The 55,400-nt window shown below is 66.8% G+C and carries 54 protein-coding genes and 1 pseudogene; 17 read left to right on the top strand and 38 right to left on the bottom strand.

The window, feature by feature from the left end; genetic code table 11:
- Window positions 1–48: 48 nt before the first annotated feature.
- The 5 genes from CXR42_RS00275 to CXR42_RS00255 form a co-directional block, all read right to left on the bottom strand.
- The gene (locus CXR42_RS00275) at window positions 49–291 is read right to left on the bottom strand and encodes a DUF2484 family protein (RefSeq protein ID WP_103255526.1); all 243 of its coding nucleotides are present in this window, start codon (window positions 289–291) and stop codon (window positions 49–51) included.
- Window positions 291–557, bottom strand: coding sequence for a DUF2484 family protein (locus CXR42_RS00270; RefSeq protein ID WP_103255525.1), 267 nt, complete (start codon window positions 555–557; stop codon window positions 291–293). Before CXR42_RS00270 ends, CXR42_RS00275 begins: the two co-directional genes overlap by 1 nt.
- A 76-nt stretch (window positions 558–633) precedes the next feature.
- A complete protein-coding gene (murC, locus tag CXR42_RS00265; protein WP_103255524.1) occupies window positions 634–2,043 on the bottom strand; it encodes a UDP-N-acetylmuramate--L-alanine ligase in 1,410 nt (469 codons plus the stop codon).
- Window positions 2,040–3,131, bottom strand: a complete 1,092-nt coding sequence (locus tag CXR42_RS00260) for a UDP-N-acetylglucosamine--N-acetylmuramyl-(pentapeptide) pyrophosphoryl-undecaprenol N-acetylglucosamine transferase (protein ID WP_425444833.1) — start codon at window positions 3,129–3,131, stop codon at window positions 2,040–2,042. Before CXR42_RS00260 ends, murC begins: the two co-directional genes overlap by 4 nt.
- Window positions 3,131–4,294 (bottom strand): peptidoglycan glycosyltransferase FtsW, encoded by a 1,164-nt coding sequence (locus tag CXR42_RS00255; RefSeq protein WP_103255522.1) that lies wholly within the window; start codon window positions 4,292–4,294, stop codon window positions 3,131–3,133. The genes CXR42_RS00260 and CXR42_RS00255 overlap by 1 nt, the downstream gene beginning before the upstream one ends.
- Window positions 4,295–4,565: 271 nt before the next feature.
- On the opposite strand from CXR42_RS00255, the gene CXR42_RS00250 reads away from it, so the two are divergent.
- Window positions 4,566–6,944 carry a methyl-accepting chemotaxis protein gene (locus CXR42_RS00250; protein WP_180995938.1) on the top strand — a complete coding sequence of 793 codons (2,379 nt, stop codon included), beginning with the start codon at window positions 4,566–4,568 and terminating at the stop codon, window positions 6,942–6,944.
- A gap of 25 nt (window positions 6,945–6,969) precedes the next feature.
- Here the strand turns inward: CXR42_RS00250 and CXR42_RS00245 are convergent, their stop codons facing one another.
- Together CXR42_RS00245 and CXR42_RS00240 are read right to left on the bottom strand one after the other, a co-directional pair.
- A complete protein-coding gene (locus CXR42_RS00245) occupies window positions 6,970–7,818 on the bottom strand; it encodes an amidohydrolase family protein (RefSeq protein ID WP_103255520.1) in 849 nt (282 codons plus the stop codon).
- 7 nt (window positions 7,819–7,825) lie between these two features.
- Window positions 7,826–8,464 (bottom strand): nucleoside/nucleotide kinase family protein, encoded by a 639-nt coding sequence (locus CXR42_RS00240; RefSeq protein WP_103255519.1) that lies wholly within the window; start codon window positions 8,462–8,464, stop codon window positions 7,826–7,828.
- A gap of 143 nt (window positions 8,465–8,607) precedes the next feature.
- Between CXR42_RS00240 and CXR42_RS00235 the strand changes: the two genes are divergently transcribed.
- Both CXR42_RS00235 and CXR42_RS00230 read left to right on the top strand, forming a co-directional pair.
- Entirely contained in the window at window positions 8,608–9,474 is an 867-nt protein-coding gene (locus CXR42_RS00235; protein ID WP_103255518.1) for an S-methyl-5'-thioadenosine phosphorylase, read from the top strand.
- 15 nt (window positions 9,475–9,489) lie between these two features.
- Entirely contained in the window at window positions 9,490–10,023 is a 534-nt protein-coding gene (locus CXR42_RS00230) for an adenine phosphoribosyltransferase (RefSeq protein ID WP_103255517.1), read from the top strand.
- Window positions 10,024–10,215: 192 nt separating this feature from the next.
- Here CXR42_RS00230 and CXR42_RS00225 read toward each other — a convergent pair whose 3' ends face one another.
- The 11 genes from CXR42_RS00225 to coxB form a co-directional block, all read right to left on the bottom strand.
- Window positions 10,216–11,625, bottom strand: a complete 1,410-nt coding sequence (locus CXR42_RS00225; RefSeq protein ID WP_103255516.1) for an FAD-binding oxidoreductase — start codon at window positions 11,623–11,625, stop codon at window positions 10,216–10,218.
- Window positions 11,626–11,671: 46 nt separating this feature from the next.
- Window positions 11,672–12,478 carry an MBL fold metallo-hydrolase gene (locus tag CXR42_RS00220; protein WP_103255515.1) on the bottom strand — a complete coding sequence of 269 codons (807 nt, stop codon included), beginning with the start codon at window positions 12,476–12,478 and terminating at the stop codon, window positions 11,672–11,674.
- A gap of 219 nt (window positions 12,479–12,697) precedes the next feature.
- Window positions 12,698–13,282, bottom strand: coding sequence for a GNAT family N-acetyltransferase (locus tag CXR42_RS00215; RefSeq protein ID WP_103255514.1), 585 nt, complete (start codon window positions 13,280–13,282; stop codon window positions 12,698–12,700).
- On the bottom strand, window positions 13,282–14,538 hold the full coding sequence (locus tag CXR42_RS00210; protein ID WP_103255513.1) for a M16 family metallopeptidase: 1,257 nt from the start codon (window positions 14,536–14,538) through the stop codon (window positions 13,282–13,284). The genes CXR42_RS00215 and CXR42_RS00210 overlap by 1 nt, the downstream gene beginning before the upstream one ends.
- On the bottom strand, window positions 14,538–15,923 hold the full coding sequence (gene thrC, locus CXR42_RS00205; RefSeq protein WP_103256948.1) for a threonine synthase: 1,386 nt from the start codon (window positions 15,921–15,923) through the stop codon (window positions 14,538–14,540). Before thrC ends, CXR42_RS00210 begins: the two co-directional genes overlap by 1 nt.
- Before the next feature lie 11 nt (window positions 15,924–15,934).
- Entirely contained in the window at window positions 15,935–16,603 is a 669-nt protein-coding gene (locus CXR42_RS00200) for an SURF1 family protein (RefSeq protein ID WP_103255512.1), read from the bottom strand.
- Between the two features lie 68 nt (window positions 16,604–16,671).
- Window positions 16,672–17,475: a cytochrome c oxidase subunit 3 gene (locus CXR42_RS00195; RefSeq protein WP_103255511.1), complete on the bottom strand. Its 804-nt coding sequence runs from the start codon at window positions 17,473–17,475 to the stop codon at window positions 16,672–16,674.
- Window positions 17,476–17,500: 25 nt separating this feature from the next.
- Window positions 17,501–18,094: a cytochrome c oxidase assembly protein gene (locus CXR42_RS00190; protein ID WP_103255510.1), complete on the bottom strand. Its 594-nt coding sequence runs from the start codon at window positions 18,092–18,094 to the stop codon at window positions 17,501–17,503.
- Complete coding sequence (locus CXR42_RS00185) at window positions 18,091–18,285, bottom strand: hypothetical protein (protein WP_103255509.1); 195 nt, start codon at window positions 18,283–18,285, stop codon at window positions 18,091–18,093. Before CXR42_RS00185 ends, CXR42_RS00190 begins: the two co-directional genes overlap by 4 nt.
- A 1-nt stretch (window position 18,286) precedes the next feature.
- Window positions 18,287–19,231 (bottom strand): heme o synthase, encoded by a 945-nt coding sequence (cyoE, locus tag CXR42_RS00180; protein ID WP_103255508.1) that lies wholly within the window; start codon window positions 19,229–19,231, stop codon window positions 18,287–18,289.
- A 70-nt stretch (window positions 19,232–19,301) separates the two neighbouring features.
- Window positions 19,302–20,213 carry a cytochrome c oxidase subunit II gene (gene coxB, locus CXR42_RS00175; RefSeq protein WP_103255507.1) on the bottom strand — a complete coding sequence of 304 codons (912 nt, stop codon included), beginning with the start codon at window positions 20,211–20,213 and terminating at the stop codon, window positions 19,302–19,304.
- 174 nt (window positions 20,214–20,387) lie between these two features.
- Here coxB and CXR42_RS00170 point away from each other — a divergent pair, with 174 nt between their 5' ends.
- A complete protein-coding gene (locus CXR42_RS00170; RefSeq protein WP_180995937.1) occupies window positions 20,388–21,197 on the top strand; it encodes an alpha/beta hydrolase in 810 nt (269 codons plus the stop codon).
- A 56-nt stretch (window positions 21,198–21,253) separates the two neighbouring features.
- A complete protein-coding gene (gene tldD / locus CXR42_RS00165; protein WP_103255505.1) occupies window positions 21,254–22,675 on the top strand; it encodes a metalloprotease TldD in 1,422 nt (473 codons plus the stop codon).
- Window positions 22,676–22,793: 118 nt separating this feature from the next.
- Here the strand turns inward: tldD and CXR42_RS00160 are convergent, their stop codons facing one another.
- Window positions 22,794–25,094, bottom strand: a complete 2,301-nt coding sequence (locus CXR42_RS00160; RefSeq protein ID WP_103255504.1) for a Tex family protein — start codon at window positions 25,092–25,094, stop codon at window positions 22,794–22,796.
- Between the two features lie 116 nt (window positions 25,095–25,210).
- A complete protein-coding gene (locus CXR42_RS00155; RefSeq protein WP_180995936.1) occupies window positions 25,211–27,271 on the bottom strand; it encodes a bifunctional aldolase/short-chain dehydrogenase in 2,061 nt (686 codons plus the stop codon).
- Between the two features lie 108 nt (window positions 27,272–27,379).
- Here CXR42_RS00155 and CXR42_RS00150 point away from each other — a divergent pair, with 108 nt between their 5' ends.
- On the top strand, window positions 27,380–28,348 hold the full coding sequence (locus tag CXR42_RS00150) for a sugar-binding transcriptional regulator (protein ID WP_103256946.1): 969 nt from the start codon (window positions 27,380–27,382) through the stop codon (window positions 28,346–28,348).
- Here CXR42_RS00150 and mtnA read toward each other — a convergent pair.
- Together mtnA and mtnK are read right to left on the bottom strand one after the other, a co-directional pair.
- Window positions 28,345–29,442, bottom strand: coding sequence for an S-methyl-5-thioribose-1-phosphate isomerase (gene mtnA / locus CXR42_RS00145; RefSeq protein WP_103255503.1), 1,098 nt, complete (start codon window positions 29,440–29,442; stop codon window positions 28,345–28,347). The genes CXR42_RS00150 and mtnA overlap by 4 nt on opposite strands.
- Window positions 29,439–30,704: an S-methyl-5-thioribose kinase gene (mtnK, locus tag CXR42_RS00140; RefSeq protein WP_103256945.1), complete on the bottom strand. Its 1,266-nt coding sequence runs from the start codon at window positions 30,702–30,704 to the stop codon at window positions 29,439–29,441. Before mtnK ends, mtnA begins: the two co-directional genes overlap by 4 nt.
- Window positions 30,705–30,823: 119 nt before the next feature.
- On the opposite strand from mtnK, the gene CXR42_RS00135 reads away from it, so the two are divergent.
- The 6 genes from CXR42_RS00135 to CXR42_RS00110 all read left to right on the top strand — a co-directional run bounded on the left by CXR42_RS00135 (window position 30,824) and on the right by CXR42_RS00110 (window position 37,567).
- Window positions 30,824–32,338 (top strand): sugar ABC transporter ATP-binding protein, encoded by a 1,515-nt coding sequence (locus CXR42_RS00135; RefSeq protein WP_103255502.1) that lies wholly within the window; start codon window positions 30,824–30,826, stop codon window positions 32,336–32,338.
- Window positions 32,335–33,348 (top strand): ABC transporter permease, encoded by a 1,014-nt coding sequence (locus CXR42_RS00130; protein ID WP_103255501.1) that lies wholly within the window; start codon window positions 32,335–32,337, stop codon window positions 33,346–33,348. Before CXR42_RS00135 ends, CXR42_RS00130 begins: the two co-directional genes overlap by 4 nt.
- A gap of 70 nt (window positions 33,349–33,418) precedes the next feature.
- Window positions 33,419–34,459, top strand: coding sequence for a substrate-binding domain-containing protein (locus tag CXR42_RS00125; protein ID WP_103255500.1), 1,041 nt, complete (start codon window positions 33,419–33,421; stop codon window positions 34,457–34,459).
- Between the two features lie 57 nt (window positions 34,460–34,516).
- Window positions 34,517–35,446, top strand: coding sequence for a transketolase (locus CXR42_RS00120; RefSeq protein ID WP_103255499.1), 930 nt, complete (start codon window positions 34,517–34,519; stop codon window positions 35,444–35,446).
- A 1-nt stretch (window position 35,447) separates the two neighbouring features.
- Window positions 35,448–36,449, top strand: coding sequence for a transketolase family protein (locus CXR42_RS00115; protein WP_103255498.1), 1,002 nt, complete (start codon window positions 35,448–35,450; stop codon window positions 36,447–36,449).
- Window positions 36,449–37,567, top strand: a complete 1,119-nt coding sequence (locus tag CXR42_RS00110; protein ID WP_103255497.1) for a RuBisCO large subunit C-terminal-like domain-containing protein — start codon at window positions 36,449–36,451, stop codon at window positions 37,565–37,567. Before CXR42_RS00115 ends, CXR42_RS00110 begins: the two co-directional genes overlap by 1 nt.
- 24 nt (window positions 37,568–37,591) lie before the next feature.
- Here CXR42_RS00110 and CXR42_RS00105 read toward each other — a convergent pair whose 3' ends face one another.
- The 5 genes from CXR42_RS00105 to CXR42_RS00085 are packed head-to-tail and all read right to left on the bottom strand — an operon-like array spanning window position 37,592 to window position 41,815.
- A complete protein-coding gene (locus tag CXR42_RS00105; RefSeq protein ID WP_103255496.1) occupies window positions 37,592–37,927 on the bottom strand; it encodes a hypothetical protein in 336 nt (111 codons plus the stop codon).
- Complete coding sequence (locus CXR42_RS00100; protein WP_146037966.1) at window positions 37,924–38,574, bottom strand: hypothetical protein; 651 nt, start codon at window positions 38,572–38,574, stop codon at window positions 37,924–37,926. Before CXR42_RS00100 ends, CXR42_RS00105 begins: the two co-directional genes overlap by 4 nt.
- 14 nt (window positions 38,575–38,588) lie before the next feature.
- Window positions 38,589–39,935, bottom strand: a complete 1,347-nt coding sequence (locus CXR42_RS00095) for an ATP-binding response regulator (protein WP_103255494.1) — start codon at window positions 39,933–39,935, stop codon at window positions 38,589–38,591.
- On the bottom strand, window positions 39,936–41,081 hold the full coding sequence (locus CXR42_RS00090; protein WP_245875308.1) for an FIST N-terminal domain-containing protein: 1,146 nt from the start codon (window positions 41,079–41,081) through the stop codon (window positions 39,936–39,938).
- 23 nt (window positions 41,082–41,104) lie between these two features.
- The gene (locus CXR42_RS00085; protein ID WP_103255492.1) at window positions 41,105–41,815 is read right to left on the bottom strand and encodes a response regulator transcription factor; all 711 of its coding nucleotides are present in this window, start codon (window positions 41,813–41,815) and stop codon (window positions 41,105–41,107) included.
- 205 nt (window positions 41,816–42,020) lie between these two features.
- Here CXR42_RS00085 and CXR42_RS00080 point away from each other — a divergent pair, with 205 nt between their 5' ends.
- Genes CXR42_RS00080 through CXR42_RS00070 form a run of 3 tightly spaced genes read left to right on the top strand, consistent with a single transcriptional unit; the run spans window position 42,021 to window position 44,338 of the window.
- Window positions 42,021–42,989, top strand: coding sequence for an ABC transporter substrate-binding protein (locus CXR42_RS00080; protein WP_103255491.1), 969 nt, complete (start codon window positions 42,021–42,023; stop codon window positions 42,987–42,989).
- A complete protein-coding gene (locus tag CXR42_RS00075) occupies window positions 42,982–43,761 on the top strand; it encodes an ABC transporter permease (protein ID WP_245875307.1) in 780 nt (259 codons plus the stop codon). The genes CXR42_RS00080 and CXR42_RS00075 overlap by 8 nt, the downstream gene beginning before the upstream one ends.
- Window positions 43,751–44,338 carry an ABC transporter ATP-binding protein gene (locus CXR42_RS00070; RefSeq protein ID WP_103255490.1) on the top strand — a complete coding sequence of 196 codons (588 nt, stop codon included), beginning with the start codon at window positions 43,751–43,753 and terminating at the stop codon, window positions 44,336–44,338. The genes CXR42_RS00075 and CXR42_RS00070 overlap by 11 nt, the downstream gene beginning before the upstream one ends.
- Here the strand turns inward: CXR42_RS00070 and CXR42_RS00065 are convergent.
- Window positions 44,335–45,135, bottom strand: coding sequence for a quinoprotein dehydrogenase-associated SoxYZ-like carrier (locus CXR42_RS00065; protein ID WP_103255489.1), 801 nt, complete (start codon window positions 45,133–45,135; stop codon window positions 44,335–44,337). The genes CXR42_RS00070 and CXR42_RS00065 overlap by 4 nt on opposite strands.
- Before the next feature lie 113 nt (window positions 45,136–45,248).
- Between CXR42_RS00065 and CXR42_RS00060 the strand changes: the two genes are divergently transcribed.
- Window positions 45,249–46,295 carry a quinoprotein relay system zinc metallohydrolase 2 gene (locus CXR42_RS00060; RefSeq protein WP_103255488.1) on the top strand — a complete coding sequence of 349 codons (1,047 nt, stop codon included), beginning with the start codon at window positions 45,249–45,251 and terminating at the stop codon, window positions 46,293–46,295.
- Here the strand turns inward: CXR42_RS00060 and CXR42_RS00055 are convergent.
- The 5 genes from CXR42_RS00055 to CXR42_RS00035 are packed head-to-tail and all read right to left on the bottom strand — an operon-like array spanning window position 46,273 to window position 50,571.
- Complete coding sequence (locus tag CXR42_RS00055; RefSeq protein ID WP_103255487.1) at window positions 46,273–46,881, bottom strand: hypothetical protein; 609 nt, start codon at window positions 46,879–46,881, stop codon at window positions 46,273–46,275. The two genes, CXR42_RS00060 and CXR42_RS00055, sit on opposite strands and share 23 nt — an antisense overlap.
- Window positions 46,878–47,690 (bottom strand): ABC transporter permease, encoded by an 813-nt coding sequence (locus CXR42_RS00050; RefSeq protein ID WP_103255486.1) that lies wholly within the window; start codon window positions 47,688–47,690, stop codon window positions 46,878–46,880. Before CXR42_RS00050 ends, CXR42_RS00055 begins: the two co-directional genes overlap by 4 nt.
- Window positions 47,687–48,409: an ATP-binding cassette domain-containing protein gene (locus CXR42_RS00045; RefSeq protein WP_103255485.1), complete on the bottom strand. Its 723-nt coding sequence runs from the start codon at window positions 48,407–48,409 to the stop codon at window positions 47,687–47,689. The genes CXR42_RS00050 and CXR42_RS00045 overlap by 4 nt, the downstream gene beginning before the upstream one ends.
- A gap of 12 nt (window positions 48,410–48,421) precedes the next feature.
- A complete protein-coding gene (locus CXR42_RS00040; RefSeq protein ID WP_103255484.1) occupies window positions 48,422–49,384 on the bottom strand; it encodes a YVTN family beta-propeller repeat protein in 963 nt (320 codons plus the stop codon).
- An 11-nt stretch (window positions 49,385–49,395) separates the two neighbouring features.
- Window positions 49,396–50,571: an ABC transporter substrate-binding protein gene (locus tag CXR42_RS00035; RefSeq protein ID WP_103255483.1), complete on the bottom strand. Its 1,176-nt coding sequence runs from the start codon at window positions 50,569–50,571 to the stop codon at window positions 49,396–49,398.
- Between the two features lie 131 nt (window positions 50,572–50,702).
- Here CXR42_RS00035 and CXR42_RS00030 point away from each other — a divergent pair, with 131 nt between their 5' ends.
- Complete coding sequence (locus CXR42_RS00030; protein ID WP_103255482.1) at window positions 50,703–51,206, top strand: DUF3280 domain-containing protein; 504 nt, start codon at window positions 50,703–50,705, stop codon at window positions 51,204–51,206.
- A 4-nt stretch (window positions 51,207–51,210) separates the two neighbouring features.
- Here CXR42_RS00030 and CXR42_RS00025 read toward each other — a convergent pair whose 3' ends face one another.
- From CXR42_RS00025 to CXR42_RS00005, 5 genes and pseudogenes are all read right to left on the bottom strand, one after another.
- Window positions 51,211–51,750: a PQQ-dependent catabolism-associated CXXCW motif protein gene (locus tag CXR42_RS00025; protein WP_103255481.1), complete on the bottom strand. Its 540-nt coding sequence runs from the start codon at window positions 51,748–51,750 to the stop codon at window positions 51,211–51,213.
- Window positions 51,747–52,559 (bottom strand): substrate-binding domain-containing protein, encoded by an 813-nt coding sequence (locus CXR42_RS00020; RefSeq protein WP_103255480.1) that lies wholly within the window; start codon window positions 52,557–52,559, stop codon window positions 51,747–51,749. The genes CXR42_RS00025 and CXR42_RS00020 overlap by 4 nt, the downstream gene beginning before the upstream one ends.
- Window position 52,560: 1 nt before the next feature.
- A complete protein-coding gene (locus CXR42_RS00015) occupies window positions 52,561–53,079 on the bottom strand; it encodes a c-type cytochrome, methanol metabolism-related (protein ID WP_219727912.1) in 519 nt (172 codons plus the stop codon).
- A 93-nt stretch (window positions 53,080–53,172) separates the two neighbouring features.
- Window positions 53,173–54,975 carry a lanthanide-dependent methanol dehydrogenase XoxF5 gene (xoxF5, locus tag CXR42_RS00010; protein WP_103255478.1) on the bottom strand — a complete coding sequence of 601 codons (1,803 nt, stop codon included), beginning with the start codon at window positions 54,973–54,975 and terminating at the stop codon, window positions 53,173–53,175.
- Window positions 54,976–55,201: 226 nt separating this feature from the next.
- Window positions 55,202–55,400 (bottom strand): annotated as a pseudogene (locus CXR42_RS00005) (S-(hydroxymethyl)glutathione dehydrogenase); the annotation flags it as partial.

The raw sequence follows: 55,400 nt of genomic DNA, 5'->3' as shown, positions 1-55,400 counted from the left end.
CCGCCTTCTGCGGCGGTTTGCGGTGCCGATCAAGGGGGCATCCGCCCCTTAACCCAACTGCCGCCGCACCCAGCGCCACAGATAGACCACCGGCCAGCGCAGGATCGACGCCCCCGCCGCCAGGATCGCCAGACCGATGATCGGCCCCAACTCCCAGGTGACCCAGCCCAAAAGCGGCACACCCAGCGCGATCAGCCCATAGGCCGCCCGCCAGTGATAGTCGCGCGACGGAAACATCGCGATGACATTCGCCGCGATCAGCCAGACCATGCAAAGGGCCAGGGGGACCATCACTTCTCCAGCTCCTTCGGCAGCGGGGCCGGCCGGCCCAGCGCCCGACGCGCGAAGTAAAGCAGCGGATTGCGGAACATCGACAGGAAGGCGAACAGCCCGATCGCCAGCCAAAGCCAGCCATGCAGCCAGCCGATCCACACCAGAAGGACCGGAGCGGCCAGCAAAAGGGCGATGCCGGGGATCATCTGCTGGCGCATCGGCAGCATCGCCGTGATGGCCGAGGCGACCACCCACAGCGCGCCAAGGATCAACGGCAGGCTCATGCGCGGTCTACCCGGCAGCAAGGGCCAGATTCCTTCGAAGGAGTTTCCAGGACTTTTGAAAAAGTCTTGTTCCCCCTCATGCAGCCTGGCCCATCAGCTTGGCCGGCAGGGCATTGGCCCAGGCGCTGATCGTCCCGGCCCCGAGGCAGACCACCATGTCGCCCTGCCGGGCCTGCTCACGCACCAGGCGTGCCAGTTCGGATTCGTCCTGCAAGGCCCGGGCATGACGGTGGCCGTGGGCGATGAGGCCGGCCACCAGATCGTCGCGGCTGGCACCGGGGATCGGATCCTCGCCAGCGGCATAGACCTCGGCGATGGCGACGACGTCCGCCTCGTTGAAACAGGTGCAGAATTCCTCGAACAGGCTGGCCAGCCGCGTATAGCGGTGCGGCTGGTGGACGGCGATGATCCGCCCCTTGGTGGCTTGCCGCGCCGCCTTCAGGACCGCCGCGATCTCGACCGGATGGTGGCCGTAGTCGTCGATGATCGTGACACCGTTCACCTCGGCAACCTTGGTGAAGCGGCGGTTCACGCCGGCGAAGCCAGCCAGGGCCTCGCGGATCTCGTCCTTCTTCATGCCCAGATGCCGCGCCACCGCGACCGCCGAAAGCGCGTTCGACACGTTGTGGTCCCCCGGCATCGGCAAGGTACAACCCTCGATCATCCCGCCCTCGCCCTGCAGGGCGATGTCGAAATGCGCCACGCCATTCTCGTAGGTCAGGTTCTGCGCCCGCACATCGGCCTGAGCGTTGAAGCCGAAGGTCACCACCCGGCGGTCAGTTACCCGGCCCACCAGCGCCTGCACTTCGGGATGGTCGGTGCAACACACCGCAAGACCATAGAACGGCACGTTCGAGACGAATTCCAGGAACCCCTTCCGCAGCGCGTCGAAGGTGTGCCAGTGCTCCATGTGTTCCGGGTCGATGTTGGTCACGATGGCGATCGTCGCGGGCAGGCGGTTGAAGCTGCCGTCGCTCTCGTCGGCCTCGACCACCATCCACTCCCCTGCCCCGGCCCGCGCGTTCGAGCCGTAGGCATGGATCACGCCACCGTTGATCACGGTCGGATCGAAACCGCCCTTGTCCAGTAGCGTGGCCACCATCGTTGTGGTCGTCGTCTTGCCATGTGTCCCGGCGATGGCAATGTTCGACTTCAGGCGCATCAGTTCCGCCAGCATCTCGGCCCGGCGCACCACCGGCAACTTGCGGCGCCGCGCTTCCTCCAGCTCGGGGTTGCCCTTCTTGATCGCGGACGAGATCACCACGACCGAGACCCCCTCGCCGATGTTCCCGGCCGTCTGGCCCTCGAAGAAGGTTGCACCCAGCTTGACCAGTCGGTCGGTGATCTTTGACGCCTTCGCGTCCGACCCCTGCACCTGATAGCCCAGCGTCATCAGGACTTCGGCGATGCCGGACATCCCGATGCCGCCGATGCCGACGAAGTGGATCGGGCCCAGTTCCAGCGGAAGCTTGGTTGCTGCGTTCATTGCGTGTCTCCGCCTAAGTCTTCGACCAGCGCCACCAACCGGGCGGTCGCGTCGGGCTTGCCTTCGCCCAGGGCCGCACGGGCCATGGTCTCGGCCCGATGCGGGTCGTCAAGGATCGCGGCGATGTGGCCTGCAAGGGCAGCCGCGTCAAGCGCCTTCTCCGGCAGGACGACGGCTGCCCCTGCGTCAGACAGACCCTTGGCGTTCGCCATCTGGTGGTCTCCGGTCGCCGCCGCATAAGGGATCAGGATCGCCGGGCGCCCGATGACGCTGATATCCGCGACCGATGAGGCACCCGAGCGGCTGATCACCAGCTGCGCCTCGGACAGCCGGCGCGGAATGTCGGCGAAGAAGGGCGCAATCTCGGCCCGGACCCCCGCCGCCTCATATGCAGCCGTGGCCCGCGCGGCGTCCTCGTCCCGCGCCTGATGCGCGACGCGCAGGTTCGCGCGCAGAGCCTCGGGCAGCAGCGCCACGGCGGCTGGCACGGCATCAGACAGGATGCGCGCGCCCTGACTGCCGCCGATCACCACCATGGACATCGGATAATCCCCCGGCGGGATATAGGGGGCGGCAGCCCGGTCCAGCACCGCCTGACGCACCGGGTTGCCCGTCGGCTCTCCCGTGACGCCGGCCGGCAGGGCCGTGGGCCACGTGCCGCAGGCAACCCTGTCCACGCGGCGCGCGAAAACCTGGTTCACCCGGCCAAGGACGCCGTTCTGTTCGTGGATCATGCGCGGCCGCCGCAGCACCCAGGCCGCACTCAGCGCCGGGATCGACGGATAGCCGCCAAAGCCCACCACAACCGCCGGCCGGTCGCGCAGTTGCGAGACCAGCGCCCCAAGGACACCCGCAAGAATGCGGAACGGCGCCAGCAATTTTGCCGCCACCCCGCCCCGCGCGAATGTGGCGCTTGCCACCCGCTCCACCACCACCGCCTGCGGAAACCCTCCGGCATAGCGCGCACCGCGGTCATCCGTGGACAGCTTCACCCGCCAGCCCCGCGCCAGCATCGCCTCGGCAAGCGCCTGGGCCGGGAACATGTGCCCCCCCGTGCCCCCCGCCGCGATCAGCAGAAGCTTTGCCATCACCGACCCCGCCGGAAGACGTCGCTCATCTGCCCGCGCGGCCGGTCCCGCGTCAGGGCCAGAAGCATCCCCATCGTGATCCCCGCCGCGATGACGGACGAGCCGCCATAGCTGACGAAGGGCAACGTCATTCCCTTGGCCGGAAGCAGCCGCACCGCGACGCCCATGTTGATCATCGCCTGCACGCCGAAGATGCAGGCCAGGCCCGTGCCCGCAAGGCGCGCGAAGGGATCACGCTCGGCGAGCAGGCGGCCCAGCGAGCGGACGACGATAACCCCGTACAGCGCCAGAATCGCCAGCACCAGGATCAGCCCGTATTCCTCAGCCGCGACCGCGATGATGAAGTCGGTATGCGCGTCGGGCAGCGACCATTTCACCTGGCCCTCTCCGACGCCGACGCCGAAGAACCCGCCCTCCTGGATCGCGTTCGCCGCATAGCCCAGCTGGGTGCGCGGATCGACATCGGGCGACAGGAACCCGTCGATCCGGCGCGCAAAGTGTTCCGAGCTTTCGTAGAACACCAGCCCGGCCAGCGCCACGATGCCACCGACGATGGCGATCAGCGTCATCGGCGCGCCGCCGACGAAATAGATCACGCCCCAGGCAAACAGGATCAGCGCCGACTGGCCGAAGTCCGGCTGCATCGCCAGAAAGCCTACCACGACCAGCGTCAGCGCGAACGAGATGCTTTTGCCCGGCGGTCCCGCCAGATCCTGGCTAGCAGCGATCAACCAGGCGACCACCACCACGAAGCCCGGCTTCAGGAACTCGGACGGCTGGATGCTGGCAAAGCCGAAGCTGAACCAGCGCACCGCGCCCTTGCCGAAATCCGTTCCGAAGATCGGCAGCAGCACCAGCGCCAGCATCGACACGGCAAAACCCAGGACACCCAGCCGGCGCACCATCGGCGGCGACAGCATCGAGATCGCGATCATCACCGCCAGCGCCACGCCGCCAAAGAAGGCCTGGCGCTGGACATAATAGAACGGCTCAAGCCCGTTGCGCGTGGCCAAGGGGACCGAGGCGGCAAGCCCGAGCAACAGCCCGATGCCGAAAAGGACAAAGACCGAAGTCAACGTCCACTTGTCGATCGTCCGCCACCAGCGGGGAATGACCGGCTCCGTTACCCGAACGGGATTGGAGCCATAGACCATCTCAGTCATGGGGAAACCGCCTGATATGCCTGTTCTGCCTCAAGCCCAGGTGTGCCCCCGGGTCTGCGTGACAGGTTAGCGACAAATCCGGGCCAAGGCCAGCGCGAATGACAGGTCGCAATGCGCGGCCTCCGGGGTCGTTCTATGCTGGGGAAGCGGAAAATCTTAGGCATTTCGGGCGGGGGTTGGGAGCGGAATTTACCGTTCCTCAATGGCGCGCTCGCAAGCTTCGCCAGTCTAACCAGGGGATCGCCATATGCGACGCATGGATTTCAACTCGATGAAACTAACGCGCAAGCTTCCGGCAGTGATGCTTGCGATCAGCGCCGTCGCCGTCCTTCTGGTCGCCGCGGCGGCCTATATCCGCGCGGAAACCGCGCTGGCAGATGCCGCGCGGGCGACGATGCGCGAAGCTTCGAACGGGCCTGCAGAAACGCTGGAAGCCGTGACAAGCGAGGTATCGGCCGACCTGAACGGCCTGTCCTACAACCGCGGTGTCATTGCCGGGCTGGCCGATCTGACGCGGGCCGCCCGCACCGACCCCGGCGGTCTGGCGGCCATCCGTGCGCGTTATGTCGACAACAACCCCCACCCGCCCGCCGAACGGCACAAGCTGCTTGATGCCGGGTCCGGCAGTCTTTTCGACCGCCTGCACGCCGATGTCCAGGCCGAGCTTTCGGCCTGGACCCTGGCGATGGAATATTATGACGTCTTTCTGATCGACACCGACGGCAATGTCGTCTTCACCGTGACGAAAGAGGCTGATTTCGCCACCAACCTGCGCACCGGCCCCTGGAAGGACTCGGGCCTGGCGCGCATGTTCGACCGGGTCATGGCGCTGGATGCGCCCGGTGGCCTCGTGTTCGAGGATTTCTCGGCCTACGCCCCTTCGGCCGACCAACCCGCCGCCTTCATGGGCAAGCATGTGCTAGGCCGGGACGGGTCGATCCTGGGCGTCGTCGCGATCCAGATGCCGATTGCCCAGATGAACGCCGCGCTGAACGGGGATCGGGGCGAAGAGACGTCGATGGTCAACTACTTGGTGGGCCAGGACGGTGTCCTGCGCAGCGATATCGACAAGACGCCCTCGGACGAGGTGCTGGCCGCAACCGCCCCACCAGCCGTGCTGGAACTGGCCAAGACTGCAACGCCCGGCTTTGCCGAGGCCATAGGTTTCAACGGACAGCCGGTCGTGATTGCCACGCATCCCCTTGACGTCGAAGGGACATCCTGGACCGTGGTGACCGAGATCGACCAGGCCGAACTGTTCCGTCCGATCACGCAGATGACGTACTGGTTCCTTGCCATCGGGCTGGTCGTGCTGGCCGCCACCAGCGCCGTGGCGATCCTCGCTTCGCGGTCAATTGCCGGTCCCCTGCATGGTCTGGCACTGGACATGGACCGCGTCGCCCGGCGCGTTGCAGGCAGCGAGGTCGGCCATACCGAACGCGGTGACGAAATCGGCGACATCGCACGCGCCCTGCGCGACATGGACCGCTCTCTGACCGAGGCGGAGGCCGAAGCCCGCAAGGCCGAGGCAGAGCGCATCGCCTTTCTGGAACGCGAACGCATCGCCGAGCGTGAGCAGGAGGCGCAGCGCCGCGCGGCCGAGGCGGCCGAACAACAGCGCCAGGCCGAATTCCGCGCGTCACAGGACCGCGCCCGCGCCGAACACGAGGCCGCGCAAGAAGAGAACCGTCTGGCCCAGCAGAAAGTCGTGGATCACCTGGCCCAGTCCCTGCGCCGCATGGCCGACGGCGACCTTGACGTGACGATCGATGAATTCTTCTCGGAAAGCTACAAGACCCTGCGCATGGATTTCAACGCGGCCGTCCGCGCCCTGCGCAAGATCGTGGCCGAGATCTCCAGCTCTTCCGGCCGGATCAACGCCGATGTGCAAGCCATCCGCTTCGCGACCGAGGATCTTGCCCACCGAACCGAGAAATCCGCCTCGGCGATCAACCAGACCTCCAGCACGATGACCAACATGACCGGCCTTGTCGGCGACACGACCAGCAGCATCCAGACGGTCCGCGACCTGACGCGCGATGCAGCCAAGCAAGCAACCGCCGGGATGGAGATCATCACCCGTTCCGAAGCCGCGATGATGCGCATTCAGACCTCATCCGAGGCGATCACCCGCATCATTGCCGTGATCGACGACATCGCCTTTCAGACCAACCTTCTGGCCCTGAATGCAGGGGTCGAGGCAGCGCGAGCCGGCGACAGCGGGCGCGGCTTTGCGGTGGTGGCTTCGGAAGTCCGGGCGCTGGCGCAGCGCGCCTCGGATTCGGCCCGCGAGATCGGCCAGCTGATCAACGAATCCAGCCAGCATGTCCGCGACGGCGTCGTGGCAATGCGCGAAAGCGGCGGGGTGGTCGGCTCGATCACCAAGTCGGTCAGCGCGATTTCGGACAGCGTGGCGCTGATCGCAGGCTCGGCCGCGCAGCAGGAACAGGGGATCAAGGACGTGAACGGCTCGCTGCGGGACCTGGACGGTGCGACCCAGCGCAACGCTGCGATGTTCGAGGAAACCCTCGCCGCGACCGTCTCGTTGTCGCAGTCGATCGAGGAGTTGAACCAGCTCGTCAGCCGCTTCAAGGGCTGGCAAGAGGGTGAAGCGCAGGCCGCCAGCCCACGCCTGCGCGCCGCCGGGTAACAGTTCTGCGGGCCTGACCGTCCGGTCAGGCCCGCGGCAACCGATAGACCCGCCGCGCGGTCTTGTGGCCGATGGCCCGCCGGTCGGCAATCGACAGCCCCGCCAACAATTCCCCGGTCATGTCGATCCAGCCCGGTAACCCTGCGCCAAGGTCCACTACCGGCCAGTCGCTGCCCCAAAGCATCCGATCCGGCCCAAAAAGGTCCAGCAGACGCTTCACATAGGGCTGAACCGTCGCGACCGTCGCGGTTCCCGGCGCGCAATAGGCGGTGATGCCGGAAAGCTTCACAAAAACATTCGGATGGGCGGCAACGGTAGCGACCCCGGCCTCCCACATCTCCCAGTCGCCGCCCGCGATGTCCGACACCCCGCAATGATCCAGGATAAAGACCTGATCAGGGCAGGCCCGCGACAGGGGCAGCGCGACTGGAAGAAGCTGGCGGGACAGGACGGTCAGATCGAACGAATAGCCCGCCCGCCCGAGCCGCCGCAGGTTCCGCACGAAGGTTGCGGACTGCGACACCGCGTCTGGCACCACATGCAGGATACGGCGAAACCCGACGACTCCCAGGCCCGCAGCCTCCTCCAGCCAGGCGTCGAACCCCGCCGCCGCCTCCGGCCGGATCGAGGCGATCTGACCCAGCATCCCGCGTTGCCCCACCATCCCCGCGACCAGGCGGGCCTCGGCCTGGTAATCCGCGTCATCAACGCCGGTTTCCATGAAGATGGTCCACACGACCCCACGACCTTCGGTCAGCCGCGCGTAATCATCCGGCGAAAAGTCGCCCTCGGTGAGGGCTGCAATCGCGTCGGCCCAGGCATAGCCCAGCCGGTCGCGCAGGATCAGATGCTGGTGGCTGTCGATCAGCTGCACGCCGTCACTAGTGATTCTGCAGACGGTAGTCAGCCGCGACCGAGGCCTCGCGGACCAGCCGGGCATTCGGCAGGTCGTTCTCCTCCAGCTTCGCCCGGATCGCAGCCTCGTCCAGCCCCAGCCGGTCCCACCGACCGCGCAGTCGCGCCCGTAGGACATGCTCGGGCACGTCAACCATCACCGTCAGGTCGAACATGGGCCGCAGCCGATCCCAGGGCGCCTGGTCAAGCAGCAGGTAATTGCCTTCGACCACGATCACCGGCACCTCGGCCGGGATCAGCCGGGCGCCGGCCCGCGCGATCTCGATCGTCCGGTCGAACACTGGAACTGCCACCTCGTCCTCGTCCCGCGCACGCAGGCGCTTCAGCGTGTGGTAAAGCCCGCCGACGTCGAAAGTATGCGGCGCACCCTTGCGCAACCGCAGCCCGGCCGGCACCAGATACAGGTCGTCATAATGATAGCCGTCCATCGGCAATACCGCGGCTAGCCCCGGACGGCGCCCGATCAGCTTGCCGACCAGTTTCTCCGCCACCGTCGACTTGCCGGAACCCGGTGCCCCGGCCAGGGCGACGATCAGCCGGTCGCCCAACCCTGCCCGAAGCTCCACCTCATCCGCCAGACCGGCCAGATCGATCGTCCGCGTCACCGTCGCCCTCCTGCTTTGGGTCAGGATGGCCAGAGCCGCCCCCCGAGGCAAGCCCTTCCGCCCCCTCCACCCCAGCCCCCAATCCCCCTTCCCCGCGCCCCGCTCGCCCTCTATCCTGCCGGCGACCAGGACAGGAGGCCCCCATGCAGACCATGCTCGGCGTCATCGGCGGATCGGGGGTCTATCAGATCGACGGTCTGGAAGGCGCAAGCTGGGTCAAGGTCACGACCCCCTGGGGCCAGCCCTCGGACGAGGTCCTTGTCGGCCGCCTGCATGGCCTGCCCGTCGCCTTCCTGCCGCGCCATGGCCGGGGTCATGTCCACGACCCCGCCACCGTGCCCTACCGTGCCAACATCGACGCCCTGAAGCGGCTGGGCTGCACCGACATCCTCGCCGTCTCGGCCGTAGGCTCGCTGCGTGAGGAGTTCGCCCCCGGCGATTTCGTCCTGGTGGACCAGTATATCGACCGCACCACGCGTCGCCCGCCCAGCTTCTTCGGCCCCGGCTGCGTCGCCCATGTCAGCCTGGCCGACCCGACCTGCCCGCGCCTTGGCGCGCTCGCGGCCGAAGCCGCGCGGGACGAGGGGCTGACCGTCCACCAGGGCGCGACCTACCTGTCGATGGAGGGGCCGCAATTCTCGACCCGCGCCGAAAGCCGGATGTACCGGGCCTGGGGCGCCGACGTGATCGGGATGACCGGCTTTTCCGAGGCCCGTCTCGCCCGCGAGGCCGAACTTTGCTATGCTTCCCTCGCCATGGTCACCGATTATGACTGCTGGCATGACAGCCACGGAGCGGTGGACGTGGCCCAGGTGATCGCCGTCCTCCATGCGAACGCCGCGGCTGCCCGGGGCCTGGTCGCCCGCCTGCCCGCCATGATGGACCCCGACCGCCAGCCTTGCCCGCACGGCTGCGACCGCGCCCTTGCCCACGCCCTCATGACCGCCCCCGACAAGCGCGACCCCGATCTTCTGGCCAAGCTCGACGCCGTCGCGGGCCGCCTTCTTTAGCCCCCGGGAAAGACCATGCCGAAAACCGTCAAGGACTATATCCGCACCATCGTCGACTTCCCGCATGAAGGGATCCTCTTCCGTGACGTGACCACGCTTTTTGCCGATCCGCGCGGCTTTCGGATGTGCGTCGACCAGCTTCTGGCCCCCTATGCCGGGATGCGCATCGACAAGGTCGCAGGGCTGGAGGCGCGGGGCTTCATCCTGGGTGGAGCGGTGGCGCACCAGCTGTCGACCGGCTTCGTCCCGATCCGCAAGAAGGGCAAGCTTCCGGGCCAGACCATCAGCCAGGCTTACCAGCTTGAATACGGCGAAGCGGTGGTCGAGGTGCATGACGACGCAATGCAGCCCGGCGAAAAGGTGCTGCTGGTCGACGACCTCCTTGCCACCGGCGGCACGGCCGAGGCCGGCATCCGCCTGATCGAACGCCTCGGGGCCGAGGTCGTGGGCTGCGCCTTCGTGGTCGACCTGCCCGACCTTGGCGGCCGCAAGAAGCTGGAAGCGATGGGGATGGAGGTCCACGCGCTTTGCGCCTTCGAGGGGCTCTGAACCCCCCGCCGATTTTCGCAGAAAATCGGTTCCGGTGCGGCGCGATGGACTTCCGTTAACCGACTTGTAAGAGAATCACTCTAGAGATTGGTCTTGTCAGGCCTACCCAGCCTGACCGCGCTGCTACCCACAGCGTGACCCACACACCCCCAAAGCACCCCGTCGCAGGTATCCTCTTGCGGCGGGGTAACCTTATCCCAGGACCGCGCCGGGGTTCATGATCCCCAAGGGGTCCAAGGCCGCCTTGATCGCCCGCATCGCCGCCAGCTTGCCCGGATCGCCATAGCGCGCCAGGTCCGCCACCTTCAATCGCCCCACCCCATGCTCGGCCGCGACCGACCCGCCCAGGGCATGCACCAGATCATGCACCCGCGTCTTGACCTTCTCCCGCACCGGATCGTGGTCCTTCCGGTGCGCCCCCTGCACCGGAAACACGTTCCAGTGCAAATTGCCGTCGCCAAGATGGCCAAAGCAGTTGATGCGGAACGCTCCCAGCCCGGCCAGTTCCCCCGGCGCGCGCCCGATGAACTCCGGGATCGCCGACAAGGGCAACGAGATATCGTGGCTAGACACCGCGCCGACCCTGCGGTTGCCCTCCGGGATCATCTCGCGCAGTTGCCACAACCCCGCCGCCTGCGCGCCCGAGGTTGCGATCACCCCGTCGCTTACCAGTCCCCGGTCATCGGCTGCATCGTACAGATTGGCCATCGCCACCTCGGGCTCCAGCCCAGCGGGCAGACCCAGTTCCACCAGCACCATCCACTCCGGCACCGGATCCAGGGGCGCACGAACCTCGGGCATCGTCTCGGCCAGAAAGTCAAAGCCCACCCGGCTGATCAGTTCGAAGGCCGAGACCATGCCCCCCAGCCGCTCCTGCGCCAGCGCCAGCAAGTCCAGCGCCGCCGCCGGTGAGGGCACCGCCAACAAGGCCACAATCGTGGCCGCCGGGATCGGGAACAGCCGCAGATTGGCCGCCGTGATCACCCCCAGCGTGCCCTCCGAGCCGATCATCAGATGCCGCAGATCATAGCCCGCATTGTCCTTGCGCAGCCGCGTCAGCCCGTCGAACACCGTCCCGTCCGGCAGCACCGCCTCGATCCCCAGGCACAGGTCGCGCGTATTGCCATAGCGCAGCACATGCACGCCCCCCGCATTGGCCGCAAGGTTCCCGCCGATCCGGCAACTGCCCTGGCTCGCCAGCGTCAAAGGAAACAGCCGCCCCACCGCAGCGGCCTTGGCCTGAACATCGGCCAGGATCATCCCGGCCTCGACCACCAGCGCGTTTTCCTGCGGATAGGCGCCACGCAGCCGGTTCATCCGCTCCAGCGACAAAAGCAGCGGCGCCGGCCCGTCCACCATGACTTGCCCGCCGACCAGCCCCGTCCCCCCGCCCCAAGGCACCACGCCCACCCGCGCTTGGGCGCAGGCTCGGACAACTACCGCCACCTCTGCCGTGGTTTCCGGCCGCGCAACCGCACCCGCATGACCCTGCCACCGGCCCCTGGGTTCCTCCAGATGGCGCGGCTCCGGCGCCGTGATCCGGCCGGGCGGCAGAAGCCCCGCAAGATGGGAAACAAAGGCGGCATCACAGGGGTTCAGCATCGCGGGGCTCCTTCACCCCGTTGGTAGCGAAGCAGGCCGCCCCGCGCTAGGGCGCGTCGATATATGCCGGCTCCAACACCATGATCGTCGGCTGCGACGGCAGGTCATCCAGCGACAACGCGATCTGCGCACCCCCGGTCTCGACCACGCTGAACTCGGCCGACATTTCGGCCAGGAAGGCTTGCAGCGACGCCTGACTGAACCAGTGCATCGGGATCACCACGCTGGACCGCAACCGCCGCACCACCCCCGCCATATCTTCCAGCCGCAGGGTATAGCCGCCATCCACCGGCACCATCAGCACATCCAGCCGACCGATCGCCGCATATTGCTCGGGCGAGGGGATCTGGTGCAGATGCCCCAGATGCCCGATGCACAGCCCCCCGGCCTCGAAGATGAAGATCGAGTTGCCGTCCCGCCGCGCCCCCTCGCCAAAGGGCCCGCGCGTGTCGGTGGGCACGTTGCGCACCAGCATCGTCCCCAGATCCAGCCGATGCTCCGCCGCCGCCCCGCCCTCCGGCCAGCCCTCCAGCACATGCGGGATGCGCCGGTCGGGGGCAGCGGTCCAATGGGTGGAATGGGCGTTGTTCATGGTGACCACATCCGGCACCAGGTCCTGCGTCCCCAGATAGCCGGTGTAATCCGTCACCGCCACCGTCCCGTCCGGGGTCACGATGGCAAAGCTTGCGTGGTCGACGTACCGGATCAGAACGCTGTCGGCCTCCAACCCCTCCTCCAGCGCCACGGGCACCACCGTGGGCTCACCCCGGGCCAGGGCGATGCAATGCGACGGGATGCGCTCCTGCGCCATTGCGGGGCTGGCGATCAGGACAAGGGCGGGCAGCAGGCGCATCGGTCACCTCCGGGTTTTGCGAAGGGTAACCCGGATTGCCCCAGCGTCACGCGCCACACCGATCACGGATGCGCGATCACCTCCCGCCTGCCCCTGCCCCTTTCACATTTGCCCAAATATCCCCGCCGGAGGCCGCCCGAGCGGTTTTGCGTCCTTCACGCAAAACCGTGAGACAAAAGGCACGCGCCGCAAGGCGCTCAATTCGGCAGCCGTCCCGACCTAGCCGACGTCGGTCCGCCCGCGCCGGTCGCCCCGCAGGTTGGCGTACAGGACATGGTTCCGCCAGCGCCCGTTGATCTGCAGATAGCTCTGCGCCACGCCTTCATACTTGAAGCCGCATTTCTCCAGCACCCCGCGCGAGGGCACGTTCTCGGGCAAACAGGCCGCCTCCAGCCGCGACAGGTCCATCCGGGTAAAGGCGTGATGCGTCAGCGCCAGGATCGCCTCGCGCATATAGCCCTGGCGCGCGAAGGGCTGGCCGATCCAGTAGCCGAAGGTTCCGGTCTGCGACGGGCCACGGCGGATATTGTCCAGCGTCAGCGCGCCCAGAAGCTGCTGGTCCTCGCGGCGGATCATCAGCATCGGCAGCGCGGTGCCCTGCGCCTCGGCCCGCTGCGCCCAGTAGACCCGGTTGGTAAAGGCCCGCCGCGTCAGGTGGTCATTGGCCCAGACCGGCTCCCATTTCACCAGGAACTCGGCCGAGGTCTCGCGGACCTCGGACCATTGCCGCCAGTCGCCATGCTCGGGCAGCCGCAGCGTCATGCGCTCGGTCTCGACCCGGACGCGGCGCTTCAACCCCAGCATCAGGCGGCAAGTCCCTTGCGGATCGCGTCAACGCCCGGCGCCCCGGCCACCGGCCCATAGACGGCCAGCGCGGCACGGGCCGCCGTCAATTCGGCCGCATGGATGCGCACCGCGGCCGTATCGACCGCGTCGATCTTGGCGACCGCTTCGGCCACATCCGGCACCCGGCCCCAGATCGACAACAGGCGTGCATTGCGCTCGGCCCGGCTTGAGGGGCTTTCCAGCCCCATCAGCAACCCGGCCCGCAGTTGCGCCCGCGCCCGCGCGACCTCGGCCTCGGTCATGTCCTCGGCCGCGCGCTTCAGCTCGTCGATGGTCAACTGGGTCAGCTCGCCGATCTCCGCCTCGGAGGTGCCGGCATAGATCGTCATGTGCCCGGTATCCTCATAGGCCGAGGATTGGGCATAGATCGAATAGCACAGCCCCCGATCCTCGCGGATCTTCTGGAACAGCCGGCTCGACATGCCCCCGCCCATCGCGGTGGCATAGACTTGCGCGGTATAGACCTTGTCGTCGCGGTAGCCCGGCCCTTCGAACTGCAGCGCGAAATGTACCTGCTCCAGATCCTTGACCTCGCGCCGCTCGCCACCGACGAAGCGCGCCGGCTCGACTTTCGAGGCCCCGACCGCTTTCAGCCCACCAAAGATCCGCTCGGCAGCAGCGACGATGGCGTCATGGTCCACGCCCCCCGCCGCCGACAGGATCATCTGGTCCGGCCCGTAATGCGCCCCGGTGAAGCCTTCGAAATCGGCCTTCTTGAAGGAGGCAACCCGTTCCTCCGGCCCCAGGATCGTGCGACCAAAGGGCTGGTCGGGATAGCTCACTTCATGCAGCCAGTCGAAGATGATGTCGTCCGGCGTATCCAGCGCCTGGCCGATCTCTTGCAGGATCACATGACGCTCGGTCTCGATATCCGCCTTGCGAAAGACGGGGTTCAGCACGATGTCCGCGATCACGTCCAGCGCCATCACCACGTCACCGGACAGCACCCGCGCGTAATAGGCCGTCATCTCGCGGCTGGTATAGGCGTTGATATAGCCGCCCACATCCTCGATTTCCTCGGCGATCCGCAGCGCCGACCGGCGGCGGGTGCCCTTGAACGCCATATGCTCCAGGAAATGCGCGATGCCGTTCTGTTCCGGCGTCTCGTGCCGCCCTCCAGCCTCGACCCACAGGCCGACCGAGGCGGATTGCAGGCCCGGCATCGCCTCGGTGACGATGCGGAACCCGTTGGGCAGAGTATGCAAACGCTGCATCAGTGGGCGATCCTTTCGCGGACGACAGCCTGCAAGGCGACAAGGTCATTCGGCACCCGCGTCACCCGCTCTGGCCGGTCGAACAGGTCCGCCATATGCGGCGGCAGTCCCGGCCTGATCCCGGTCGCCCGCTGCACGGCATCAGGGAACTTCGCCGGATGCGCCGTGGCCAGCGTGACCATCGGCGCGCCGCCGACATGTTCTTCAGCCACCTTCACCCCGACAGCGGAATGCGGGCAAAGAAGCTCTCCGGTCGTTTTCCAATGCCGCGCGATCACCGCCAGCGTCTCGTCCTCATCACAACGGCCCGAGGCAAACGTCCCCCGCAGGCTTTCAATCGCGCCCTGGCTGATCTTGAAGCCCCCGGATTTCATCTCGCCCATCAACTGCGCCACCGCCGCGCCGTCGCGCCCATAGGCATCGAACAGCGCACGTTCGAAGTTCGACGACACCTGGATATCCATCGACGGGCTGATCGACGGCCGGACCCCGTTCGTCCGGTAGTCCCCGGATTTCAGCGCCCGGTCCAGGATGTCATTCTGGTTCGTCGCAATCACCAGCTTGTCGATCGGCAGGCCCATCCGCTTGGCGATGTAGCCCGCGAAGATGTCGCCGAAGTTGCCCGTCGGCACGGTAAAGCTGACCTCGCGATGCGGTGCCCCCAGCGCGGTCCCGGCGTAGAAGTAATAGACCACCTGCGCCAGCACCCGTGCCCAGTTGATGCTGTTCACCCCCGCCAGCCGCACCCCGTCGCGGAAGGCAAAGTCGTTGAACATGTCCTTCACACGGGCCTGCGCGTCGTCGAAATCCCCGTCGATGGCCAGCGCATGGCAGTTCGCCTCGGACGGCGTCGTCATCTGGCGCCGCTGCACCTCCGATACCCGGCCATGCGGGAACAGGATGAACACATCCACATTCTCCAGCCCGCGGAACGCCTCCATCGCTGCCGACCCGGTGTCGCCGCTGGTCGCGCCGACAATGGTGATCCGCTCGCCGGTCTTGGCCAGCGCCGCCTGCATCATCTGCCCGATAAGCTGCATGGCAAAGTCCTTGAAGGCCAGCGTCGGCCCGTGGAACAGCTCCAGCAGGAAATGGTTCGATCCCAGCTGCACCATCGGCGCGCGGGCGGCGTGGTGGAAGCCCTGGTAGGCCTTGGCGATCAGGCCGCGAAACTCGTCATCCCCGAAAAACCCGCCCAGATAGGGACGCATCACCCGGAACGCGACCTCCTCATACGAAGCCCCCGCCAGCGCCGCGATCTCGGCCTTCGACAGCACCGGCACGGTCTCGGGCACATAAAGCCCGCCGTCGCGGGCAAGGCCCGTCATCATCGCCTCGCCGAAGCCAAGGACCGGGGCCGCACCGCGGGTCGAGATGTATTGCATCGCCATCGCCTTCAAACCTTCCGCGCCCTGATACGCCAGAGAAGAAAGACTGTCATCCCCGCCCAGGTCGCCGCCAAGAGGAACCACTGGATCGCATAGCCCCAATGGTTGTTCGGTATAGTCGAGGTATCGACCGGAACCGGCGCAATCCCGTCACCGGTTGGCGCGCTGGCGACAATAAGTGTCGGTTCCGTTCCCAGCTTGGCCGCCATCGCTGGAACGTCGCGGGCAAACCACAGGCCGGTCCGTGCGTCCGGCGCGGGGGTAGAACTGTTGGTATCCTGCGGCCAGTGCAGATTGCCCTCCACCCTCGCCTCGCGCGGGGGACGGGGCGCGGCCCGTGCGTCGTCGGCGACGAAACCGCGCTGCACCATGATCTTGCGGCCATCTGGCAAGGCGAAGGCTTCGATCACCAGAACGCCCGGACTGGCCCCCGTCTGACCGGCCAGCACCTCTAGATAATTACCGGTGAACTGGCCCTCGGCCACCACCGCCTGGAACTTGTGCGCCGCCTCCTCGGGGGCGGCGGGCAGCGGGATCGGCGCGTTGGTGATCCGCGCCTCGATCTCGTCCAGATAGACCCGCTTTTCCTCCATCCGGTCCAACTGCCAGAAGCCCAGGCACATCAGCACGGCGACGCCGGCGACGCCCAACATGATCGGAAAGACATAGCGGCGCATCAGCGACCCCCGGAAACGAAAAGCGCAGGCCCGCAGGCCCGCGCTTGATGGTCAGGTCGGGCGATGGATCAGCCCTGACCCCAGACGTAGATCGCGGCGAACAGGAACAGCCAGACCACGTCGACAAAGTGCCAGTACCAGGCCGCCGCCTCGAAGCCGACGTGCTTTTCAGGGGTGAAATGCCCCTTCAGCGCGCGGATCAGACAGACGGTCAGGAAGATCGTCCCGACCACGACGTGGAAACCGTGGAAGCCAGTCGCCATGAAGAACGTCGCGCCATAGATGTTGCCCGAGAAGCCAAACGCGGCGTGGCTGTATTCATAGGCCTGCATGCCGGTGAACACGACGCCCAGACCAATCGCCAGGATCAGCCCGTTCACCAGGTCCTTGCGGTTGTTCTCATGCACCAGGGCATGGTGCGCCCAGGTCGCGGCGCAGCCCGACAGAAGCAGGATCAGCGTGTTGATGAAAGGCAGGTGCCAGGGGTCGAAGGTCTCGATCCCTTCCGGCGGCCAGACGCCGTCGACGGCAGGCGACTGCGGCCCCATCGGGTACATGCGGTGCTTGAAGAAGGTCCAGAACCAGGCCGCGAAGAACATCACTTCGGACATGATGAACAGGATGAAGCCATAGCGCAGGCCCAGCCGCACGACCGGCGTATGGTCGCCCGTCCGGCTTTCATGCACCACGTCCGACCACCAGGCGAACATGACATACAGCACGCCCGCCAGGCCGATCAGCCCCAGCCAGGGGCCCGATCCGTGCATCCACAGCACCGCGCCGAACAGCATGGCGAAGGCGGCGACCGAACCCAGAAGCGGCCAGATCGACGGCGGCAGGACGTGATAATCGTGATTCTTAGCGTGGGCCATGGCCGACGGTTCCCTCGTTTCTTGTTCAGTTCACCGCGGAAGCGTTGTCCGCAGCAGTCGTTTCCAGGGCTGCCTGTTCTTCGGGCAGCGGAGTTTCGTGGAAGGTATAGCTCAGCACGATCTCTTGCACAAACTTGCCTTCGATATCCTCGACCATCGCGGGATCGACGTAAAAGCTGACCGGCATCTGCACCGTCTCGCCCGGCTGCAGCACCTGTTCGGTGAAGCAGAAGCACTCGATCTTGGTGAAGTAGCCGCCCGCGGCATAGGGAAACACGTTGAAACTGGCCGTACCGGCCACCGGGCGGTCAGTCGGGTTATGCGCCTCATAGAAGGCCAACCCGGTCTCGCCGATGCGGATCTCCATCGACGGAACGACGGGGCGGAACTGCCAGGGCATCCCCTGCTCCAGCGAGGCGTCGAACCGGACCTTGACCGTGCGGTCCAGGATGACGTCCGACCCGGTCTCCGCGACCGAGGTCGTGCCGCCAAAGCCGGTCACCCGGCAGAACCAGTCATAGAACGGCACGGCGGCAAAGGACAGCGAGGCCATGGTGACCACGACCCCGACCAACTGAACCAGCGTGCGCTTGGGGCCCTGCAGGCGGGGGAAAATCATGGTGTACCCTCCTCCGTCGGGATGGACTGGGGCTGTACCACATGGTCATAGCCCTGCAACGGGTCGCCGCGCTGGACCTTCACCACGGTCAGCGCAAAGACCAGCGCGACAAAGGCCGCCAGCGTCAGGCCAAGGCCAAGGTTGCGGCTGAAGCGACGCTTGTGCAACTCATGCTCGGGGCGGAAAGTCATGTCACCAGCCCCCCAGGCCTGCGGATTTCAGCGCCAGTTCCACCAGGAAGGCGGCGAAATGCAGGAACAGATACAGCAGCGAAAAGCGGAAGAAGGCCTTTTCCACCGCGTACTTGTCCGCCTCGGCCATCGCCTCGTCCCGCCGCCAGATGCGGAAGGCCCCGACGACGAACCAGGCGTTCAGCACCACCGCAACCGCCAGCGTCAGCGGCCCGCCGATCGAGGTCACCGCAGCCCCCAGCGCCACCGGCACCAGCAGCAGCGTATAGACCAGGATATGCACGCGCGTGGACTTGCGACCGTGGGTCACGGTCAGCATCGGCACGCCTGCGGTGTGGTAGTCCTCCTTCATGAACAGGGCCAGCGCCCAGAAATGCGGCGGCGTCCACATGAAGATCAGCGCGAACATCAGGAAAGCCTCGACCGAGACGCTGCCCGTCGCCGCGACCCAGCCAATCATCGGCGGAAAGGCCCCCGCCGCGCCGCCGATGACGATGTTCTGCGGGGTCGAGCGTTTCAGCCAGACCGAATAGACCACGGCATAAAAGAAGATCGTGAAGGCCAGCAGCGCGGCTGCGACCCAGTTGGTGGCCAGCCACAGCATGACCACGCTGATCCCCGACAGGGCGAGGCCAATGGCCAGCGCCTCGCCAGCCTCGACCTTGCCGGCCGGGACCGGACGGCGCGCGGTGCGCTTCATCACCGCGTCGATGTCGGCGTCCCACCACATGTTCAGGGCACCGCTGGCGCCCGCGCCCAGCGCGATGAACAGGATGGCGGCAAAAGCCTCGACCGGGTGCAGCGCAACCGGCGCGACCAGCAGGCCGACCAGCGCGGTGAACACCACAAGCGACATCACGCGCGGCTTCAGCAGTTGCACGTAATCGCCGAAGCCCGCCTCATACGGGGTCGGGGTCGCGCCCTGATATGCTCCGATATCGCTCATATTGGTCCCGTCTGGCGTTCGGGGGCCTGCCACGGCAGCCCCCCGTCAGATCGTTGCACTGGGCTTGCGCTCAGTCGTTCGCGGCGACTTGCACGGGGGTCGAAGTCTCGACCGCCGACAGTTGCACATCGCCCGCCTTGGCCTTGGTCAACCATTCCGCATAGGCCGCTTCCGACACGACTTTCACCGTGATGGGCATATAAGCGTGCATCTGGCCGCAAAGTTCCGAGCACTGGCCGAAATAGACGCCTTCGCGGTCGGCCTTGAACCACAGCGCGGCGGTCCGGCCCGGCACGGCGTCCTGCATCACGCCAAAGGCCGGAACCTTCCACGAGTGGATGACATCAGCAGCCGTCACTTGCACCACGACAACCTTGCCGACCGGCACCACGACAGCGGTGTCGGTGGCAAGCAGGAACTGCTCTTTCGTGTAGCCAGCCTCGGTCAGCTGCGCCTCGACCTCGGGCGTCATCATGTTGTTGCCCCCCGTCGCGGGCGAGCCGATCATGTAGCTGTCGAAGGCGACGCCCTCGTCCACATATTCATAACCCCAGTACCACTGGTAGCCAGTCGCCTTGATGGTCACCTCGCCCACCGGAATCTCCTGCTGCTTGAACAGGATCGGCAGCGAGAAGGCCCCGATGAACACCAGGATCACGATCGGGATGACCGTCCACGCCACTTCCAGCGGGCTGTTGTGGGTAAAGCGCGCCGGCGTGGGGTTCGAACGGCGGTTATAGCGGATCATCACATAGATCAGCAGCGCCGTGACGAAGATCACGATGGCGGTGATGATGTACAGGATCATGTGGTCCAGCCATTGCAGGTCGCGCGCCCCTTCGGTCGCGGCCGGCTGGAACCCGATGGCGCCGTCCACCGGCTGGCCAACGATTTCAAGGGCTTGCTGGGCCATCGCCCCACCCGCGGCCAGCGCGGCGGTGCCAAGGGCGGCAATCCCGGTCATCACAGTGGAAAGGCGCATGTCTTTTTCCCGTTCGCATGGCGGCCTGTCGCCGCCCTTTTCGGTCCCTGCCGTCAAGGGCAGAATCCCGTTGTTTCCTGCGGTCCTCAAACCATATTAGCTGGGCCGGGACAAGCAAAACCGTTGCGACAAATGGCGCCCGGACAGGCGCCCGACCTGCAGGTGCCACCCGCGATGCTCCTTCTGAAACTGGCCACCGCCACCTTCGGCCTGATCTACGCCGCAGCAATCGCGATGCTGTTTCTTGCCCAGCGCGAGATGCAGTATTTCCCCAGCCGCGAGGATCCGGCACCCGAAACCCTCGGTCTGGCCGGGGTCGAGCGCCTGACCATGAGCACCCCAGATGGCGAAAGTCTGGTGCTGTGGTTCTCCCCACCCGATCCCGGCCGGCCAACCGTTCTTTTCCTGCACGGCAATGCCGGCAGCATCGCGCACCGCGCCGACCGGCTGGCCTTCTACCAGTCCCGTGGCTTCGGCACGGCCTTCCTGTCCTGGCGCGGCTACGGCGGGTCAACCGGCCAGCCGGACGAGGCGGGCTTGCTCCTGGACGCCGAGACCGCGCTGGCCCACCTTGCCACCCGCGGCATCGCAACCGACCGTGTGGTGCTGGTGGCGGAATCGCTTGGCACCGGGGTTGCGGTCCAGCTTGCCGCCCGCAGCCCCGTCGGTGCCCTGGTGCTGGAGGCCCCGTTCACCGCCGCCGTCGATGTTGCCGCCCGCGCCTATCCCGGCGTCCCCGTGCGCTGGCTGATGCGCGACCAGTTCCGCTCGCGCGACCATATCGCCAAGGTGCGTGCCCCGCTTCTGATCCTGCACGGCGAGCGCGACAGCATCATCCCGATTTCGTTCGGCCGCACGCTCTTTGACCTTGCCAACCAGCCCAAGACCTTCCGCTCGCTCGGCCCTGTCGGCCATGACGCGACCGGCGACCCCGCCACCTGGGCCATTGGCGCCGATTTCCTGGACCAGGCCTTTCCGCCTTGACCCCATGGTCCGCGCAGCCCATCTCTGGCCCCTGCCCTTTGCGCCCGAGGCCCCCGATGACCGATGCCCCCTTCCGCCCGTTCGAAACCCATCTGGACGAGGGGGCAGCCCTTGCCACCCTGCGCGCGGCGACGGACGGGGCCGATGACGGCGAGTTGTTCCTGGAACGCCGCCGGGCCGAGACCATCGTGCTGGACGACGGCCGCATCCGCCAGGCGACCTATGACGCCAGCCAGGGCTTCGGCCTGCGTGCGGTCAGGGGCGAGGTCGCGGGCTACGCCCATTCGACCGAGATCACCGAAAGCGCCCTGCGCCGTGCGGCCGAAACTGCCCGTCTTGCCGTGGGTGCGGGCGGTGGGACGATGGCCGCCGCGCCGCGCGGCACCAACACGCGCCTCTATCGCGCCGACGACCCGATGGCCGATGCGACCTTCCCGGTGAAGCTTGAAACCCTGCGCGAGATCGACGCCTATGCCCGCGCGCTGGACCCGCGCGTGGTGCAGGTCTCGGCCACGCTCTCGGCCTCTCTGCAAGAGGTCGAGATCCTGCGCCCCGAGGGCACCCGCCTGGCCGATATCCGCCCGATGGCCCGGATCAACGTCAGCGTGATGATCGAGGAGAACGGTCGCCGCGAACAGGGCGGCATGGGCAAGGGCGGCCGGCATGGGCTTGCCACCCTCATGTCCCCCGACACCTGGAAGCCGATGATCGCCGAGGCGCTTCGCATCGCCCGCGTCAACCTCGGCGCGGTCGAGGCCCCGGCGGGGGTGATGGACGTGGTCCTAGGCCCTGGCTGGCCCGGCATCCTGCTACACGAGGCCATTGGCCACGGGCTGGAAGGCGACTTCAACCGCAAGGAAACCTCGGCCTTTGCGGGGCTTATGGGGAAACAGATCGCCTCCAAGGGCGTGACTGTTCTTGATGATGGAACAATCTCCGACCGGCGCGGGTCGATTTCCATCGACGACGAAGGCACACCTTCCGCCAAGAACGTGCTGATCGAGGACGGCGTGCTGGTCGGCTACATGCAGGATCGCCAGAACGCGCGGCTGATGGGCGTGGCCCCCACCGGCAACGGGCGGCGCGAGAGTTTCGCGCATATCCCGATGCCAAGGATGACCAACACCTACATGCTTTCCGGCAATGACGACCCGGCCGGGATCGTGGCCAGCCTCAGGGACGGGATCTACGCCGTGGGCTTTGGCGGCGGTCAGGTGGACATCACCTCGGGCAAGTTCGTGTTCTCCTGCACCGAGGCCTACCGCGTCCGCAATGGCGTCATCGGCGAGGCGGTAAAGGGCGCGACCCTGATCGGCGACGGGGCCACGGCGTTGAAAGGCATCCGCGCCATCGGCAACGACCTTGAACTGGACCCGGGCATCGGCAACTGCGGCAAGGCCGGACAGTGGGTTCCGGTGGGCGTGGGCCAGCCGACGCTGCTGATCGGTGGTCTGACCGTGGGTGGCGCATCGGCCTGACCGGGGCGCGCAAAACTTTTCGAAAAGTTTTGCAAAATCCTTCGAAGGATTTTGGCCCGCCGGACGCTTGGCTTTCGCTAACCCGCCAGATTACCCCGTCGTTCGCAGGGACTTGCCCCTAGCGACCGAACTTACCCTTCAACGCGTCCGCAAAGGCATTCCCGCCCGCCTGCGGCCCCGACTGCATCGGCCCCCGCACCGGCTTGCTCGCCGCAGGCCCCCGCTCTCGCGCCTGGTCCTTTGCGCTGGCGCCGCCGTCCGATTTCATCGTCAGCCCGATCCGCTTGCGCGGAACGTCGACCTCCACCACCCGGACCTTGACCACATCTCCAGCCTTTACAATGGCATGCGGGTCCTTGACGAAGCTGTCGGACAGTTGGCTGACATGCACCAGCCCGTCCTGATGCACCCCGATATCCACAAAGGCACCAAAGGCCGCGACGTTGGTCACCGTGCCTTCCAGCACCATCCCGGGCCTCAGGTCGGTGATCTCGTTCACCCCATCGGTAAAGGTCGCCGTCTTGAAGCTGGGGCGCGGGTCGCGGCCCGGTTTCTCCAACTCGGACAGGATGTCCCGCACGGTCGGCAGGCCGAACTTCTCATCCACGAAACTGGCCGGATCAAGCCGCTTCAACGCCGCCCCGTCGCCCATCAAGGCCCGAATGTCCCGCCCACAGGCCGCAACGATTTTCCGTGCCACGTCATAGGCTTCCGGGTGAACGGAGGAGGCATCCAGCGGCTCTTTCCCGCCGGTGATCCGCAAGAACCCTGCCGCCTGTTCGAACGCCTTCGGCCCCAACCGCGCGACCTTCAGCAGGTCTTTCCGCGTGGCAAAGGGCCCGTTCTGATCCCGATGCGCCACGATGGCCTCGGCCAACCCCGGCCCCACCCCCGACACCCGGGCCAGCAAGGGCGCCGAGGCGGTGTTCAGGTCCACCCCGACGGCGTTCACCGCATCCTCGACCACGGCATCCAGCGACTTTGCCAGCCGGTGCTGGTCCACGTCGTGCTGATACTGGCCCACGCCAATCGCCTTCGGCTCGATCTTCACCAGTTCGGCCAGGGGGTCCTGCAAGCGCCGGGCAATCGACACCGCGCCGCGCAAGGAGACATCAAGATCGGGAAACTCCTTTGCCGCCAATTCACTTGCCGAATAGACCGAGGCCCCGGCTTCGGAAACCACGACCTTCACCGGCTTTTCCGCCCCCGCGGGCAGCAGCGCCAGAAGGTCGGCCACCAGCTTCTCGGTCTCGCGGCTGGCGGTGCCGTTGCCGATGGCGATCAGCTTCACCCCATGCTGGCCGATGGCCTTGGCAATCGCCACTTGCGCGCCACGCACGTCGTTCTTCGGCTGGAACGGATAGACCGTATCGGTCGCCACCACCTTGCCTGTCGCATCCACCACCGCAACCTTCACGCCGGTCCGAATCCCCGGATCAAGGCCCATCGTCGCCTTGCCCCCAGCCGGAGACGCCAGCAGCAAGTCCTTGAGGTTCCTCGCGAAAACCCGGATCGCCTCGGCCTCGGCTGCCTCGCGCAGTTCCGCCATCAGGTCCAGCGTCAAGCTGGTTTTCAGCTTCACCCGCCAGGCCCAGGCCGCCGCATCGCGCAGCCACTTGTCACCCGCCCCCGGACCCGCGGCCCCTACCGCCGCACCACATGCGCGTTCCGCCGGGCTTTCCCCACGCGGAGCCTCGGCATCGATTTCAAGGTCGAGGGTCAGGAACTCTTCGTTGCGGCCCCGGAACATTGCCAGCGCCCGGTGCGACGGCACCCGGCCGAACTCCTCGGTATGGGCGAAATAGTCCGAGAACTTGGCCCCCGCCGCCTCTTTCCCCGCCACCACCTTCGCCGCAAGCTTGCCCGCCTTGCGCATGTGATCGCGCAACCGGCCCAGAAGGGCTGCGTCCTCGCTTAGCCCCTCGGCCACGATGTCCCGCGCGCCTTCCAGGGCCGCCTTGGTGTCCGGGAAGGCGTCCGAGACAAAGCCGCCCGCCAACACCACCGGGTCCGCCGTCCGATCCGCAAGGATCGCGTCCACCAGCCCCTGCAAGCCCGCCTCGCGGGCGATCATCGCCTTGGTGCGGCGCTTGGGCTTGTAGGGCAGGTAGATGTCCTCAAGCTCAGCCTTGGTGACGGCCCCGGTGATCGACTTGGCCAGCGCCTCGGTCAGCTTGCCCTGCTCGGTGATCGACGACAGGATCGCGGCCCGCCGGGCCTCCAACTCGCGCAGATAGCCCAGACGTTCTTCCAGCTTGCGCAGCTGGGTGTCGTCGAGACCCCCCGTCACCTCCTTGCGGTAGCGCGCGACGAAAGGCACCGTCGCGCCGCCATCCAGAAGTTCGACCGCCGCGCTGACCTGGGCAGGGGTCGCCCCGATTTCCGAGGCGATCAGGCGGGGGATCTGGGTCAGGCTCATGCGAATCCTCAATGCTGGGATTGGCAGCCTATCCCCGGTTCCGGGCAAGGTGAAGCACCCGCCGGCAACTAGGACAAGCCTCTGACCGACAATGAAAATATTCCATTATAGCCGGTTCAGCGCAACGCAGCCTCGATATTGCCGCCATCCACCGTCATCACATGGCCGGTCGTCCGTTCGGCCCGCGCCAGCATGACGAAGGCCTCGGCCACATGCCGCGCTTCGACCTCGGCACGAAGCAGGTTCCCGGCCATATAGGTCGCCTCATCCACTCCCCGCGCGGCCGAGCGGGCAGCGATCATGTCCGACGACAACAGGCCCGAACGGATGCGGTCGGCATTGATGCCGTTGACCCGGAAGCCCTCGGCCCCCAATTCCAGCGCAAGCTGGCGCAAAAGGAAGAAGGTTGTGGCCTTGGGCAGGCCATAGGCGGCAAAGCCCTTGCCCGGATTGACCGCCTGTTTCGAGACGTTGAACAGGATCTGCCCCGGTTCCGCCCCGCGCGCCCCACGACCGGCGGCTTGCGCGCGGAACTGGGCGATGGCGGCCTGGGCAAAGGCAAGGTGGGCAAAGAAGTTCAACTCGAAACTGTCGCGCAGCACCTTGTTGTCCAGCGTGGCGATATCGCCGGTGACAGCCGCGCCGGCGTTGGACAACAGGATGTCCAGGCCACCGAACCGTGCTGCACAGGCCGCGACTGCAGCCGCCGCCGCTCCCGGCGCCGTGATGTCGCAACCATACGCACCGTGGTCCTGGCCCAGCGCGGCAAGCGCCTTGTCCAGCGCCTCGCCCGGCCGGTCCACCAGGAACAGCGTCGCACCCTGCGCTGCAAAGGCCCGGGCCGAGGCGAGGCCGATGGCCCCTGCCCCGCCGGTCACCAGCACGACCCGGCCTTGCAAGGGCGGGGCCTTGCCGCTGCCCAGCTTGGCTTGCTCCAACGACCAGTATTCCATGTCGAACAGGTCCTTCGCCCCGATGGGACGGAAACTGCCTACAGCTTCGGCATCGGCGCGAACTCGGGCTGACTGGCAGCCGATGTCGCCGGCAATGCGGGCAGCGGCGGCGGTGGCGCCCACGCCCACGATCCCGGCCCCCTCCAGCCAGACAAGACCCGGCATCGGCGACAGCATCTTCTTCGGCTCGTCGGCATGGGGGGCATGGGTATCGAAATAGGCGCGATAGCGGTCGGCATAGGCCGCCACGGCAGCCCGCATCGCCTCGGCCCCCTGCTGGGCCGTCCGCAGGACCAAAGGCTCGGCCTTGGTGCGGATCACATGGTCCGGCGTGGCGACACCGCGCGTCGCCAGATCCTCAAGGTCGGCCCGAGTGGAGAACGCACGCTCCGCCTCGCCCGCCCGCAGGTCCAGGACCGGCAGGTGCGCCGCCTCGGGCAGGACCGAAGCCAATGCCCCGCGCAAGGTGGACAGGACCAGGGCCAACTGGTCCGCCGGCAAGGCGGCGGCAGGGACCAGCGGCGCGGGGCGGCGGTCGGCAAGCCAGGCCTCGACCAGGTTGGTATGCTGCACGATCCGGTCATAGCTGGACCGCGCATCCGGCCCCCATGCGAAATGGCCGTGGTTGACCAGTAGCAGCCCTTCGGCCTCGGGGTTGCGGTCAAAGGCATCCGCCGCCGCCTTGGCCAGCGCAAAGCCGGGCATGACGTAGGGCACCAACGTCAGCCGGTCTCCGAACAACTCCCTCGTCGCAGCTTCGACCTCGGGCAGGTTGGCCAGCACCAGGAAGGCCGTCGCATGGGTGTGGTCCACCACTTTGTGCGGGATCCAGGCATGCAGCAGCGTCTCGACCGAGGGGTTCGGGGCCGCAGGGTCCAGCAGGTTCAGCCGCTGGACATTGACCATCGCCTCGTCCGACAGCGTGGCCAAGTCCCGCAGCCGCATCAGGGGCGCCATCCGCACCGCTGGCAGGCCCTTCGCCTCGATCGTCTCCAGATCCCAGCCCGACCCCTTGATGTGCAGCACCTCCACCACTTCGCCGAACACATCCACCGCCGTGGATTTCAGCGAGGTATTGCCGCCGCCATGCATCACCAGATCCGGGTCACGCCCGATCAGGCGCGAGGTCAGCACCCGCAAGGCAAGGTCGCGCGCCCGGGGATCGGGGCCAGCGGCGGTCAGGAAAGCCTGGGCTTCGGCCTCGTTCCAGCGATTGGCGATCATCGGCTTCTCCTGCTAAGGCTTGCAAAACGGCGTTGCGCGCAAGGGCAACGCTTGGAATTTCTACTTTTGTCAGATATAGTTGTCAAAGGTCAAATGCGTGAGGGCCGGATGGGCGGACTGACACGGCGGCGCAATCTGGCGCAGGTCAGCGGCGAGAATGCCGTGATCCAGGTTGCCTGGATGTATTACCAGGACGGCCGCAACCAGCAGGAGATCGCCGAGGCGCTGGGAATCTCGCGCGCGACGGTGGTCAACTACCTGCAAGAGGCGCGGGAAAAGGGGCTGATCCGCATCACCCTGGCCGCGCCTGCCTTTACCACGCACCGTCTGGCGGTCGAACTGACGGATCGCTTCGGCCTGCGCGCCGCCTATGTCATCCCGGACGAAGGTCTGGCCACCGAAGAGGCGTTTCTGCGCGTCGTGCGCGGCGCGGCGAACTGGCTGCCCGACCTGATCGCACCCGGCGACCGTCTGGGGGTGGCCTGGGGCCGCACCGTCTATGAACTGGCCGAAATGATCGAGCCTGCACCGATGGACGCGCTGACCGTGCTGCAACTGGTCGGCTCGATGGCCACGCCCTATGGCTTTACCGCCGAGGCGTGTTCGACCCGCCTGGCGCAGAGGTTGGGGGCGCGCTGCATGAACTTGCACGCCCCGGCCATCGTCAGCCGCGCGGCGCTGGCGGCCGAACTGCGCGAAGAGCCGATCCTGAAGGCCCAGCTTGACCAGCTGGAGACGGTGAACAAGCTGCTCTTCTCGGTCGGCACCGCGACGGCGGAGAGCCACATCGTCCTTAGCGGCCTAGCCACGCGCGACGACCTGGACTGGTATGTCCGGCAAGGCGCGGTCGGCGTGATCTGCGGCCGGTTCATCGACGCCGACGGCCACCAGCTCCCCGGCCCGATGGAGGACCGGATGATCGGTGTCCCCCTGCCCCGGCTGGTCGGGTTGGAGATGGGTATCCTGATCACTCCCGGCCTGGACAAGGTCGCGGCCACGCGGGCGGCGATCCGGGGCGGCTATGTCACCCACCTGATCACCGGCACCACGGTGGCCGAGGCGCTGTTGGCCCCCTAGCCCGCAGCCCTCAGGTCCGGGAACATCGCCGCCATCCCCTCGCCCGTCGCGGGGCACAGGCCACGCTCGGTCAAAAGGCCCGTCACCAGTTCGGCCGGGGTCACGTCAAAGGCCGGGTTTCGCGCCCCGGTCCCGTCGGGCGAGATCTGCACCGTCACGATCCCCCCATCCGCAGCACGGCCCTGGACCATGGTGACCTCGGCCCCGCTGCGTTCCTCGATCGGGATTTCCTTGACCCCGTCCTGCACCCGCCAGTCGATCGTCGGGGACGGCAAGGCGACATAGAAGGGCACGCCATTGGCCTTGGCGGCCAGGGCCTTCAGATAGGTGCCGATCTTGTTGCACACGTCGCCCCGCGCGGTGGTGCGGTCGGTGCCGACGATGACCATGTCGATCTCGCCATGCTGCATCAGATGGCCGCCGGCGTTGTCAACGATCAGGTCATGGCTGATGCCGTGGCTGTTCAACTCCCACGCGGTCAGCTGCGCACCCTGGTTGCGGGGGCGGGTCTCGTCGACAAAGACATGGACCGGGATGCCGGCCGCATCGGCATGGTAGATCGGACTGGTGGCGGTGCCCCAGTCCACCGTCGCCAGCCAGCCGGCGTTGCAATGGGTCAGGATGTTCACCGGCTTGCCCGGCTTTCGCGCCGCGATCTTGCGGATGATCTCCAGCCCGTGCAGGCCGATCTGGCGGTTGATCTCGACATCCTCGTCGCAAATCTCCACCGCCCGCGCCGCCGCCGCCGCCGCCCTGGCCGAGGGCGGCAGGGGCGAAAGCACCCGACGCATCTCGTCCAAAGCCCAGCGCAGGTTGATCGCGGTCGGGCGGGTTTCGTGCAGGATCTCCCAGGTTTCGGCCAGCGAGGCGTCCGAAGGGTCGGCGGCCATCTGTACCGCCACGCCCCAGGCGGCGGTCGCCCCGATCAAGGGCGCGCCGCGCACCCACATGTCGCGGATCGCGGTGGCGAATTCGGCCCGGGTCCGCAGCGGGACCACGCGCAACTCATGCGGCAGCCAGCGCTGGTCGATCACCTGCACCACGCCCTCGGCATCCTGCCAGATCGTGCGATAGGGGGTTCCATTGATCTTCACAGGTGATCCTCCTTGTCCATCCGCCGGGCCATGGCCGTGACCATGCCGATCCCCGGCATCGCCCCCGCGCCCAGCATCAGCTGCCGCCCCATCGCCAGCGCCCGCGCCTCGCAGGCGGCGCGACGGCCCTCATCCTCGATCCGTTCGAAATCGGCGTTATGCGCCAGGCCCAGGATGCGGCGGTGCATCTCGACCCCGCAGAAGCCCAGCATATCGACCCAGATCCGGCCCAGAAGATCGGCCAGCGCCTGCTCGGCCGCCAGGGCGTGCCCCTGATCCTCATAAAGGCTGGCCTGATACAGAATCCCGCGCCGTTCGGTCCGCCAGAGGTGGCTGAACTCGGCCACAAAGACCTGCCAGATCGTCTCGACCACCGACAGCAGCCAGTCCTGATGCGCGGCGCGGTCCCCCTTCGCGGCCTCGTGGCCCGGCTGGCTGAAATGCGCCATCAGGAAGTTCGCGATCAGCATCCCCACGTCAAAGCCGATCGGCCCATAGGTGGCAAACTCCGGGTCGATCACCTTGGCCTCGGTATCCGTCACCATGATGGACCCGGTGTGCAGGTCCCCATGCAGCATCGTCTCGGCCCGGCTGGTGAAGGCCAGCTTCAGATGCTGCGCCGCGACCTTCAGCGACAGGTCCGCGCGCAGCCGCGCCACGATACCCTCCAGCCCCGGCGTGTGCCGGTTCATCGGCGCGTCGAAATAGGGGTCCGAGAACACCAGGTTCTCGGTGATGTCGCACAGTTCCACGTTCCCGGCGAACAGCGCAAGGTCCGCCTTGCGTGCCGCAGCCGTCATCGACAGGTCCGAGCCGCGGAACAGCGTGCGGGCGCAGAACTGGCCCAGCCGCTGGCCCAGCCCCACAACCTGCCGCCCCGCGATCAGCGCCTGACGCAGGATGACATGGGGGGTCAGGAACTCCATCACCACGATGGCCTGCGCCTCGTCGAAATGCCAGACAGCGGGGACCGAGCCGGGATCCCGCGCCTCTTGCCGGATCAGCGCGTTGTATTCGAAGAATGACCGCTTCAACGGCAGGGGCCAGCTTTCGCCCACCAGCCGCACATAGGGCAGCGCCTGCTTGACCACCGCCTGCCCGGCGTCACCCGAAACGATGAAGACCAGGTTCAGGTTGCCATCCCCGACCTCGCGCACCTGCCAGGTTTCCGGCGCGCCGACCCGGTCCCGCAGGATCGACAGCGCACCCAGCCGGCCCGGCAGTGTGTCCGGCGTCAGCGCGACATAGCCTTGCGCGGTCATGCGGTTTTCCTCCCCTTTCCGCTTCTTGCCCGGCAGGATTTCCAAAAATGCGGCATATGTCAAACACTATTGACAAATGATGATCCAGCGGTAGCGTGACGGTGGGGAGTGAGGAAAAGATGACACCGCAGGCCATCACCATTCGCGGGCTGACCAAGGCCTTCGGCCGCAACGCGGTGCTGCGCGGGGTGGACCTGGACCTGCCGGCGGGACAGGTCACCGTGCTGATGGGCGCGAACGGCGCCGGCAAATCGACGCTGGTCAAGGTGCTGTGCGGCGTTCATGCCGCCGACGCGGGCGAAGTGCGGCTGGACGGCGCGCCCTTCGCACCGGCTGGCCCGGCCGCCGCGCTGCGCTCGGGCGTGGTGACGGTGCATCAGAACATCAACGACGGGGTGGTGCCCGACCTCGACGTGGCCTCGAACCTGCTGCTCGACTCGCTGGCCGACGGGGCCGGATTGTTCCTGAACCGCCGCCAGATGCGTGAGGACGCCCGCCGCATCGCCGCCGCCGTGGGGCTGGAGATCGACGTGACCCGCCCCGTGGCGGGCCTGCCCCTGGCCGACCGGCAGCTGGTCGCCATCGCCCGCGCCATGGCCCGGCGGCCGCGGCTCTTGATCCTGGACGAACCCACATCGTCGCTCTCGCTGGCCGAGGCGCAGCGGCTGTTCGCGCTGGTGGACCGGCTGCGCGCGGTAGGGGTGGCGATCCTGTATATCTCGCACCGCATGTCCGATATCCGCCGCCTGGCCGACCGGATCGTCTCGATGCGCGACGGCCAGGTCTCCGGCCTGTTCGAGGGGCAAAGCCTGGACTACTCCGGCGCGGTCCGGGCCATGCTGGGGCATGAGATCACCGAGGTCGACATTTCCATCCCGCCGCGCGGCCCGGCGATGCTGCAAGCCACCGGTCTGCGTCTGAAGCCCGAGGCGCGGGCCTTCGACCTGACCCTGCACCGCAACGAGGTGGTGGCGATCACCGGCCTTGTCGGGTCTGGAAAATCGGCGCTGGCCGCAGCACTTTTCGGACTCGAGCCGCCTGTGGCCGGGACGTTGCAACTGGACGGCCAGCCCTACCGGCCCGCAAACCCCGGTCAGGCCGTGGCTTCCGGCGTGTTTCTGGCCGCCAAGGACCGGCTGATCAACGCGGTCATCCCCGGCTTCGACATCCAGCAGAACCTGACCCTGCCCTTCACCGCCCGCCACGCGGGCCCCCTGTCCCTGATCCGCCGCGCAGCGGAACGGGCGGCGGCCGAACGCGCCATCGCCGCGATGGGCGTCGTCTGCCAGGGCCCGCGCGACGGCATCCTCACGCTTTCGGGCGGCAACCAGCAGAAGGTCGTCGTCGGCCGCTGGATGGCCGAGGCAAGCCGCCTTCTGATCCTGGACGAGCCCTTCCAGGGCGTCGACATCCAGGCCCGCCGCGACATCGGCCGCCGCATCCGCGACAGCGCCGAAACCCGCGCCACTCTGGTCCTGTGCGCCGAGATCGACGAGGCGCTGGAAGTCGCCGACCGCATCCTGGTGATGAGCGAGCATACCGTGGTCGGCGACCACAGGAACGAGAACATCGACCTGGCGCTTCTGATGGCCCAGGTCTCCGGCGCGGCCGAACAGACGAAAGAACCGGCATGAAACCCCTGTCCCCGACCGAACTTGCGATCCGCTACGGCTTTCTTGTCCTGATGGCCGGCCTGATCATCGTCTTTTCGGTGCTGAAGCCGGCGTTCCTGTCGCCCCAAAGCGGGGTGTTCATCCTGCAATCGGTGGCGATCACCGGCATCCTGGCGCTTGGCGTCACGGCCACGCTGGTGGTGGACGGGTTCGACCTATCCATCGGCGCGGTGGCCACCTCGGCCATGATGCTATCGGCCTATGTCATGGTGATCTGGGAGATGGGCGCGCTCAGCGCGGTCCTTCTGTGCCTGGCCATGGGTGCGGTGGTGGGGCTGGTGAACGGCCTTCTGATCGTCAAGATGCGGGTGCCCGACCTGCTGGCCACGCTGGGCATGATGTTCCTGCTGGTCGGCCTGCAACGCATCCCGACGCAAGGCAACTCGATCTCGACCGGGATGGTCCTCGCCGATGGCCGCACCGCCGAGGGCAGCTTTGCGCCCGAGTTCCTGATGCTGGGCCGCCACCGCATCGACTTTATCCTGCCTGACCTTGTGCCCCTGTCGGTGGTGGTGCTGGTCGTGATCGCGGTCCTGACCTGGGTGTTCCTGGAACTGACCCGGCATGGCCGGGTGATGTATGCCATCGGCTCGAACGCGCAGGCGGCGGCGCTGGCCGGGATCAACGTCGCGCGCTACCGGGTGCTGGCCTATGTCATCTCGGGCGTCATGGCGTCGATCGGGGGGATCCTGCTTTCGGCCCGCCTGGGACGGGGCGACGTCGCCTCGGGCAACAACCTGCTGCTGGACTCGGTCGCGGCCGCGCTGATCGGCTTTGCGGTTCTGGGGGCTGCCAAGCCCAACGCCTTCGGCACCGCCATCGGCGCCCTGTTCGTCGGCATCCTGCTGCAGGGCCTGACCATGCTGAACGCGCCCTACTACACCCAGGATTTCATCAAGGGCGCCGTCCTTGTCGTGGCCCTTGTCTTTACCTTCGCGCTCTCCGGCCGGGCCGGCCGGTCGCGGACCTGAACCTTCGGCAAGGCCGACACCAGAAGCGGCCCGCCGGACCTGAACACCAACGGAGAAATGGGAGGAACCAATGATCTCCAGACGGACTTTCGCAGCCCTTGTGACCAGCGTGGCGCTGGCCCCGACCCTGACCCTGGCGCAGGAGGCCGCACCGGCCCCCTTCGACAATCCGGGCGAGGTGAACATCGCCCTCGTCCGCTATCTGTCCACCGGCGACTTCTTCCAGGCCTATCTCTCGGGCGTGGAAAAGCAATCCGCCGCCCTGGGCGTGAACCTGCAGGTCTTTGACAGCCGCCAGGACGCCGCGCTGCAGGCCGACATGGTGGACCAGGCCATTGCCCTGGGGGTGGACGGCATCATCATCCAGCATGGCCTGACCGAGTCGATGAAGGAAGCCGCCCAGCGCGCGGTTGACGCGGGGATCAAGGTCGTCGCCTTTGACGTGAACGTCGAAAACCCGGCGATCCCGCAGGTGGAACAGTCGGATGCCGCTCTGGCACAACTGGCGCTGGACCAGGCCATTGCCGACCACGGCACCGAATGGGTCGCGGGCTTTGTGCATGTGGCGGGCATTGCGCCGCTGGACCGCCGTGCCGCCGTCTGGGAAACGGTCAAGGCCGCCAACCCCGGCATCCAGGAAGTCGCGATGTTCGGCACGCTGGACAACCCGATTGCGAACTCGGTCGCGAACCAGGCGCGCTCGGTCCTGTCGGCCAACCCGACGATCCAGGTGATGTTCGCCCCCTATGACGAATTCGCCAAGGGCGTGAAGATCGCCGTGGACGAAGCGGGCATGTCTGGCCAGGTCTCGATCTACTCGGCCGACGTGTCCACCGCCGACATCCAGCTGATGCGCGAGGCTGGGTCGTCCTGGAAAGCCACCGCCGCCACCAACCCCGCCGTGGTGGGCGAGGTCTCGGTCCGCACCCTGGCGCTGCTGCTGGCGGGCGAGGACCCGGGCGCCAGCGTCATCGTTCCGCCGACCCTGATCACCCAGGCGATGCTGAACGAGCTGGACATCAAGAACATGGAAGAGCTTGGCGCCAAGCTGCCGGCCTTCGCCCATGCCGATGTCGCCATGGCGCCCTGGATGACCCTGCCGCCCCGCTAAGACCGACCCCGGGCGGGCCCGTCGCGGCCCGCCCGTCCCGCCGCCCAGGAGCCCGCCTTGCGCAACGAAAAGACCACCGAGGAAGTCGCCCACGCCATCCGCGCCCGCGTCTTCGAACACACGATCCGCAACAACGGGGGCTACCTCAGCCAGGCCTGCTCGGCCGCCGAGCAACTGGCGTTTCTGTATAACGAGGCGCTGAACCTTGGCCCCTCGACCATGCCGATGGTCCCGCCGCCCTTCTCGGGCGTGCCCTCGGCCGGGAACCCCGATTACGTCACTGGCGCAGGCTACAACGGCCCCTTCGACGCCGTGCATGACCGGCTTTTCATCGCCCCCGCCCACTATGCCCTTGTCGCCTATGCCTGCCTGATCGAGGTCGGCCGCATGGCGCCCGAGGGGTTGGAAATGTTCAACAAGGACGGCTCCTCGGTCGAGATGATCGGCGCCGAACACTCCCCGGGGATGGAGGTCCACAACGGCACCCTTGGCATCGGCCTCTCCACCGCCGCAGGCCTGGCCTTTGGCCGCAAGCGGCTGGGCCATTCCGGCCGCGTCTGCGTGTTCATGTCGGATGGCGAGGTGCAGGAAGGCCAGACCTGGGAGGCAGTGCAGGCCGCTGCGCACCATGGCATCGACAACCTTTGGGCCATCATGGACGTGAACCGCCAGCAGTGTGACGGCGCTATGGATGACGTGATGACCGTGGGCGACATCGCCACCAAGTTCCGCGATTTCGGCGCGGTGGTCGCCGAATGCGACGCCCACGACCTTGCCGCCATGCGCGCGGCCAGCGCCACCCCCCACCCCGGCCGGCCCCTGATCGTGCTGGCCCATTCCCGCCCCACCCAAGGCATGGAAAGCCTGATGAGCCGTTTCCCCCGCCTCCACTACGTCCGCTTCAAGTCGGAAGAGGAACGCGCCCGCATGAACCATGACATCGCCGCCGAGCTTGGCGTCCCCCCCGTCACGCTGGAGGCCCACTGACATGGAGATGGTCAACCGCCCCTACGCCGCCGCCTTCGAGGCCTATGCCACCCAGCACCCCGAGGTGCTGTGCCTGTCCGCCGACCTCACCTCCAGCTGCGAGATCGACGGCTTCCGCGACCGCCACCCGGACCAGTTCCTGTCCTTGGGCATGGCAGAGCAGAACATGTTGTCCTTTGCGGGCGGCCTTGGGCTGGCCGGCTTCCGGCCCTTCCTGCACTCGTTCGGCGTGTTCCTCTACCGCCGACCCTATGACCAGCTGATGGCCTCCATCGCCTATCCCCGCCGCAAGGTCCGCCTGATGGGCTTTCTGCCCGGCGTCACCACCCCCGGCGGCATGACCCATCAGGCGATCGAGGATATCTCGGTCATGCGCACCATCCCGAACATGACCGTCCTGGAAGCCGGCGACGCGACCGAGGTCGAAAGCATCGTGGCCGAGGCCGACACCGTCGACGGCCCGGTCTACTGCCGCATCCTGCGCGGCGCGGTGCCGCGTCTGTTCACCGAACCGCTGAAGATCGGCCGGATGCGGGTCCTGTCCGAAGGCGACGACGTGCTGGTCGTCACCGCCGGCATCACTACGGAAGAGGCGATTCGTGCCCGTGGCGCCCTGGCCCGCGCCGGGGTCTCGGTCCGCCACCTGCACCTGAATACCCTGAAACCCTTCGACGCGGCGCAGATCGTCGACCACGCCGCAAGCGTTCGGCACGGCGTCATCACGCTGGAAAACCACCTGGTTGCCGGCGGGATCGGCTCGATGGTGGCGGAAGCCCTGGCCGAGGCCGGCCTGCCCCGCCGCCTGATCCGGCTGGGCTTGCAGGACACCTACGCCCACGGCGGCTCGCGCCCCTATCTGATGCAGCACTACGGGATGGACGCGCTGTCTCTGGTCCACGCGGTGGAACGGCTGACCGGCCAGGCCACCGACATCGACGAGGCCGCGCTTGGCGCGGTGCGGATCGATGCGGTCCATTCCCTTGTGAAGGCCGAGGCGCTGTAATGTCCCGCTTTGCCGTCACCTACCGCCTGCGGGCCACCTCGCACGGGGAAGCGCAAGCCCGTGCCGAAGGCATCGCGCTGGAGCAGACCGTGGAAATCCCGCGCGACGTGGTGCCTGCGGGGTATGTTCAGGACGAGATCCTTGGCCGCGTCGAGGAGGTGGGCCAACTGGCCGAAGGCGTCTGGCAGGCCGTGGTCAGCTACTCTCCGGACAGCGCGGGGGACGAATTCACCCAGTTCCTGAACGTGGTGTTCGGCAACTCGTCGATCCAGCAGGGCATCCGGGTCACCGGGATCGACCCCGGCCCCGCAATGGCCGCCCGCATGCCCGGCCCGCGCTTCGGCATCGCCGGAATTCGCGCCCTGTCCGGCCGGGAAACCGGCGGCATGATCGCGCCGGTCCTGAAACCCATGGGCCTTGCGCCCCAGGACTTTGCCCGCCTCGCCGCCGGCTGCGTCCACGGCGGCGCCGACATCGTGAAAGAGGACCACGGCCTTGCCGGCCAGCCCACCGCCCCCTTCCGTGCGCGGGTCGAGGCGGTTTGCAAGGCGATGGCCAAGGCCCGGGCCGAAACCGGGCGCAAGACCCTGTATTTCCCCAACCTCTCCGGCCGCCCGGAAGAGATCGAGGCGAACCTGCGCTTTCTGAAGGACGCCGGCGCCGATGGCGTCCTGGTGATGCCGGGCCTTTTCGGCTTTGGCCTGGTCCACCGGATCGCCCGGGACGCCAGCCTGAACCTGCCGGTGATGACCCACCCTTCATTCCTTGGACCCTATGTCCTTGCCCCGGACAACGGCATCGACCACGGCGCCCTGTTCGGCACGATCCAGCGGCTGGCGGGGTCCGACATCTCGGTCTTTCCGAACGTCGGCGGCCGCTTCGGCTTTACCGCCGCCGAGTGCCAGCAGATCGCCACTGCCTGCCGCGCCCCGGACGGACCCGGCCGACCCATGCTGCCCAGCCCCGGCGGCGGGATGAGCGTGGCCCGCGCCGCCGAGATGCAGGCGATGTATGGCGGCGACGTGGTCTATCTTCTGGGTGGCAGCCTCCTCAAGGACCCCGCCCGGATCAATGAGGCCGTGGCCGCCATGCGCCATGCCCTGGCGGCGGCGGGCTGACTTCAGCCGGCCGAATTGCCGGGCCTAGAAACAGATGATCTCCGCCTCGGCTTCCGCCCGTCGCAAATCGGCAACCGTCGCGTTTGCGGGGGCGGTGTCGCGGAACAGCGTGGACCTCTCGCCCGAGGTCTGCCGCATGGTCAGGACAGTTTCGGCGGCCACATAGGCGTCATAGGGCAGGATCGTCGCAATCACATCGACCGCGCAGGAGCATTTGCGAAGCGCCTCGGGCGTCTGGCCATTCACGGCCATGCAGCCAAAGACATAGCTTGCCCGCGCCTCGGTGGGATAATCATTTGCCGCCGCAACCCCGGCGCCCGCCAGGCAGAGAGCCGATACAACATGCAAAACCCGGGTCATTCGCCACCCTTTCCCGCATCGGTCAGCTTGATGGTCTCATGGTAGCCGGTCGCGGGATCGGACGTATCCGCGCTCAGGCTCAGGACGTGGCCCGGAACCGTGGGGGACACGACGAAACGCAGCGTCAGGTCGGCAAGGTCGCCCATGCGGCCCCGGTTCGGATCGTCCGTGAAGGGGCGCAGGGTAAAGGCCTGTGCCGCGACCACGCGACCGGCGAAAGGTTCGCGGGCACTGGTCGGATCGCCCCCGCTGCGCAGGGCGTCCTTGATCCGGTTGCGGATGTAGAACGGGCTGCCGCCAGTCAGCGCCGCCACGTTCCGGGCGACGGATTCAAGGAACACCAGCACCACGGGATTCCCGCCCTCTGCCGAAAACTCGCCAAGACTGCGCCTGCGCAGGTCGGCGACAAGGGTCAAGGACAGGTGTGCCGCGTCCTCTGTCGGTTTGGACAGAACCATCGCCCCCTCGGTCACGGGTGGGAACTCCATGCCCGCGGGGCCGCTTCGGACATGCGCGTAAGTGATCTCCTCTCCCGGGGCGAGGGTGGAGAATAGTCCTTCGGCGAACAGGCTGTCGGTGATGGTGTCCGCCTGCGTTGGCCCGACAAGCACCAGACCTGACAGTATGATCGCAAGCCGTCTGGTCATCGCGCATCCCTTCCCTATGTCCGCTCTTCCACCAGCCGCAGCAGCGCATGGCGCAGGTCCTCGGGCTGGATGGGTTTCTCCAGCACCCGCACACCATGGCGCGCGCAGTTTCGCACCATCGCGGCGTTGCGATGCGCCGTGACCACGATGGCCGGGATTTCCGCCCCGGTCAGTTCGCGCAGGACGGTGATGGTCCGCAGCCCGGTGTCACTGCCCCGCAGGTGGTAGTCCGCCAGGATCAGGTCCGGTCGCAGCCCGATTTCCGTCAGGACCGCGCGCGCCCCGGCGGTGCCCTCCACCACATGCGTGCGCATCCCCCAGCTATTGCGCAGGGTCACGGCATAGCCATGCCGCATGGCGGGATTGTCCTCGACGATCAGGGCCTGCAACCCCCGCAGCCGATCACGGTCAGGGTGCTGCCGTGCGCCCGACGTGCGGATCGGAGCGTTCCGGGCCACGATCTCGAGCCCGATGCGGAAAACCGAACCGCGCCCCGGTTCACTGTCCAGTTCGACCGGGTGGCCCAGTTTGGCGCAGGCACGCTTCACGATGGACAGGCCAAGTCCCATGCCGGGCTCACCGCAACCATCCTGCCCCAGCCGGTGAAATTCGGCAAAGATCTGGTCGTGATCCTCGGCCGCGATCCCGATGCCGGTATCGTGGACCTCCAGCCAGGCCTGGCCCCCGCGTCGGCGCGCCCCAACCAGGATACCGCCCGCATCGGTGTACTTGATGGCATTGGAGACCAGGTTCTGCGCAATCCGGCGCAGAAAGACCGGGTCGCTGTCCACGGCCAACGAGCTTCGGGCAAACCGCAGACGCAGGCCGCGCGCGGCGGCGGGGGCCTCGAACTCATCGCGCAGGCGATTGAACAGCGCGTCCAGCACCACGGCCTTGCGGTTGAACTCGATCCGTTGCGAGTCAAGGCGCGAGATGTCGAGGACGGCACGGATCAACTCTTCCACCGACTCGAACGAATTGCCCAACCGCTTGACCAGATCGGACTGATCGGTCCCAAGCTCCATCGTTGCAAGGTTGGACAGGAACAGCCGGGCCGCGCTGAGCGGCTGCAAAAGGTCGTGGCTTGCCGCGCGCAGGAACCGGGTCTTTGACCGGTTCGCCTCCTCGGCGGCCAGCCGGGCGGCGGCAAGTTCGTGGTTCTTCTGGCTCAGGTCCGCCAGCGCACGTTCCAGGTCGCGGTTGCGCGCGGCCACCTCTTTCTCCAGCGCCAGCGCCGCCTGGAACAGCGACCAGGCCGACCCGCGCGTCTTGTCGTAATGGTCCAGCCGCTCGATCAAGGCGGCGTTGATGCGGCCCAGCTTTTCGATCCGGCGTTCCAGATCATCTCCGTCTCGGAGCATCTAGTGCCTCTCGGGGTCCAGGAAGGCCAGGCCGACGAAAGTCTGGTTCATGTGCATGCCGCCATGCTGTTCGCCATAGGTGTTGAAACCGGCCATGTTGTAGCGGTGGAAGATATCCTTGATAACGCCGCCAAGCCCCGCATGTTCCATCGCCAGCCGCCGCAGGATGCAGTCAAAGGACAGGATCAGCGACGGGGTGGCGGGCAGACCGCGCAACATCGCCTCGAAGCCTTCGGTCAGGTCCTCGGCCAGGCCCAGCGACATCACCGCGCCAGTGTCGATCGAGGACATCAGCAAAAGCCCGCCCTCCTCGGTCTGCTGGCGGATCGCACGGACAAAGAACCGCCCCCCCATGTTCACCAGCAAGGGATGCCGGGCGAACACCAGCGGCGACAGTTCGGCGACGGGAACCCCGACGATGCGGGCGTATTCCTCGGCGGCGGGTTCGGCGTTGATCTCCAGCAAAAGCCGTTCCGCCGGATTGGCGCGGGTGACGATCATGCGGGTTTCCGTGGCGCGGAAATGGTCGAAGATCAGGTCGCGCACATCAAGGTCGGTCTCGATCAGGCAAAGGATCGCAACATCCTGCAACACGGCCTGATCGGCGATCACGAAGGTCTGCGAGAAATCCAGGTCATCGCCGGCCGAGCCCCCCATGACCATCACATGCGGCAGCGCGGCATCCAGCGTCGCAACCAGCACCTCTTCCTGCTGAGACGACCCGTCCACCAGCAGAATCCCGAAAAGCCTGCGGCCCGGGTCAGGCTTGAAGCGCGCCAGCATGTCGCGCAACCCGGTCATCCAGCGCGACACCGGCAGGCGTGACAACTCGTCCAGCACCAGCACCTCGGACCGGAAGCTGCGCGCGGGAAAGCCGATCGCAACCGCCGTGCCATTGCAGTAGCCCTCGCCGGACAACTCCCCGGCCGAGGAGCAGCCGATGATCCTTGTGCTGGCAGGCAGGCCCTTGCGCATCTCGGCCGCCAATACGGGAAGCATGGCACTGGGCGACGCAAAGATCAGAACCAGGTCCGGCTTGACCGGCGCAAGGGTCGACAGCAGGCCGGCGGCCGCCGAGGCCACATCCCCCATGTGGATCGTTGCCTGGACTGGGGCCGTGATGTGCGAAGCGGAAGACTCCCTCACCGTTTTCCCGGCCCCCTGTTTGCTCAGTCGCAGTCGTAAAGCTTGATCGCCTTGGCAAGCAGCACGACCTGGGTCCGCCGCCGCGCGCCGATCTTGTCCATCAGCGCCGCGATGTGGGTCTTCACGGTCGCCTCCGAGATGTTCAGCGCGTAAGAGATTTCCTTGTTCGCCTTGCCAAGGCAGATCTGCCGCAGGATGCGCGACTGCTGGTGGGTCAGCGACGCGAAACGATGCGCGATTTCCTCCATGTCCGGCAGCGCCAGGTGCTGCGGGGCGTCGTCCGGGTCATAGCCCTCCGGTGTCACCTTCTCGCCCGACCAGACCCGCCGCAGCGCCGCACACATCGCCTCGCGGCTTAGCGATTTGCTGATATAGCCCTGCGCCCCGGCCGCCATGACCGCACTGATCATCGCCGGGTCCTCGTTGGCCGAAATCACCGCGATGGGCACGCCCGCGGCCACACGGGCCAGGGTCACCATCCCCTCGGACCCTTTGGCGTCCGGCAGGTTCAGGTCCAGCAGGATCGCGTCGGGCAACTTGCCGCATTTCAGCCGCTGGATTGCTGCGGCCAGGTTCCGCTCGCACTGGGCCTGCCGCAAGCCGAAGGCGACGCGCAGGGTAATCGTCAGCGCCTCGCACATCAGCGGATGGTCATCGACGATCAGAAGGTCATCGACCTTCATCATGACGCCGCTTGCCGAACCGCAGGGTTCGACCACGATCTGGTGCCGCATGTTCTCCTCCCATACCGCGCCCGGACCGCTGCGCGGATCAGAACCAACGCCGTGCCAGCGCCGCGGGTTCCTCTGCTTCCGGTTGTTTTCCGAAAGTCTCCAAAGCCCGATCATGTCAGGTTTTTTCCGGCAGGTATCTCCTACTTTGGGTTGATTTACGGATCGCCCCCACCGTGGCATGGTTGAGAAAATCAGGAGTATCAAAATGCTTGACCGCTTCCGCATGGGCGCTGCGGCGCTTGTTGCTGCCCTGTCGCTGGCCCCTGCCGCCCGGGCCGAGGAGTTGACTGTCGGCACCCTGGCCTCCGGCACCGTGCGGTGGGAGTTGGACACCATCCAGCACTACGGTCTGGACAAGGCCGAAGGGTTCGACCTGAAGATCACCGAGCTTGCGGGCAACCCCGCGACCCAGATCGCCCTTGCCGGGGGCGAGGTCGATGCAATCGTGTCCGACTGGCTTTGGGTCGCGCAGCAGCGGGCCGAGGGCAAGAATTACGTCTTTATTCCCTTCTCCACCGCCGTCGGTGCCCTTCTTGTCCCCCAGGACAGCCCGGCACAGACGCTGGCGGACCTGAAAGGCAAGAAGATCGGCATCGCCGGCGGGCCGGTGGACAAAAGCTGGCTGATCCTGCGCGCCTATGCCCGGCAGGAAACCGGCGAGGATCTGGCCACCGTCACCGAACAGGTTTTCGGCGCCCCTCCGATGATCTACGAGGCCGGCCTTTCGGGCGAGGTCGACGGCGTCATCAACTTCTGGAACTTCCTGGCCAAGATGAAGGTCCACGGCATGCGGGAACTGATCACCGTGGCCGAGGCCGCCACGGCCCTGGGCCTGGACCCGGCCACGCCGCTTCTGGGCTATGTGATGGACGACGAACTGGTGCAGGAGAAACCGGAACTCGCCGCCGCGCTGAAGCGGGCCTCTCGTGCGGCCAAGGACCTGCTGCTGACCGACGACGCAGCCTGGCAGCGCCTGCGCCCGATCATGAACGCCGAGGACGACGCCGAATTCGCCGCCCTGCGCGAAGGCTGGCGGCAGGGGGTTCCCGCCGACGCCCCGGTCGACGAAGCGAACGCCGCCAAGGTCTTTGCCCTGATGGTCGAACTTGGCGGAGAGGAACTGCTGGGCAAGGTCAAGGAACTGCCCGAAGGCGTGTTCTACAAAGGTGACTAGCCCCGCACAAATCGGGCGCGCATCGGCAAGCCTTCCGGTGGTCCTGTCGCTGGGCGCCTTCCTGGCTTTGTGGGCGATCGTCGCGGCGATCGTGGCCGAACCCACGACCATGCCCGGCCCGCTGCGGGTCTGGACGGTGCTGGCCGATGAAGCCGCGTCCGGCCGCCTTCTGACGAACACCGGCATCACCCTGCTAAGGGTCGTTGCCGCCTTCGTCGTGGCCATGGGCATCGGCGTGGCCCTTGGCCTGGTGCTGGGCCGCAGCCACGGGACCGACCGCTGGCTGAACCCCTGGCTGGTGATCCTGGTCAACATGCCCGCGCTGGTGGTCACGGTCCTGTGTTACATCTGGATCGGCCTGAACGAGGTCGCCGCCGTCGCCGCCGTCGTCATCAACAAGGTCCCCCTTGTCACCGTGATGGTGCGCGAGGGGGCCCGCGCCCTGCGCCCCGACCTCGACGACCTGGCGCGCATCTTCCGTATGCCCACCGGCGCCCGGTTGCGCCATGTCGTCCTGCCGCAGATGGCCCCCTATATCGCCGGGGCGGCGCGGGCGGGCCTGTCGCTGATCTGGAAGATCGTGCTGGTGGTCGAATTCCTGGGCCGGTCCAGCGGCGTCGGGTTCCAGATCCACCTCAATTTCTCGATGTTCCGGGTGGCGCATATCCTGGCCTATGCCTTCACCTTCATTCTGGTCATGCTGGTGATCGAATACCTTGTCCTGCGGCCGTTGGAACGTCATGCCGGGCGGTGGAGGCAGGATGGACATTGACATCCGCGCCAAGTCCTTCGCCGGTCGCCCGGTCCTCGGGCCGATCCGGCTGACGCTGACCCAGGGACAGCGTGTGGCTATCCTGGGGCCTTCGGGGATTGGCAAGACCACCTTCCTGCGCATCGTGGCGGGACTGGACCACGCGTTCGACGGGACCGTGACCGAACCCGGCCGCACCACGGTCGTCTTTCAGGAACCGACCCTCCTGCCTTGGCGCACGGCGCTGGAGAACATCACCCTGCCCACCCAGGTCGCGCCCGACTTGGCCCGCGCCCTTTTGGCCGAGGTCGGCCTGGCCGGGAAAGACGCTCTTTACCCCCGCCAGCTTTCGCTTGGACAGCAGCGGCGGCTGGCCCTGGCGCGCGCCTTTGCGCCCTCCCCCACGACCCTTCTGATGGACGAACCCTTCGCCTCGCTGGATGCCGACACCGCCGGGCGGATGCTGGACCTGACCGCAGCATTGCTGGATCGGGCCGGGGTCTCGCTGATCTTCGTCACGCATGACCCGACCGAAGCCGCACGCCTGAGGGCGCAGGTTCTGACCCTGTCAGGCAGCCCGGCCACGCTGGACGGCTAAAGCCCGGTCATGGGAAAGCTTTGGTCAAAGACATTGCCGTCGGTATCCTCGGCATGAACCGTGATCTCCTCGGCCCCGTTGTCCAGAAAGCGGAACTGAAAGACCGGGTCCTCAGAAATCGAGATGCCCGCCGTGATCTTGAACAGCAGGTCATCGCCCTGCCGGACCTCCAGCACATCGACAAAATGCGCCGGGATGTTCAGCAGCGTCACCTGATCGCGCTGGAACCCGGTGGTGTTCGGATGCCGCAGCATCAGCTTTGCGGTGTGGCGCATCTTCGTGCCTTCGGGTTCCGAGGACAGGATCTGGAACCGCATCTGCCCCATCTCGGCCCGCAGCGCCTCCAGGTCCTTGGACGCAGGGGCAGCACACCCGCCGCTTGCCTTGACATGGCGCCCCGCCAGCACGCTGGCCGTGTCGGTCACGGCGATGGCGCGGACGTTGGAATAGGCATTCACCCGCAGCCGCAACTCCATGTCCAGGGGCAGCATTGCCGGGCCAAGCGTGATCTCGGCGGCGACCGGCGCGGGGTTCTCGTCGATCACCACCGTCAGCGCCCGGATCGCCGGGGCGCCGGGCGGTTGAGTCAGATGGACCGGGACAAAGGCCGGATCGCTGGCGCGGCTTGGCGCGTCCAGAAGCAGAACGCCGGAGTTCTCGGTGGCGGTCTCGCCGCTGGGCACCAGGCCCTTCAACTCCTCCCAGGCGGGGCTTTCCACCAGCGGATTGTCCTGCGCCAGCACGGGCGCGGGGCACAGCAGGATGGCGGCAAGGACGGCCGGAAACACATGCGGCATGGCGCTTCCTCCCACCCCACTACCGCACGAATCCCGCCCTCGGGACCAGTCGTACTTTCGGATGATCCCCCCTGCCCCGCCGATGCGCTAGACTACCCTGAAGGAGGCCCGCCATGTACCATCTGGTCGTCACCGCCTGCCTTGTGACCGCCCCCACCGTCTGCGCCGACCGCCTGCTGCCCACGCCCGAACCTCTTGCGGAAACCGATTGCACGAATGGTGCCAGCGCCCGCATCGCCGCCTGGGCCGACCTGCACCCGGACCTTGTGATCGGTTCCTGGACCTGCCGTCCGACGGGCAACCTGCCCGCACTTGACCTGGCCGAAATTGCGCCCGGAGTCCTGGCCCATGCCGGCCAGGCCCAGCCCCTGTCGGCGGCCAACGGCGGTGACATCGCCAACCTTGGGGTCGTGATCGGCGACACCGTGGCCGTGATCGACCCCGGCGGCAGCCGCGCCATCGGCGAACGGCTTTACGCCGCGATCCGCCAGATCACCGACCAGCCGATCAGCCATGTGATCCTGACCCACATGCACCCCGACCACATCTTCGGCGCCGAGGTCTTTTCCGAGGCCGGCGCCACGATCATCGCCCATCACAACCTCCCCTCCGCCCTGGACCGCCGGGCCGGGACCTGGGCCGAAAGCATCCCCCGCCAGACGGGCGCGCTGGCGATGCTGGGGACACGGGCGATCCCGCCGGACATTACCCTGGCCGCACGGCAAGAGATCACCCTAGGCGGCGCAACCCTGCGGCTTGACCCGGTGGCCACGGCCCATACCGACAACGACCTGACCGTGTTGCACCTGGAAAGCGGCACCCTGTTCACCGGCGATCTGGTCTTTGCCGGGCTGACCCCCTCGCTCGATGGCTCGCTGACCGGCTGGCTGGCCTGGCTGTCCCAGCCGCCCGATCCCCCGCCGCAGCGGATCGTGCCCGGCCACGGCCCGGTGTCCTTGCCTTGGGACCAGGGCACGGCCCCCCTGCGCGCCTACCTTGCGGCACTGGCCGACCAGACCCGCGCCGCCATCATCGCGGGCGAGGCGATGAGCGAGGCCGCAACCCATGTCGGCACCGACCAGCGCGGCGATTGGCAGGGCTTTGACGAAATCAACGCCCGCAACGCCATCGCCGCCTTCAAGGAACTGGAGTGGGAGTAGCCAGATGCGCCGCAATCGCGCGCCCCAACGCGAAGGCGCGTTGCTCCAGGATCACCGGGGTTTCGCAGACATAGGTCAGTTGCGCCTGCCGGTCGGTGAAGATGCGGACATCCCAGTCCAGCCGCTCCTCCTCGGCGTCGATCTTGTCGAAATCGGGGGCCGCGGCTGCCGACAGCCGCGCCATCTCGGCCCGCCGCGCCTCGATCTGGTCGCTCAGCGCGGTCTGCTTCTCGGCATAGCGGGCGACGCCGGCCATGATGCGGCTGCGATAGGCGTCGATCCGGTCGAACACCGCAACGAACAGCGCGGTCAGTTCCGCAGCACTGGCCCCCTTGGCAAAGGCCGCGATCTGCACCTCGGCCTCGTCCATCGGCAGGCGGCGCTGCTCCAACACCTGCGCCAGCGCCGCGATGTCGGGGCGCTGCGCAAGGTGTGCGGCCGCCGCATCTGGGGGCGGGCCGGGCCAAAGCTGGCCGATCGACAGATGCGGCTGCTTGCGCTGGATGCAGGGCCAGGTCGGGTCGCCCGAACCTTCGGCCAGGGCTGGCGTCGTCAGCAGAAGGGCGGCGATCAGAAGGCGTTTCATGCGGCTTGTCCTTTCCGGCGGCCCCAAAGGCCCTTGGCGGGGTCGTACATGAAGACGGCGGCCGCAAAGAACACCGCAAAGCCGCCCAGAGTGACCAGGAACGAAGTCGGGTCGAACTGAAGGTAAAGCGCAAAGCGGATCAGCTCGACCGCATGGGTGAAGGGGTTCAGCGCGCAGATCCAGTACAGAAGCTCGCTGGATTCCTTCATGCGCCACAACGGGTAAAGCGCGGACGAGGCGAAAAACATCGGGAAGATCAGGAAGTTCATCACCCCCGCGAAATTCTCCAGTTGCCGGATGGTGGACGACACGAACAGACCCAGCGCCCCCAGCATCAGCCCCGACAGGACCAGCGCCGGAACCACCGCCAGATAGCCCAGTGCCGGGGGGCGCACGTCCCAGGCCCAGGCAATCGCCAGAAAGGCATAGACCTGCAGGATCGAGACAAAGACCCCCGCCATCAGCTTGGACAGCAGGAGAAACCAGCGCGGCGCGGGGCTGACCAGCAGGGTCCGCATCGCGCCGGTTTCCCGGTCGTAGACCATCGACAGCGACGATTGCATCCCGTTGAACAGCTGGATCATCGCGCAAAGACCGGGGGTGACGTAGACCTCGTACAGGACATAGGTCTGATAGGGCGGCGTGATCGACAGCCCCAGCACGGCGCGAAACCCTGCCGCGAAGATGAACAGCCAGACCAGCGGCCGGACCAGCGCCGCAACAAACCGCCCGCGCTGATTGACGAAGCGCAGGGCCTCGCGCCAGACGATGCCGCGAAAGACGATGGTCCAGGCCCGCCAGCCGGTCATGCCTCTGCCCCGGTCAGCGCCAGGAAGGCACGCGTCAACCCCTCGGCCCCGGCCAGGTCGCGCGCGATGCCATGCGCAAGAACCGCCCCCTGATGCAGGATGTAGACGTCATCCTCCGCGTCGATCTCGTCCAGGATATGCGTGGCCCACAGGACCGACACCCCACCCGCCGTCAGCCCCCGGACCAGCGCCAGCACCTCGCGGCGCGAGCGGACATCAAGACCCGTGGTCGCCTCGTCCAGAAGCAGAAGGTCCGGCCGGTTGATCAGCGCGCGCGCGATCTCGGCCCGGCGTTGCTGGCCGCCGGACAGGGCCGCGACGCGCATCCCGGCCTTGTCGGCCAGATCGACCTGCGCCAGAACCTCGGCAATCCGCGCCCGCGCCGTCGCCCGGCCGATCCCGTGCAGCGCGGCGTGATAGGCCAGGTTCTGCGTGACCGTCAGGTCGCTGTCCAAGGCGCGCGTCTGAAACACCACCCCAAGCCGCGCCAGTGCCTTGCCGGGAGCGCGCCGCAGGTCATGCCCCGCGACCCGGATCACCCCGCTGGTATTGTCGTAAAGCCGGGTGATCAGCGAAAACAGCGTCGTCTTGCCCGCCCCGTTCACCCCCAGAAGCGCCACGAACCGCCCACGCGGCACCACAAGGTCCACGTCACGCAGCGCCACGACGTGGCCAAAGGCGTGACCAACCCCCTGAACCTCCAGCGCCGGGCTTTCCATGCGACGCTCCTTTCAGTCGGGGGCCACCACGATGCCCCAGGGCTGTTGACCCACAGGAACCGAGCGGATGACCTCGCCCGCAGCCACGTCGATCACCGACACATCGTTGGAATTGCCGTTGGTGGTGAACAAGAAACGCTCGTCCGGCGTGAAGGCCAGCTGCCAGACCCGCTGGCCGACCAGCAGGTAATCCATCACCTCGAACGTCGCCCCGTCGATCACCGCCACCCGGTTCGCCGGCCCCAGCGCGACATAGATCCTGGACCCATCCTGCGTGATCTTCAGCCCGACCGGCTGGATCGCCTCGGGCAGGACGCCTGGGATCTCGAAACCGATCTTGTGGATGACCTCCTTGGTGGCCACATCGACCACCGCCACCGTCCCGCCGATCTCGGCCGTCACGAACAGAAGCTTCCCGTCCGATGTGAACTGCGCATAGCGCGGGCGCTGGTCCACCAGCACATTCGCCACGATCTGCGATGTCGCGGTATCGATGAAATGCGCCATGTTGGTGGTTTCGGAGGTGTTCACCACAAAGGCCCCATCGGGCGAGATCGCCATCCCCTCCGGCTCGACCCCCACCGGGACCTCGGCCAGTACCCGGTGCGTCACCACGTCGACGATGGTGACCAGGTTGTCATCCTCGTTCGCGATATAGAGCGGGTTGCCGCTGGGATGCAGCACGAACAGCTCCGGGTCGGGACCAGACGGTAGCGTATGCGTCTCGGTATAGGTCTCGGTCTCGAACACCCGCACCGTGTCGTCGTCCGAGGCGCAGACATACAGCTCTTTCCCGTCGGGCGAGATGGTGATGCCGCGCGGCCGGTTCCCGGCGGGGAAGGTCGCGATCACCTCCAGCGTCTCGCTGTCCAGGACGGTAATGTCGTTGCCCTTCTCGTTGCTGATGTAGACCTTGTTCGCAAAGGCGGGAAAGGCGGCAAGGGTCACCGTCAGGGACAGGGCGAAAGCACGCATGTCAAACCTCATCATTGGAAGCTGCAGTCAGTCTCGGGGCGGTCCTTGCCCAGCGTGTCCAGTTGGGACACCTGGTGCAGAAAGGCATCCTGCGGCGACACGGATACAGTCAGCGCCCCCGTCGTCAGCAGGATCGGCTGGCGCAGCTGATGGTCCCAGTCGCGAAGGGTCAGCTTCTGGCCCTTGAAGCCAGCGACTTCGAACTCGGGTGACAGGATGTGCGCGCGCAAGACGGCGGGATCGCCCGACTGCGTCCGCGTCGCCGCCTCGCCGATGATCCGCACCGCAAGCCAGGCCTGGTAATCCTCTTCGCGCATCGGGCGGCCGGCCATCGCTTCGAACCGGTTCTGGAACTGGGTCGCGCCCCAGGCCTCCAGCGCCGGATGCCAGCTGCGCGGCACCAGACCGGCCGAGCCCGCAACGGGCCGGGCCTCCCAGGTCTGGTACGGCAGGTATTCGGCGAAGATCCCGGCCTCGTCGGCGGCGATCAGGATGTCGTGGTCCTCGGCCCCCTGGGTAAAGACCGGCATCTGTTTCTGGACCTGCACATGCCCCGTATCGGTGCGCCGCGCGCCGCCGGTATCCTCAAGGACGCGTTCCTCGACAATCTCGGCCCCGAACTTGGTGGCCGCGGTGCGGAAGGCCGCCGCCAGATCGGCATCGTCGGGGTGGCTGCCGAAGATCAGAAACCACTCGTCCCACTTCTTCCAGGCCAGGAACTGCGCCAGCGCATCGGCCAGCATGGCGTGGCTGGGGGCCACATGCACCACATTGGCCCGGCAGTCCTTGCCGCGCAGGCCATCCCCCCGCGCCCCCGCGTTCAGAACCAGCGCCCGGTCCCCCGCCAGATCGGCCAAGGCCAGCGTCGTGGCATCGTCGGCCAGCAGGACCACGAACCCCGCACCCCCGCTCAGCGCCTCTTCCAGCGTCGCGGCGGCCGTCTCGGGCGTGGCCGTAAGCTCGACGGTCTCGAAAGTCTGGCCCATGAAACTGCCGGTGGTGGCATTGTCCTCGGTGCCCAGCCGCGCCCCGGCCAGACCAAGGTCGTCAGGCGGCAGGTCAAGCCGTGAGATCGGCGGCAGTCCCGCCTCATCCACCCGCAGGACGGCGGCCCGTATCAGCGTCTCGGCCTCTGCCAGGGCCGGTGCCAGAAGCCCCATCAGGCTGATCGCTGCGATGATCCGCATAGGTCACCCCCCGATTGATTGGGCCACAGGGTCGCGGGAAGCGTCAATTCAGCCAAAAGGTTGAGTGTCCCGCAGCGAATTCATTCTTCCGGCGGATTGCGGGGCCGGACCGCGCCCCGCATCCTGCTGCAATGAAAGCCGCCCTCGCAGCCCTCGCCCTGCTTCTCTGGGCCAGCCCTGCCCCCGCGCAGGACGCCCCTGCCCCCGGCAGCGTGGCATTCTTCGGACTGCGCTTCATCGACCTGTCCACCGAAGGCGCGATCAACGGCGCCCGCCCGGACGAGGCGACCCGGACCGAGATGGCCACAGACCTCGTCGCCAAGGACATGGTTGCGCGCGGGTTCACCCTGGTGCCAATCGACCCCGTCGTCGACCAGCTGCAGACCATCTCCAACCCTGCCGACTGCAACGGCTGTGACACCGCCATGGCGGCCAAGCTTGGGGCGGAATATGCGCTGACGGGCGAGGTGCGAAAGATTTCCAACCTGATCCTCAGCCTGCAACTGAACCTGCGCGATGCCGGGACCGGCAAGACGCTAAGGGCGGGAACCGTCGACATTCGCGGCAACACCGACGAAAGCTGGCAGCGCGGGTTCAGCTACCTGCTGCGCAACCTGATCTTCCGCATGAACTAGGCGGTTATGGGTCCTCGAAGGGCTCGACCCTCTGCAAAGGCGGGTTTTCGGGCAGCGTCACCCAGCCCTCGGGACCATCCGGGTACCAGATGACCTCGGTATAGCCGACCTCCAGCGCGCGTTTGGCGACGTTCCAGGACATCCAGCAGTCCGCGCGGCAGAAGATGACGATGGGCCGATCAAGGTCGCCCTGGGTCGCCTGGTCCAACCCCGCGCGCAGATAGGCGTCCTCCTTCGGCGACAAAGCCTGGAACCCGGTGTTCGGCAGCCAGATCGCCCCCGGCATACTGTCGCGTGGCGTGTCCCGCCAGATCGTGCCTTCCGGCAGGTCCGCAGGCCGCACGTCGCGCGGCATCACGTCGATGAATACCGCCTTCCCCTCGCGATGCAGCGCGGCCGCCGTGGCGGTATCCACCACCGTCGCCCCAGTCAGGGTTTCGGGAACCGGGGCCGCATAGGGCGGGCCGCGATAGCCCTCCGGCTCGGGCGGAGCCTGGGCAAGGGCGGCACCCGCCAGCATAGCCAGGACCAGCGCCAGCCTCATGGCGCGGCCTCCAGCAACGCGGTTCCCTGGTCATTCACCAACGGCACACCCGCCTTGGTCAGGATGCCCTCGATCTCAACCCGATTGCGCCGGATCAGCGAGTTCAACTCGCGCTTCCAGTCCTGGTCGCTGGGGCGCACGCCCATCGTGATCCGATAGAACAGCCTGGGGCTGTCGGTTTCCCGCAACAGCGGCGTCACCGTCAGCCCCGGATTGCCCTTCACCAAAGGCCCTCCGATCGGCCCCCACAGGATTGCCGCGTCGATTTCGCCCGATTGCAGATCGGCCAGCATCTCCCCCGCCGGGTCCAGAATCCGTCGGTCCACGATCAGCGGATAGGGCTTTGCCAGCGCCATCAAGCCATTCTGCGCCACATGCGAGGCCGGGGGCGTTCCCGCGACGATGCCGATCCGCTGGCCCTGCAAGGCGGGGTCAGTCAAGGTCTCGACCTTGGCCAGCGCATCACCGCTGCGCGTCACCAGCACATAGACCGAGGTGTAGTAATGATTGGTGTTCTGCACCAATTCGTCGCCCTGGGCATAGCCGATCACCACGTCGCAGACCCCGGCCCGCAGCGTCTTGCGGATGAACCCGGGCCCCATCGGGAACCAGGTCGTCTCCAGCGGCCGGTCCATCCGGTCGGCCAGCAACGCCGCGATCTCGTTCTCGAAGCCGGGGGTTTCGCGGCCGGACAGCGGCAGGTTCGCCGGGTCGGCGCAGACCCGGAACGCGGTCGAGGAGACCAGGTCCGCCGTCTGCGCCGCCGCGACCGGTGGCGTCAGGGCAAGGACCAGGGCAAGCATACGCATCTCATCCCCCCATGCAGGACTCTTCGTCCGCGGCAACCTCGGCGCTTTTCTCCGCGCGTTTCGCGGGCCGCCCGCGCGGGACCGCATCCGCCCCCCGCGCCTTGAGGTAGGTGTAGATGTCGTCCAGATAGCACATGACATTCGGGTTGGTGCCGAACGAGGGCATGACCGAGTTCTGCCCGGCCCCGACCTTCTGCCGCCCCTCGGCCACGACCCCGATGAAGTCGTAATAGTCCATCGTCAGCGCCGAGTTCTTCAGCGCCGGCGCATAGGTCGACCCCTCGCCGTCCGGGCCATGGCAGACATGGCATTCCGCGTGATAGCGCCGGAACCCCGAGAAGGTGGCCCAGTCCACCGTGCCATCCGCTTCGATCTTGTAGGTCGGGACATCCTCTGCCGTCATCCAGCGCCCGTTTTCCTCATGGTCGGCCACCAGGTTCGGATCGGTTTCCTGTGCCTGCAGCGGCAGCGCGACCAGGGCGAACACCCCGATGGCACTGAAAAGATTGGTTTTCGGCATATTGCAGCGCTCCTTCATCGCGTCACCTTGCGCACGGACGCAGGGCCGCCACGCCTCGGCAGAAGCATGGCGGCCCGGTCGGTCCTGTTTGGGTCAGTCCGGCAGCTCGAACACGGTCAGCTGACCGCCCAGCGCGGTGTAGTCGGACAGCGCCGCATAGCCGCCCACAGCACCAAGCCCCTCGGTCGGGTTGGTCAGGCCCGCCGCCAGACCGATCCCGGCCCAGCCGCCTACCCCCGAAAGGACGCCGATGTACTGCTTGCCGCCATGCTCATAGGTCATCACGTTGCCGATGATGCCCGATGGGGTCTTGAAGCGGTAAAGCTCTTCCCCGGTCGAGGCGTCGATCGCCTTCAGATAGCCCTCCAGCGTGCCGTAGAACACGATGTCCCCTGCGGTGGCCAAGGCACCCGACCAGACCGAGAACTGCTCGGGCAGCGACCACTTGATCTCGCCCGTCAGATTGTCCCAGGCCAGGAAGTTGCCCATGCCGCCATGGCTGCCGGGGGCCGGATACATCGACAGCGTCGCTCCGACATAGGGCTGGCCCGCCGCATAGCTGACCTTGAACGGCTCATAGTCCATGCAGACGTGGTTGGTCGGCACATAGAACAGGTTGGTCTTGGGGCTGTAGGCCGCCGGCTGCTGGTCCTTGGTGCCCAGGGCCGCCGGGCAGACGCCGGTGGTATTGGTATCCTCGCCGTTCTGCTCGGTCGAATATTGCGCCACGACCGAGGGCCGGCCATAGGTCTCGGACGCCGGGTCCATGTCGACACCCGTGGTCCAGTTCACCGTTGGGTCATACTTCTCGGCCACCAGCAACTCACCCGTTTCGCGGTCCAGCGTATAGGCGATGCCGTTGCGGTCGAAGTGGGTCAGAAGCTTGCGCATCTGGCCGTCCATCTCCTGATCCGTCAGGATCATCTCGTTGACCCCGTCGAAGTCCCATTCGTCATGCGGGGTCATCTGGTAGACCCATTTCGCCATGCCCGTATCAACGTCGCGGGCAAAGATGGTCATCGACCACTTGTTGTCGCCCGGCCGCTGCTTCGGGTTCCAGGTCGAGGGGTTGCCCGTCCCGTAATAGACCAGGTTCAACTCGGGGTCATAGGAATACCAGCCCCAGGTCGTGCCGCCGCCGATCTTCCACTGATCCCCCTCCCAGCTGCTGATCGAGCTGTCCTTGCCGATCGGCTTGCCCAGATGGGTGGTCTTTTCCGGGTCGACCAGCAGCTGGTCGTCCGAGCCAACGGAATAGGCGCGCCACATCTGCTCGCCGGTCTCGATGCTGTAGGCGGTGACGTGGCCCTGCACCCCGAACTCGCCGCCCGAGATGCCGACCAGAAGCTTGTCCTTCACCGGCAGCACGGTGGCGGTGTTGGTCTCGCCCTTGGTCGGGTCGCCGTTGACCACCTGCCATTTCACTTCGCCGGTCTTGGCATCCAGCGCAATCAGCGTCGTATCGGCCTGGTGCAGGAAGACCTTGCCGTCGGCATAGGCCAGCCCCCGATACACCGTGTCGCAGCACATGACCGCGATCACGTCGGGGTTCTGCTTCGGCTCATAGCGCCACAGGATCTTGCCGTCATTCGCCAGGTCCAGCGCATAGACCACGTTCGGGAACGGCGTGTGGACATACATGATGTCCCCGATCACCAGGGGCGAGCCTTCGTGCCCCCGCAGAACGCCGGTCGAGAAGGTCCAGGCGACCCGCAGGTCCTTCACGTTGTCCTTGTTGATCTGGGCCAGTTCCGAATACCGGGTGTTGGCATAGTCCCCGGTCTGGATCGCCCATTGTTTGGTATTCTCTATCGCTTCCGTCACGCTGTCGTTGGCGGATGCCGAAACGGACATCCCCAGCAACAGCGCGATGGACAAGGTGCCGATGGTCTTCATGGTGCCTCCTCCGATGGCCAGTTGTGGTCGGCCGATTGACTGAAAACGGGAAACCAGGAACGGTCGGGCCAGAAGGGTCTGGCTCGCTGTCTTCAAGACGGGCGACATTGAATTGCCGCTTCGATTTTCCTTTTTTCATTAGGTTGCCGGTTCGCTTTTGGGTCAACAGCGGCCCCGGGGTTTTCAACCTAAAGTATGGCCACGCCTTGGCTTTTGCGGCCTCGCGTCAGTACACCACCACCGCCCGGATCGACTTGCCGGCGTGCATCAGGTCGAAGCCCTCGTTGATCTTCTCCAGGGGCAGGATGTGGGTGATCATGCTGTCGATCTCGATCTTGCCGTCCATGTACCAGTCGACGATCTTCGGCACGTCCGTCCGGCCCCGCGCGCCGCCGAAGGCGGTGCCTTTCCAGACCCGGCCCGTC

Source organism: Tabrizicola aquatica (assembly GCF_002900975.1).
Lineage (GTDB): Bacteria > Pseudomonadota > Alphaproteobacteria > Rhodobacterales > Rhodobacteraceae > Tabrizicola > Tabrizicola aquatica.
This window is presented reverse-complemented; position numbering and strand designations above follow the sequence as displayed.

What these genes read in the sequence shown, in the direction of transcription:
- CXR42_RS00275 (WP_103255526.1), bottom strand. Translation starts at nt 291, where the DNA reads ATGGTCCCCCTGGCCCTTTGCATGGTCTGGCTGATCGCGGCGAATGTC.
- CXR42_RS00270 (WP_103255525.1), bottom strand. Translation starts at nt 557, where the DNA reads ATGAGCCTGCCGTTGATCCTTGGCGCGCTGTGGGTGGTCGCCTCGGCC.
- murC (WP_103255524.1), bottom strand. Translation starts at nt 2,043, where the DNA reads ATGAACGCAGCAACCAAGCTTCCGCTGGAACTGGGCCCGATCCACTTC.
- CXR42_RS00260 (WP_425444833.1), bottom strand. Translation starts at nt 3,131, where the DNA reads ATGGCAAAGCTTCTGCTGATCGCGGCGGGGGGCACGGGGGGGCACATG.
- CXR42_RS00255 (WP_103255522.1), bottom strand. Translation starts at nt 4,294, where the DNA reads ATGACTGAGATGGTCTATGGCTCCAATCCCGTTCGGGTAACGGAGCCG.
- CXR42_RS00250 (WP_180995938.1), top strand. Translation starts at nt 4,566, where the DNA reads ATGAAACTAACGCGCAAGCTTCCGGCAGTGATGCTTGCGATCAGCGCC.
- CXR42_RS00235 (WP_103255518.1), top strand. Translation starts at nt 8,608, where the DNA reads ATGCAGACCATGCTCGGCGTCATCGGCGGATCGGGGGTCTATCAGATC.
- CXR42_RS00230 (WP_103255517.1), top strand. Translation starts at nt 9,490, where the DNA reads ATGCCGAAAACCGTCAAGGACTATATCCGCACCATCGTCGACTTCCCG.
- CXR42_RS00225 (WP_103255516.1), bottom strand. Translation starts at nt 11,625, where the DNA reads ATGCTGAACCCCTGTGATGCCGCCTTTGTTTCCCATCTTGCGGGGCTT.
- CXR42_RS00220 (WP_103255515.1), bottom strand. Translation starts at nt 12,478, where the DNA reads ATGCGCCTGCTGCCCGCCCTTGTCCTGATCGCCAGCCCCGCAATGGCG.
- CXR42_RS00215 (WP_103255514.1), bottom strand. Translation starts at nt 13,282, where the DNA reads ATGCTGGGGTTGAAGCGCCGCGTCCGGGTCGAGACCGAGCGCATGACG.
- CXR42_RS00210 (WP_103255513.1), bottom strand. Translation starts at nt 14,538, where the DNA reads ATGCAGCGTTTGCATACTCTGCCCAACGGGTTCCGCATCGTCACCGAG.
- thrC (WP_103256948.1), bottom strand. Translation starts at nt 15,923, where the DNA reads ATGCAATACATCTCGACCCGCGGTGCGGCCCCGGTCCTTGGCTTCGGC.
- CXR42_RS00200 (WP_103255512.1), bottom strand. Translation starts at nt 16,603, where the DNA reads ATGCGCCGCTATGTCTTTCCGATCATGTTGGGCGTCGCCGGCGTCGCC.
- CXR42_RS00195 (WP_103255511.1), bottom strand. Translation starts at nt 17,475, where the DNA reads ATGGCCCACGCTAAGAATCACGATTATCACGTCCTGCCGCCGTCGATC.
- CXR42_RS00190 (WP_103255510.1), bottom strand. Translation starts at nt 18,094, where the DNA reads ATGATTTTCCCCCGCCTGCAGGGCCCCAAGCGCACGCTGGTTCAGTTG.
- CXR42_RS00185 (WP_103255509.1), bottom strand. Translation starts at nt 18,285, where the DNA reads ATGACTTTCCGCCCCGAGCATGAGTTGCACAAGCGTCGCTTCAGCCGC.
- cyoE (WP_103255508.1), bottom strand. Translation starts at nt 19,231, where the DNA reads ATGAGCGATATCGGAGCATATCAGGGCGCGACCCCGACCCCGTATGAG.
- coxB (WP_103255507.1), bottom strand. Translation starts at nt 20,213, where the DNA reads ATGCGCCTTTCCACTGTGATGACCGGGATTGCCGCCCTTGGCACCGCC.
- CXR42_RS00170 (WP_180995937.1), top strand. Translation starts at nt 20,388, where the DNA reads ATGCTCCTTCTGAAACTGGCCACCGCCACCTTCGGCCTGATCTACGCC.
- tldD (WP_103255505.1), top strand. Translation starts at nt 21,254, where the DNA reads ATGACCGATGCCCCCTTCCGCCCGTTCGAAACCCATCTGGACGAGGGG.
- CXR42_RS00160 (WP_103255504.1), bottom strand. Translation starts at nt 25,094, where the DNA reads ATGAGCCTGACCCAGATCCCCCGCCTGATCGCCTCGGAAATCGGGGCG.
- CXR42_RS00155 (WP_180995936.1), bottom strand. Translation starts at nt 27,271, where the DNA reads ATGATCGCCAATCGCTGGAACGAGGCCGAAGCCCAGGCTTTCCTGACC.
- CXR42_RS00150 (WP_103256946.1), top strand. Translation starts at nt 27,380, where the DNA reads ATGGGCGGACTGACACGGCGGCGCAATCTGGCGCAGGTCAGCGGCGAG.
- mtnK (WP_103256945.1), bottom strand. Translation starts at nt 30,704, where the DNA reads ATGACCGCGCAAGGCTATGTCGCGCTGACGCCGGACACACTGCCGGGC.
- CXR42_RS00135 (WP_103255502.1), top strand. Translation starts at nt 30,824, where the DNA reads ATGACACCGCAGGCCATCACCATTCGCGGGCTGACCAAGGCCTTCGGC.
- CXR42_RS00130 (WP_103255501.1), top strand. Translation starts at nt 32,335, where the DNA reads ATGAAACCCCTGTCCCCGACCGAACTTGCGATCCGCTACGGCTTTCTT.
- CXR42_RS00125 (WP_103255500.1), top strand. Translation starts at nt 33,419, where the DNA reads ATGATCTCCAGACGGACTTTCGCAGCCCTTGTGACCAGCGTGGCGCTG.
- CXR42_RS00115 (WP_103255498.1), top strand. Translation starts at nt 35,448, where the DNA reads ATGGAGATGGTCAACCGCCCCTACGCCGCCGCCTTCGAGGCCTATGCC.
- CXR42_RS00110 (WP_103255497.1), top strand. Translation starts at nt 36,449, where the DNA reads ATGTCCCGCTTTGCCGTCACCTACCGCCTGCGGGCCACCTCGCACGGG.
- CXR42_RS00105 (WP_103255496.1), bottom strand. Translation starts at nt 37,927, where the DNA reads ATGACCCGGGTTTTGCATGTTGTATCGGCTCTCTGCCTGGCGGGCGCC.
- CXR42_RS00100 (WP_146037966.1), bottom strand. Translation starts at nt 38,574, where the DNA reads ATGACCAGACGGCTTGCGATCATACTGTCAGGTCTGGTGCTTGTCGGG.
- CXR42_RS00095 (WP_103255494.1), bottom strand. Translation starts at nt 39,935, where the DNA reads ATGCTCCGAGACGGAGATGATCTGGAACGCCGGATCGAAAAGCTGGGC.
- CXR42_RS00085 (WP_103255492.1), bottom strand. Translation starts at nt 41,815, where the DNA reads ATGCGGCACCAGATCGTGGTCGAACCCTGCGGTTCGGCAAGCGGCGTC.
- CXR42_RS00080 (WP_103255491.1), top strand. Translation starts at nt 42,021, where the DNA reads ATGCTTGACCGCTTCCGCATGGGCGCTGCGGCGCTTGTTGCTGCCCTG.
- CXR42_RS00070 (WP_103255490.1), top strand. Translation starts at nt 43,751, where the DNA reads ATGGACATTGACATCCGCGCCAAGTCCTTCGCCGGTCGCCCGGTCCTC.
- CXR42_RS00065 (WP_103255489.1), bottom strand. Translation starts at nt 45,135, where the DNA reads ATGCCGCATGTGTTTCCGGCCGTCCTTGCCGCCATCCTGCTGTGCCCC.
- CXR42_RS00060 (WP_103255488.1), top strand. Translation starts at nt 45,249, where the DNA reads ATGTACCATCTGGTCGTCACCGCCTGCCTTGTGACCGCCCCCACCGTC.
- CXR42_RS00055 (WP_103255487.1), bottom strand. Translation starts at nt 46,881, where the DNA reads ATGAAACGCCTTCTGATCGCCGCCCTTCTGCTGACGACGCCAGCCCTG.
- CXR42_RS00050 (WP_103255486.1), bottom strand. Translation starts at nt 47,690, where the DNA reads ATGACCGGCTGGCGGGCCTGGACCATCGTCTTTCGCGGCATCGTCTGG.
- CXR42_RS00045 (WP_103255485.1), bottom strand. Translation starts at nt 48,409, where the DNA reads ATGGAAAGCCCGGCGCTGGAGGTTCAGGGGGTTGGTCACGCCTTTGGC.
- CXR42_RS00040 (WP_103255484.1), bottom strand. Translation starts at nt 49,384, where the DNA reads ATGCGTGCTTTCGCCCTGTCCCTGACGGTGACCCTTGCCGCCTTTCCC.
- CXR42_RS00035 (WP_103255483.1), bottom strand. Translation starts at nt 50,571, where the DNA reads ATGCGGATCATCGCAGCGATCAGCCTGATGGGGCTTCTGGCACCGGCC.
- CXR42_RS00030 (WP_103255482.1), top strand. Translation starts at nt 50,703, where the DNA reads ATGAAAGCCGCCCTCGCAGCCCTCGCCCTGCTTCTCTGGGCCAGCCCT.
- CXR42_RS00025 (WP_103255481.1), bottom strand. Translation starts at nt 51,750, where the DNA reads ATGAGGCTGGCGCTGGTCCTGGCTATGCTGGCGGGTGCCGCCCTTGCC.
- CXR42_RS00020 (WP_103255480.1), bottom strand. Translation starts at nt 52,559, where the DNA reads ATGCGTATGCTTGCCCTGGTCCTTGCCCTGACGCCACCGGTCGCGGCG.
- CXR42_RS00015 (WP_219727912.1), bottom strand. Translation starts at nt 53,079, where the DNA reads ATGCCGAAAACCAATCTTTTCAGTGCCATCGGGGTGTTCGCCCTGGTC.
- xoxF5 (WP_103255478.1), bottom strand. Translation starts at nt 54,975, where the DNA reads ATGAAGACCATCGGCACCTTGTCCATCGCGCTGTTGCTGGGGATGTCC.